The sequence below is a fragment of the Capnocytophaga sp. HP1101 genome, assembly GCF_054772415.1.
In genome coordinates, this window is the sequence record NZ_BPUU01000010.1 from 1 (window position 1) to 57,671 (window position 57,671).

The following is a 57,671-nucleotide window of genomic DNA, read 5'->3' on the forward strand; positions in this document are numbered from 1 at the left end:
CGAGTTGCTCTTTTTTTGTTTTTAATACTATTAGACTTTATGCATGTAGGGCTTTTGGGCTTTTAGGGTAGGGCATTTAGGGAGTTACTAGATTGCTAAAATAGTGGTAGAATAGGCAATTGAATGTTAAATTACGTTCAAACTTGTCAATTGATAATTATTTTGTATCTTTGCACCCAAATCAATTATGCGATAATGTTGAAGATTAAATTACTTATTATATACTTACTCTTAGTTATCTCCCAAGCAGTAGCACAGGTTACTTCTCCTAATGCTACCTATAACAATAACAATGTAGATATCACTACTGTGAATGTGGATAACTTGAGTGATGCACAAATTAAAAATTATTGGGATCGCGCTCAAGCACAAGGTTATTCATTAGACCAATTTATTGCTTTGGCTCGCAGTCGCGGTATGCAAGAAACGCAAGTAATGAAGCTTAGACAGCGCATCATGCAACTCAGGACTTCTTCTGACACTAAAAACAAATTTAAAGAGAACACAAAAACAGGTAGACGTCCAGCTGAAGGCGACGATATTTTTGGTTATACTGGCAGAGAAAACAAAGATTCTATCACTACTGAACAGAAAAAGGATTCTATCTTTGGGATGAGTTTTTTTAAGAATCCAAAGATATCTTTTACTCCTAACCTCAATATGGCAACTCCTGATAACTATCAAGTAGGTCCTGGAGATGAACTGCTTGTGGAAGTTTGGGGAGCAACAGAAGGTTCTTTTAAACAAAAAGTAGACGCTGAGGGTAATATATTTCTAAACGGTATTGGGCGTATTCACGTGGGTGGACTATCGTTCAGTGAGGTGAAAGCAAAGATTAATTCACAGCTCAAACGTATTTACTCTGGTATTTCGGCTCCTGAAGGTAGTTATGCAAAAATATATACAGGAGTAACCATCAGTCAGGTACGTACGGTAAAGGTAAATATTATAGGAGAGGTGGCAGTTCCTGGTACTTATTCACTCAGTTCGCTTTCAACAGTGCTCAACGCATTATATGCTTGTGGGGGACCTTCGGAAAGTGGTTCGTTCAGGGAAATAAACATCTTCCGTGGAGGTAAAAAAGTAGCTACTTTTGATGTGTACAATTTTCTAATAAATGGTTCAGAAAAAGGTAATATAGGGCTTAAAGACCAAGATGTGATTATTGTACCTCCATATAGAAACCGTGTATGGGTAGACGGGAAAGTAAAACGACGTGGTTTTTATGAGACTTTAGACAATGAGACGCTAGCCAACCTTATTACCTTCTTTGGAGGTTTTACATCTGATGCCTTTACCAATACTTTGGTATTGGAGCGCATTAAAGATGCTAAACGGGAAGTAAAAGAAATTTTTTTTGCTGATATTTCAAAAGTAAAAATGCAAAATGGTGACCGTCTAAATGTTCACGCTATTACTGATGAATATCATAATAGGCTTAGTATAGGCGGAGCGGTGTATCAACCTGGTGTATACGAATTTAAAGAGGGAATGACGGCTTACGATTTACTCAACAGAGCTAACGGTGTGAAAAAAGATGCGTCGCTAAATAGAGGTCTTATCTTCCGCACAGAAAACCGTGTAGATTATCAAACCCTTAGTTTTTCAGTAAAAGATCTTATAGAAAAGAAAAGTGATATTCCACTAAAAGATAATGATAGCATTCATATTTTTTATAGAGATTCTCTTCAATACAAACGTTTTGTAAAAGTAGAAGGAGCTGTAAATAAGCCTAAGGAATTACCTTTTATGGAGAATATGACAGTGGAAGATGTGATTTCGTTGGCAGGAGGGTTGGCTAATGGAGCCGATCCTTCGATGATTGAAGTATTTAGAGAAACCAACGACGGCAATTTTCAAAAACTAAGTCAAGCCTTTAAAGTATCGTCTAATCACCAATTAGAGCCTCAAGGAGACAGACTTACCTTGCAGCCTAACGATGTTATATCAGTACGCTATATAAAAGGTTTTACTCCTATGCAAACAGTAACAGTGATGGGAGAAGTCTTATATCCCGGTGTTTACAGTATTCAATCTAAGGACGAGCGTATTTCAGACCTATTGGAGCGTGTGGGTGGTTTTACTCCTTTTGCCTACAAAGAAGGTCTTACACTTGTGAGAAAAAAAACAGATGAGGGTGATATTCAACAAGAAGATTTCTTAAATGAACTTATTGAGATTGAGAACGACACAAGTAGTAGTACTTCTAATAAGACGCTGAGGAGAGTAGCAAAAAAGAGCAACGAATACCGTATAGGTCTTGATGTGAAAAAGATATTAAACCGAAAACACGGCAAATATGACCTTTTGCTTAATGAGGGAGATATGCTATTAGTCCCTTCTGAAAAGCAAACTGTGGAGATTAGAGGAGAAGTGTTAGCACCTTCTTTAGTGCGTTATGAAAAAGGAGCTTCTATACACCAATATGTTAATAGTGCGGGAGGTTTTGCCAGTAGGGCAAAGAGAAGTGCTATTTATGTGATGTATGCTAATGGGGATATAAAGGCAACGCGTACCTCGTTGTTCTTTAAAAATTACCCTAAAATAGAGCCAGGAGCTATTATCATAGTACCTTCAAAACCTGAAAAACAGCGTCTTACAACTGGTGAAACAGTGGGTATTATTTCGGCTATTACTACTATGGGGGTATTAATTTACAGTGCTTTTAAGAAATAAGTATGGAAAATAATCACAACAATACAATAAGAGAAGATGATGAAATTGATTTGCTACAGCTTATCAATAAGATTTGGAAAGCTAAAAAATCAATTGCTGTATTTACGTTGATATTTATGGTTATGGGGGTATTAGTAGCCTTATTTTCGGCTAGGGAATACACCGCTACTACTATTATGGTTCCACAAACTACTGACAGTAAATCTTCGGGAGGATTAGGAGGGCTTGCCGCTATGGCGGGGATTAATTTAGGAGGGAGTACAGCCGAAGCAATTCCGCTAACTACCTATTCCAAGATTATTGAAAGTGTTCCGTTTAAAAAGAAGTTAGCTCAAACGAAGCTTAGCTTTTCAGATATTTCTACGCCAATCACTTATGAACAGTATTGTAAGAACTACGCGAAGCCGAGTCTTTGGGGTAGTATGATGAGTGTGTTTCGTTCAAACTCTTCTGAACAGTCTATTAAGAAGCAAGACACTACTCATATTATGAGTATCAGTAGAGAAGAAAGACAAATACTTAATAGCATTAACCAAAGTATCAAACTGAATTTAAATGAAAAGGAAGGATATATTACTTTATCATATGCAATGCCTGAAGCACTTCCTGCGGCACAAATGTTACAAAGTGCACAGCAGCTATTGCAGGAAACGGTAACTGAGTTTAAATTACAAAAAGCAAAAGAAGAGTTTGATTTTGTACAACAGCGTTTTATAGAAGCTGAAAAAGATTTTAAGGCAAAGCAATACGCTGTAGCAGGGTTTCAAGACCGCAATCGAGACCTCTTTAGCAACTTACCTCAAACACGTTTGCAACAACTGCAGGCTGAGTATAATTTAGCTTTTAATGTGTATACTGAGTTAGCTAAACAGTTAGAGACAAAGCGTATCAAGATGAAAGAAGACCAGCCTATATTCACTATTGTTGAGCCTGTAAGCGTACCTAACGAACGTTCTAAACCTAAACGAATGATGATTGTTGCTATCTGGACATTTGTAGGACTCGTAATAGGAATAGGAAATGTTTTTTTTAAAGACTTCCGGAAACAGTTGAAAAATGAAGAAGCGGGTACAGGCAATTTTGCTAATGCCTAATTATAAGAACTAATGCCTAATTATATTATTTTTGATATGGACGGCGTGCTACTTGATAGTGAGCCTATGCACCAACAGATTATCTTAGAAACTTTTCAACTCAAAGGTATTCCGTTTGACCAAACCTATATTGAAACCCTCACAGGAATGTCGGCTTTCCCGATGTGGGAAAAGGTAAAGCACGACGCGCAACGCGCCGAAAGCGTAGAAGAGCTCATCCAGTTTCATCGCGATTATTTTTTCAAGCGATTGCCCGAAATACAGGTGCCTTTGGTACCTCACGTGAAAGAAGTGCTCGAAAAATTCAAAACCGAAGGCAAACACCTATCGCTCGCCTCCTCCTCAGGCCGCAAACTCATTGATATTTTTACCCAGCAAACGGGTATTGCCCCTTATTTTGAACTGATAATGAGTGGCGACGATGTGCAGTACAGCAAACCCAATCCCGAAATATTTCTAAAAGTAGCACAGTGGTATAACCTACCCCCAGCACAATTCACCGTGATAGAGGACAGCACCAACGGCGTAAAAGCCGCTAAAGTTGCTGGTATGCAGTGCATAGGTTTTCAAAATCCCCTTTCTGGCGGACAAGACCTCTCCCACGCCGACCACCTCATTCACTCAATGAAAGAACTGCTATAGCACCGCACACTTTGTCAAAGTCTTAGGACTTTGACAAAGTCTATTTTTGTTTAATTTTTTCAACCAATTTTCTTTCAATTTCTACACCTTTAGGTGTACTCCTTAAAAACTATAATTTCTATGCTTAACACCAGCAATCTCCAAATTATAGAATGCGTAATAACCGCCGATAAAGATTACTTGCAATCCTTATTAGCCATAGGTTATTACGCCCTTGCCCTCAAAACCGACCTCCTTCCTTTAACAACCGACTTAGATTTTACTGCCACTCAAACCCAAATCATCCCCTTAGAACCTGAACTTCCCTGCATCACCCAGCAAGGCAACACCATCGCCACCCTCAGCGAAGCCCATCGCGCAGGGGTACCCCGTTTCTACAGCGCCATCAAAGGTATAGGCAACTTCCTCCCCTCCGAAAAACTCCTCACCTACTTCCAAGCCCAACACATCCCCACAGGCATCAACCTTCTCGCCTTTGAAAGTGCTTATAATGAAGCTTTAGCTCTCAATTCTTAATACTTTCTCCCCAAAATAGCAATCCCTACGGCGCAATGCAGGCACTGCTTGTATTGGCAGTAGCGCTTGTATTGCTGGAGAAGGACTTGGGTGTCAAAAGCGGTGCTGGGGTTGGCTGATAGTCGCTGGAAGGCACTGATAATGTGGTTACTCTCGGCAGGGAGCGTTTGGAGGATTTCAATGAGGGACTCGCTCACGTCCTTGCCTAAACTTTGGTAATAGGCGTATTGCAACGGAATGAGCACATTGAGCCATATAAGGGTGAGAAGCGTTTGGCTAATAGGCTTTTTTACCTTTTTGGAGTCTTTGCCAAAAGTGTAATGGGTTTCCCAAAATTCAGATACGCCTACAGCAAATAGCTTTTGAACGCTCTTGAAATCGGGGGCATCAAGGAGTTGAGAGAAGAGTGCCTCGTGTGTTTCGTATAGCTGTGCGAGTTGCGAAAGTCGTATCGTGGGAAACCCCTGCGGACGCAAGCCTGTGAAGTTCAAGCGGACAGCAGGCGGGGTGAGATGGTATTTTTGCTGTAAGTAACGGTAATGTTGCAGAAGTGTTTGAGGGTAAGTGTGTTCGCTTTCAGTGAGTAGCAAGCCCGCTTGTCCTAAAAAGAGGGCTTCCAAATGCAGCGGGTGGGTGCGCTCTTTGCGGATGAGACCAAAATCTAAATCCTTGCCCAAGGTAGAAAAAGCCTCGGCGTTCGCAGTGCCTCCAAACGATTTGAGCAACATACAGAAAAGCACTTTTTCCCAATCAAAATTAGCCGCTTGCCACAGTGCATTCACTGCGGTGGCCTTTTCTTCCAATCGTTCTATGAGCAAGCGTTCATTCCACGCCAGCAGCGTGATCGCAGGCGCTTGGGCATATTGCTTTTCACACGGGATAAATTGATAATGAGAGTTTAAGGCTGTTTGGTATCGGTGTAATAATTCGGTAGGGATAAGATGCTGAAGTTCTAAAGTAGGAATAGGCTGAGAGTTCGCATCGAACACCTCTATATCGTGTTCCCACACCACGTGGAGAATTACATTGCGGTAAGCGGGGTCGTGTTCGTGACCGTGAGCATACCAAAAAGAAGATTTGAGGTGCATTTCCACATTTCCGCCCCATTGCTGTTCGCCTATTAGCAGTTTGGCACTTTGAAAGTCAGGGCCTGAGAGGGTGTTGTACTCGCCAAAGGAGAGAATTTGGAGGTTCTCTCCATTGGTAAGTGTGGTATTGAGGGGAATTTTCTTGTATTTCCAGAGGTAGTGTAAAAAATCTTCTTTCATTTAGTTTAGGTAAGAGTTAAGAGGTAAGAATTGTGTAGTAAACTTTGTCAAAGTCCTAAGACTTTGACAAAGTCTATTAGAGAGACCTTTTTCTTTTAATTTTCTTATAAATTTTGGTTTAATTTCTGCAGCTTGCTGCACTTCTATCTAAATCTTTAATTTCTTTTCGGCAAATAAAAGCAATCGGTAGTAGGCGATGGCTATGAGAATACCGAAGAACCACCCTACCAGCACATCACCTGGGAAGTGTACTCCTAAGTAAATCCTACTGTAACTCACTACCACCGACCACAATAGCAATACGGTTACAATGTAGCGAGCGTGTTTTTTGAGTAGCATACTGAAAAACACGGCAGTAGCCATCGTGCTGGCCGCGTGAGCTGAGAAAAATCCGTATTTACCACCACAAATCACCATCCGCATTTGCCCGATGAGCGTCTCGTCGTGGCAAGGACGCAAACGCTGGAATCCGTATTTGAACACATTCGCCAGCTGGTCGGTGGTGGTGATGATGAGCGCGATACACACTAATACCAGCAAAACGCGTTTCCAATGAAAGTACTTGAAACACAAATACAACAGAAAGGCATACAAGGGGATAGAGGTCAGTTTGTTAGTAATCACCAACCAATAACTATCCGCCTCGGGAGTGCCCCAAGCATTCAGATAGCACAACCATTGCTTGTCGGTTTCAATGAGGTATTCTAACATTATTTGCGTTTTTTCTTCTTAAAGGTCTGCTGAAAAGCCTCGGCAGTGCGTTGCTTTCTGCTTTCTTTTTGTCCTTTTTTGCGACTTCTACCTTCATCACCTCCGCGTTTTCTACCTTCGTCGCGCTTTCTATCCCCTTTGCGACCACCGCGATCTCTGCCTGCGCCTTTGCTGGAGAGTTCCACATTGATAAACCTACCGTCCAATTGAAAATCGTTGAAGGTGCTCATTACCAAATCGGTGAGGTCTGCCTCGGTATTGAAGAAAGAGAAGCTGTTTTTCACATCTACTTTGAAGACATCGTCGCGGCCTAAGTTGAGGGTCGCTTTGAGGAAGTCTTTTAGCGATTTCCAGTCGTAGCCATCGCGTTCGCCTATGTTGATGAAGTAGCGCACTTCGTCGCTGTTGCCACTGCTGCGACCACCTTTATCATCTTCCACCGAAAGGTTTTCGGCGTTTTTGTAATAGTTGAAGAAGCGCGTAAACTCTACCGAGAAGATTTTCTTGATGAGCTCATCGCGGTCTACGCCTTTCAATTCTTTATAGATAGCTGGTAAATAATCGTCGATAGCGGGGTTGACTTCTGTGTTTTTGAGGTTGTTAGCCAAGTGATAGAGCTGGATTTCACAGATTTCCATACCCGATGGCAAGTGTTTTTGCTCAAAAGGTTGGCCTATCATTTTTTCGATAGTTTTAATCTTTTTCACCTCGCTTTTTGGCAAAATCACCATTGAAATCCCCGATTTACCAGCACGCCCTGTACGACCACTGCGGTGGTTGTAAGTTTCAATTTCGTCGGGCAGTTGGTAGTGAATCACGTGGGTAATATCGTCTACATCAATACCGCGAGCGGCCACATCGGTAGCGACGAGCATTTGTATTTGGCGCGCGCGAAACGATTTCATCACCCAATCCCTTTGATTCTGACTCAAATCGCCGTGGAGAGCTGCGGCGTTGTAGCCGTCTTCAATGAGTTTTTCGGCCACTGCTTGGGTATCGCGCTTGGTGCGACAGAAAACGACAGAGAAAATATCGGGATTGGCATCGGCCAAACGTTTGAGAGCTTGGTATCTATGGCGACCGCTCACCACGTAGTACTCGTGTTGCACGGTGCTGGTAGCCTGGTTGCGGGTGCCCACTGTAATTTCGATAGGCTTACGCATAAACTTGCGTGCGATTTTTGCCACCTCGTTAGGCATCGTAGCCGAGAAAAGCCACGTACTCTTGTCCTGAGGCGTGTGTGAGAGGATAGCGGTAATATCCTCATAAAAGCCCATATTGAGCATCTCGTCGGCTTCGTCAAGCACGCAATAGTTGATGTGAGTAATATCCACGAACTCGCGGCGTATCATATCCTGCATACGGCCAGGGGTAGCCACGATGATTTGCGCACCTTTTTTGAGGCTACGCGCTTGTTCCTCAATGCTCGCGCCACCGTACACCGCCACCACGTTCACCTTAGGAAGGTATTTGGCGTAGTTGCGCAGTTCGGAAGCGATTTGCAAGCACAATTCGCGTGTAGGCGAAAGGATTAACCCTTGAGTCACACGGCTATCAGTATCAATAAGCTGAAGGAGAGGGAAGCCAAAAGCGGCGGTTTTACCAGTGCCCGTTTGGGCTAAAGCCACCATATCGGCGCCATTTTCTAAAAGAGTAGGAATGGCTTTTTGTTGGATTTCAGAAGGAGTTTCAAAGCCCATATCGCTGATGGCTTTGAGGATAGGTTCATCAAGACCTAATTGTTCAAATAAATTCATTAATGTAATTTGCTAATCAGCAAATTCACCGATTTGCCAATTGTTTCAGGGGACAAAGGTACAACAATATTTTCAATTGACAATAAACAATTGATAATTAACATAAGAAACTTTGCCAAAGGTCTTAGCAATAAACGCTAAGACCTTTGGCAAAGAATGATTAATATTTCTGTTTATCTTTTTACGAAAAAGGAAACAATCAATAAAATTATTGCAATGGACATTATTGCAAATCCTGCTATACGGAATCCCTTATAGAAAAACGTTTTATCTTTATCGTCTATATTTGATGTTTCGTAGGGTTTTCGGGCAAATAAGCTACTGTTATACGCTCACCTGCTTTATAATTGGTTTGCTTGCTACCACTATGGGGGCCGAAATAGGTTACACAAAAAGTATGGGCTGAATCAGTATATTTCAAGTTTATAGGAGCGTTTGAGTTAAGAACAAGAGGTTTTACGATATAAGTATCTTCTTCTACAGTATACTTATAGACTACATAAGTTCTATTATTAAAACCAACACCTCCTACACCTTGACTGCCCGATTTGATAATTTCTAATATTTCTCCTTCTGTTTTTCCTTGATATAGATTTTTGTTCTTTTCAGTAATTCTCTTGTTAATCTCAACAATAACTAAGAATACAAGAGCAAACAGGAAGAATATACCAGAGCTTAACAGCAATCCCATTTGGTTGCTCATCACTTGATTGTCGTCCATTTTTTTAATGCTTATTTATTGGGCACTAATATCCATTCGCCGGCGATGATGAGGGGTTGTGCTTGCTTGAACTTGAGTTCTTTGCGCTCGCCTGTTTGGATATTTTGAACGATTACCTTCTCGTTGCGGCCTATTTTAGGTTGCTCGCGTACAATGGTTTCGACTACCGAACGGCGCTGTGAGGCTTGTTGGCCTACTTCGCGGGCGCGTTGTGCCATCTCGTCGCTGTTGAGAGTCTCTTCCTTGTTGGTTTGATACTGCTCACGAACGCGTTGAGGCGCGTGGGCTTCCTGCACAGGAGCGTTTTGCGATGGCAATTCGGCTCTAAACAAGAAAGATACAATCTCTTTGTTCACCTTGTCGAGCATTGTTTTGAACAATTGGTAAGCCTCAAACTTGTAGATGAGCAACGGGTCTTTCTGTTCGTGTACCGCCAATTGTACTGATTGTTTGAGTTCATCCATTTGGCGGAGGTGAGTTTTCCACTCTTCATCGATGATGCCGAGGGTGATGTTCTTCTCAAAATCGCTGATGAGTTTTTTACCCTGACTTTCGTACGCCTCTTTCAGGTCGGTTACGATGTTGAGCATCTTCTCGCCGTCGGTGAAAGGCACTACGATGCGCTCGTACGTATTGTTAGGATTCTCGTACACCTCTTTAATCACAGGGAAAGCCTGAGCGGCACTGCGTTCCACTTTTTCTTGATAGTGTTTGAGTACTTCGTGATAAAGGGTGAAAGTAAGATCGTTTGCTGATTGTTTGGCAAATTCACTTTCAGAGATTTGAGTTTTGAGCGCAAAATATTTGATGAGCTCAAAAGTGAAATTCTTATAGTTGTTACCGCCTTTGTTGTTTTCAACGATGTTCTCACAAGTATCGAAAATGATGTTCGCCAAATCCACTTTGAGGCGTTGTCCTTCGAGGGCGTGGCGACGGCGGTTGTAAATTTGCTTGCGTTGCGCGTTCATCACGTCGTCGTACTCCAAGAGTCGTTTACGCATACCGAAGTTGTTTTCCTCTACTTTCTTTTGAGCGGCCTCGATGCGTTTGGTCATCATAGAGTGCTGGATTACGTCGCCTTCTTTGTGACCAAGGCTGTCCATTAGTCGGGCGATACGTTCAGAACCGAAGAGGCGCATTAGGTTATCTTCGAGCGATACGAAGAAGAGAGAGCTACCCGGGTCACCTTGACGACCAGAACGACCGCGCAACTGACGGTCGACACGGCGTGAATCGTGGCGTTCCGTACCGATGATAGCCAGACCTCCAGCGGCTTTTACTTCAGGGGTAAGCTTGATATCCGTACCACGTCCCGCCATATTGGTCGCGATAGTTACCACGCCTGCGTGTCCTGCTTCGGCTACGATTTCAGCTTCTTTTTTGTGCAACTTCGCGTTGAGGACATTGTGCTTGATCTTGCGCATTGTAAGCATACGGCTGAGGAGTTCGGACACTTCCACCGAAGTAGTACCAATGAGCACTGGGCGACCTGCCTCTGAGAGTTTTACCACCTCATCGATTACCGCGTTGTATTTCTCGCGTTTGGTTTTGTAGATGAGGTCATTTTGGTCTTTACGCGCAATAGGACGGTTGGTAGGGATTTCCATTACGTCGAGTTTGTAGATTTCCCAGAACTCACCCGCCTCGGTGATGGCCGTACCGGTCATACCCGATAACTTGCTGTACATACGGAAGTAGTTTTGCAAGGTAATGGTCGCGTACGTTTGGGTAGCAGCCTCAATTTTCACATTCTCTTTGGCTTCGATTGCTTGGTGCAAACCGTCGGAATAACGACGACCGTCCATTATACGACCTGTTTGCTCGTCGACGATGAGCACTTTGTTGTCAATTACTACGTACTCTACATCTTTTTCAAAGAGGGTATACGCTTTGAGCAATTGGTTGAGGGTGTGAATGCGTTCGCTTTTTACGCTAAAATCTTGGAAGAGTTTATCTTTTAGTTTAGCTTCTTCTTTAATAGGAAGACCTTGGTTCTCGATATTGGCGATTTCCACCCCAATATCAGGCAATACGAAGAAATCTTTATCACCATCGTAAGCAATATCGGCAAAACCTTTGTCGGTAAGCTCAATTTGATTATTTTTTTCATCAATCACGAAGTACAATTCGGCATCTACCTTAGGCATTTCGCGATTGTTGTCCTGCATATAGTAATTTTCGGTTTTTTGGAGGAGTTGTTTTACGCCTTCTTCGCTGAGGAATTTGATGAGGGCTTTGTTCTTAGGCAAGCCGCGATACACACGCAAGAGCTGGAATCCACCTTCTTTGGCATCTCCTTCGGCGATGAGTTTACGCGCATCGGCCAACACCTTAGTAAGATAAGCGCGTTGTTTGTTTACCAAATCTTCAACCAAAGGTTTGAGCTCGTTGAATTCGTGTAATTCCCCTTTAGGGGTAGGGCCAGAGATGATGAGCGGGGTACGAGCGTCGTCAATCAATACAGAGTCGACCTCATCGACAATAGCGTAGTTGTGAGCGCGTTGCACGAGGTCTTCGGGGGTGTGCGCCATATTGTCGCGCAGATAGTCGAAACCAAATTCGTTGTTAGTACCATACGTAATATCGGCGTTGTAGGCACGGCGACGCGCTTCGGAGTTCGGTTGGTGGTTGTCGATACAATCCACTCTAAGTCCGTGAAACTCGAATAAAGGTCCCATCCACGCGCTATCACGACGCGCGAGGTAGTCGTTCACAGTAACGAGGTGTACCCCATTACCTGTAAGGGCGTTGAGGTAAACTGGCAAGGTAGCCACGAGCGTTTTACCTTCCCCTGTTTGCATTTCGGCGATTTTACCTTGGTGGAGCGCAATCCCCCCGATGAGCTGTACATCGTAATGTACCATATCCCAAGTAACATCTTTACCGGCAGCGTCCCAGTGGTTTTTCCACACGGCGTTGTCCCCCTCGATAGTCACATAATCGTGAGTAGCCGAGAGTTCGCGGTCGTGCTCGGTAGCCGTAACGGTAATCGTTTCGTTATTAGCAAAACGACGAGTTGTTTCCTTCATAGTAGCGAAAGCTTCAGGCAGGATTTCGTTCAACACCTTTTCAGAAGCTTGATAAGCTTCGGCGTTGAGTTTATCTACTTCGGCGTAGAGGTCTTCTTTTGCGTCGATATCATCGGTAGCGCTGGCTTGAGTTTCGAGGTCGGCTATTTTAGCGTCGAATTCAGCGCGAGCGTCTTTAATTTTTTGTTTGAACTCAAGAGTTTTAGCACGGAGCTCATCGTTAGAGATATTTTCTAACTGAGCGCCATAAGATTTTATTTTTTCAACAATAGGTTGAATTGCTTTGAGGTCGTTTTTGGCTTTATCGCCAACGAAAATTTTAATAAGGGAATTGATAATACTCATTATAATGATTAATTATTAATGATTAATTATTAATGGTGCGAGCCGCACGGGTAATTATTTTTTTGTCAATAAATATACCAAAATAATAAACACTGTCATTTTGTCACTTTCTTTATTTGCTAATTTACTAATCTGGTAATTTTTTAATTAAAAAAAGTCTCCTCAAAGAGACTTTTTTATTTAGGTTTTTAATATTCATCTTCATTCCACAGGTAGTCTTCTTCTGACGGGTAATCAGGCCAGATTTCGTCGATAGATTCATACATATCACCTTCGTCTTCAATTTCCTGAAGGTTTTCAACCACTTCCATAGGGGCTCCTGTACGGATTGCATAATCGATAAGCTCGTCTTTGGTTGCAGGCCAAGGAGCATCACTTAAATAAGATGCGAGTTCTAACGTCCAATACATAAACTAATAGAATTTTATAAATTTCGCGCAAAAGTAATATATTTTATTGAATGTGCAAACAAAATGAGAAAAAAATGAGATTTATTTGTTAGTTGTTTGAACAATATCGCCATTTTTTAGGGTTTTGCTTACGGCACTGTAGGGTCCTGTGATAATGGTTTCGTCTTTGGATACTCCTGAGAGAATTTCGATATTTACATTGTCTTGAATGCCTGTAGTTACGGCGCGCAATTCGGCTTTGCCATCTTTGAGTACGAATATGGCTTCTTGCTTTTTGTCGGCTTCTTCCTTAGGTGTTTTGGGGTCAATTTCAGATTTCTTTTTTACAATAATGGCGCTGATAGGCACTGCTACGACGTCTTTTTTGGTTTGGGTGATAATATCGACGGTGGCTGTCATACCGGGGCGAAAAGGCGAATAACCGGCTGGCTTTCCTTCTAATAGGTCTTTGTAGGAAGATTCTTCGATGTGTATTTTTACCTTGAAGTTGGTTACTTGGTCTACACTGGTAGTGGTATTGGCGGTATTAGCGATATTGGTAACGGTGCCTTTGAACACGCGTTTGAGGTAAGCATCTACTTCTACATTCACTGAGTCGCCTACGATTATTTTTACTATATCGTTCTCATTTACATCTACTTCTACTTCCATATTATGTAGGTTCGCCACGCGCATAATCTCGGTACCGGACATTTGGATAGTACCTACTACGCGCTCGCCTAATTCTACGCTGAGCTTAGAAATGGTGCCATCGGTAGGGGAGTAGATGATGGTTTTTTTGAGGTTGTCTTGGGCTTCGGATACGCTTGCCATAGCGCTTTGCACATTAAAGCGTGCCGATTCGCGTGAGGCTTTGGCTACTTCGTAGGCTGAAACTGCTTTGTCCCAGTCGGATTTTGAGATTACGCCTTTTTCGAACAACACTTTGTTGCGTTTATAGCTTTCTTCGGCTTCTTTAAGGGTTGCGCTGGATTGTTGTAAGCTGGCGCGTACGGTTTCTAAACTGGCGGCGCTACGTTTTACTACCGATTGGTAAATATCGGGGTTGATGCGGACTAAAAGGTCGCCTTTTTTTACCATTTGTCCTTCTTTTACAGGGAGTTCTATAATTTCACCTGATACTTCAGACGACAGCTTGATTTCGAGCTCGGGCTGTATTTTTCCTGTAGCAGACACTTTTTGAGTGAGTGTTGTAGGGATTACCTTTTGAGTTTCGACATTTACGGCGTTGTTATTATCGCCAAACCAACCTGCTTTTTTGCCGATAATTAGTATAATCATCAGCAGTACAGCGGCTAAAATAATGAGAATAGTTTTTCTTTTCATAACGGTCAAGTTATTTTTCAGTTGCAAAGGTACAAACTAATTATCAAATTAGCAAATTTGGAAATTAGGTGCGAGCCGCACGGGCAAGTGCGAGGTCGTAGCACGACGGGCAGGTACGAGCCGCACAGGCAGTAAGGGGGAGATTGGTTGGAATTGTTAGGACGAGTCGGACGAGTCGGACATTTCAGACTTGTTGGAGGAACTTGGAAAACGCTGAGGGTCTTAGAAAAGCGAGCTTTTAGCTTGTGTTAGCGCAGGAAATAAAGCTAATCATCAACTTTGACAAAGGTCGTAGCACGACAGACGATTAAAAACTTTGTCAAAGTGTATACCGCTAAAAGTGACATATCAGTGGTTTCGGAAGGAAACGGAGAGGTTCGGAAGGGTGTTTTTAGGTAAGAGATGAAAGGTAAAAGGTAAAAAGGGTATGTGGAGCTTATACAAAGCTTATAGGATACTTATACGAATCTTGGACGATTGTTATACAAAGGGCGTATAAGTGATTGATTAATACCATAATGCAATAATGCTAATAATACTAAAAATAGGGTTTCGATACGAAAGAAAGAGGAATAGGTAATAGGCCTTAGTCCATAGGCACTAGGGGAAAGTGTGACAGAAAAGAGAATTGTTATATATCAAACAGACATCTATTTATCTATCACCTACAACAAAGTGTTCCCACACAATGGATTTCTTTTGGTAATAATTGCTGATAGGCAGAGAGGGACGTTTCTTTTTAAAGAAGGAAAACCTTTTGTAGAAATGCAAATGAGCCCTAATGATTTCGTATGTGAAGCGCGGTTTGCCTTGTAATAAGAAGCGGATACCTGCAATGCCATCGAGTACCATACGGATGAAAAGGGTAGGGTAGAGGCTCTTAGTGGGTAGGTTTTTGAGCAACATAAACAGGCTGTTGCGGAAGTTGAGGTAGGTTTTCTTAGGGTTAGTTGGTGTGAGCGTTGCTCCTCCTACGTGATAAACGGTGCTCTCGGCACAATAGACTACCTGCTTGCCGAGGTGATGCACCCGCCAGCACAAATCGATTTCCTCTTGATGGGCGAAGAAATCTTCGTCGAAACCACCTAATAGGTGAAATACTTCTGCGCGAATAAAAAAACACGCCCCCGATGCCCAAAAGATGGGGGAGGGTGAAGGGATGTTGTACTGACCTTTATCTTCTTCTACACGCTCAAATACTCTCCCTCTGCAATACGGGAAACCGTACTTATCGATAAAGCCTCCAGCTGCTCCTGCGTACTCAAAAAAGGAGGGACGTTTTTCATCTTTTATCTTGGGTTGTACCACAGCAATGCGCTCGTCTTCAAAAAGGTGTAGGATGGGAGTGAGCCAGTCTTCGGTTACTCGAACATCGGAGTTGAGCAGACAGTAGACATCAGCTTCAATTTGTTGCAAAGCGCGGTTGTAGCCTCCTGCATAACCGCTGTTAGTAGGGTTTTCTATGATTGTTACTTCGGGGAAGTGTGAGCGCAGGAAAGCGACGGAATCGTCGGTAGAAGCATTGTCTACCACATAGATTTGTGCTTCTGGAGAACAGTGCACTACCGAGGGGAGGAATTGTTGTAACAGCGTTTTGCCGTTCCAGTTGAGTATTACGATGGCGAGAGTCATAGAGTGAGGTTGTTATAATGAGGAAGGTCTGTTAAGAATATATATTTGTATTGGTTATAGTCCATTTGGCAATAATAATGATTTATACCGTTGGTAACCATTAGGTATTGAGCGTTAAGGCTGAGGTTATAGCGTGCAATCTGGTCGAATGTTTGTTGGGTGATGGTCACGTTGGGCGCTTTGCATTCCACTACCAAGAGCACTATTCCTTTTTTGGAATAGACTACCACATCGTAACGCTTAGTGAGTCCGTTTACAGAGAGCTTTTTCTCGACATTGATAAGCGATTTTGGATAACCTTTTTCTTCTATGAGGAAATGTACTACGTGCTGGCGCACCCATTCTTCGGGTTGTAGTACCACATACTTGCGACGAATGGGATCGAATATCCACAGCTTATCGTCAGCTTTTTTGAGGCGAAAAGGGTAGTTTTTAAAATTTAGAGCTTCCATACTGCAAAAGTACAATAATTTTTGTATTTTTGCATTATGAATGAAGTAAAAAGCATCGTAGCTAACATAAAAAAAGAAATTATAGTCCCTATTTACTTTTTGATGGGGGAAGAGCCTTATTTCATAGATGTGGTCTCTGATTACATTGAAGAGCACGTATTACAAGAAGACCAAAAGGGATTTGACCAGATAGTGCTCTATGGTCAAGATGTGAGTGTGCCCGCTATTATTGATTATGCACGCAGGTTCCCGATGATGAGCGATTACCAAGTGATTATCGTAAAAGAGGCGCAAAACCTCAAAAGCACTATCGACCAACTTGTGCCTTATGTTGAGAACCCTACGCCTACGACCGTACTGGTGTTTTGTTACAAATACGAAAAGTTAGACGCTCGCAAGAAATTGCTGAAAACCTTGCAGAAGAATAAGGATTGCGTGCTCTTAGATAGTAAAAAACTCTACGAGAATCAGATAGTTACGTGGTTACCCGATGTGTTGAAGAAGAAACATCTCAGTATTCAGCCTAAAGCGGTACAAATGTTAGTAGATTTCTTGGGTACCGACCTGAGTAGGATACAAAACGAGGTAAACAAATTGGCGCTCATCGTCCCCAAAAATACAGAAGTAACGCCTGATATTATAGAGAAGAACATAGGGATTAGCAAGGAGTTCAACAACTATGAGCTCAAGAGCGCCATAGCCACAAAAGATACTTATAAGGTAACGCGTATTCTCAAACACTTCGCCGATAATCCTAAAGATAACCCTTTAGTAGTTACCCTTTTTGTGCTCTACGGGTATTTTCAACAGCTCTTAGGCTACCACGGTCTCACTGATCAAAGTGATAAGAACGTAATGGCTACCTTGAAAGTGCCTATTTTTGGTATCAAAGACCTGCGTTCAGGAGCGCAACACTACCCGATGAAGCGTGTGAGTGCCATCATAGCTACCTTGCGCGAAATAGACTTAAAGAGCAAAGGCTTAGGAGCTACTAATAATCTCACAGAAGCTGATCTTCGCAAAGAACTTATCATAATGCTTAATGCTCAATGATAAATGATCACTACAAGCCACAAGGTAATTTAAAAGTGTAAGTTACATAATAAGAAAGGCTATTGAACAGATTAGAATGTTCAATAGCCTTTCTTAATAGCCTGCCACGCTGTGGCTACCAACGAATGATGGCACTTGCCCAAGTAAAGCCACTACCAAAGGCAGCGAGCACTACGATGTCGCCGTCCTTGATTTTGCCTTGTTGTACAGCTTCAGTAAGAGCGATAGGCACTGAAGCTGCGGTGGTATTACCGTACTTCATTATGTTGTTAAATACCTGGTCGTCGGTGAGTTTGAACTGGTGTTGTACGAATTGAGAGATGCGCAAGTTCGCTTGGTGAGGTACCAGCATATTGATATCCTCGCGTGAGAGTCCGTTAGTTTTGAGTCCTTCTTCTATCACTTCAGCAAAGCGCACTACGGCATTTTTGAATACAAACTGACCGTTCATATTGGGGTAATAGCTCACATCATCGGGGTCGTTTTCAGCTAAGATTTGAGGCACCCATTTGGTACCCACCCCAGGAGCGATCATCGCCAATTGTTCGGCGTGTTCCCCTTGACTGTGCAAATGCGTAGAGAGGATACCGCGCTCAGGGTCATCGGAGCGTGAAACTACCGCCGCTCCCGCCCCATCGCCGAAGAGCACCGCCATATTGCGACCGCGGGTGGTCATATCCAAGGCAGGTGATTGTGTTTCGGCACCTATCACGAGGATATTCTTGTACATACCCGTTTTGATGTACTGGTCGGCTACCGAGAGGGCATAGATAAACCCAGAGCATTGGTTGCGAATGTCGAGCGCCCCGATGTGAGGCAAGCCCAATTCCTTTTGCACTAGCACCCCACAGCCAGGAAAGTAAAAATCCGGACTTAGGGTAGCGAACACGATAAAATCGATGTCATTTTTATCAATTTGAGCCGCTTCAATGGCTTTGAGGCTCGCTTTCACCCCCATAGAGGTAGTGGTATCACCGCCTTTGAGAGCATGACGACGCTCTTTGATACCCGTGCGCTCTTGAATCCATTCGTCGCTGGTATCCATTAGTTTGGAGAGGTCGTCATTAGTAACTACATTATCAGGGACGTAAAAGCCTAATCCCTTAATTCTTGAACGATACATATTTTTAGTGTTTAGTTTTTTTTAGGCCTTAGGCAACAGGCCATAGGCCTTAGGTGTTATAACTATTCTGAGGCATAAGACCTATGCTATATATACACTTCCAACAAATCCATTCCTTTGGTTTTTACCTCTAATTTGTGGCAAGAGGCAGGGAACAAGATGGTTTCACCTTGCTTGATAGGCAATTCAGTCGTACCATCGCTGAGGGTACCTTCGCCTTTTACACACATATAGATATGGAACGAATCGTCTTGAGAGAGTTGTTTTTCATAACCTGCAGGAAGCGGCAACAAGTTGGTGATAAAGTAAGGGCAGTTCACCACTTTGTTCACAGTGTTCGTATCTTTGCTGTACGCCACTTTGAAGTCGTCTTTTTTCTCGTAATCAATAGCATCGAGAGCGAGTTCAGTGTGGAGTTCGCGCAAATTGCCATTTTTATCACGACGGTTGAAGTCGTACACGCGGTAGGTTATATTGCTGGTTTGCTGGATTTCGGCAATGATAATCCCCTTGCCGATGGCGTGTACCTTGCCCGTATTGATAAAGAACGTATCACCATCGTGCACTTGCTCATAGTTGAGAATTTCGGTGAGTGTTCCGTTGTTGAGGTGTTGCTGGTATTCTTCTTTGGTTACTGTTTTGTTAAAACCAACGATCAATTCAGCACCCTCATCGGCGTGGAGCACGTACCACATTTCGGTTTTGCCAAAAGAGTTGTGGCGTTCTTTTGCGAGTTTGTCGTTAGGGTGTACCTGGATGGATAGGTCTTCGCGCGCATCTATGAACTTGATGAGGATAGGGAAATCACGACCAAAGCGTTCGTGAACGTGTTTGCCTAACAACTCATTAGGGTACAAGTCAATAAGTTCTTGCAAACTCTTGCCTTCGAGAGCCCCATTTGCCACTACCGAGATGTCGCCAGGCACGCCCGATACTTCCCAGCTTTCGCCCGTAATATCGCTTTCGATAGGCTTGTTAAACAAAGTTTTCAATTTCGTACCTCCCCAGATACGTTCTTTTAAGATGGGTTTAAATTTAATTGGATACATTTTTCTTAAGTTTGTTTAGTTAAACACGGCAAAGGTACGGATAATTTGTCAATTAGCAAATTTGGTCAAACACACAAAATTTTATTTTTAATAAAGTGTGGCTCGCCACAGAAATTTGCAGAAAATTAGTTACAGAATTAAAAGAAAATTAGTAGCTTCGCTACTTCAAAAGGCGAAGCCTTTATTTTTGTTTAATTTTCTTATACATTTTTGTTTAATTTCTATAGCTTTAGCTATACTTCGTTGATCTTTTTAAATTTCTTACACTTGAGCTTTCTTATATTGTAGATTTCTAAAATATAGCATAAAAATATAAGCTGGAACAGCTATGACGGCTGAGATCCCTACAGCTAATGTAAATAACATCATCAATCCGTAAACGATAAACACGGCGACATCGGTGTTAAGAAAATAGTTTTTGCTTTTGATCTTGAATATTGAGGGAATAACAATATAGAGCAACAGAGGGCCAAAGACTACAATGGTACAAATGGCAAGAGGTATCACGTCGCCTTTGCGCAAGAAGTCAAAAAACAGTAGGAAAGGCACTGCAAAAGCAGCGACAAGGGCTTGCAATCCTTCTAATGAAAAAGAGGGTATTACCTCCATTCCAGGTTTGATAATCATATAGTTGAAGACATTCATAGAGCAAACCATTACTATATAGCATATTAGGACTATATAGACGTTATGTGATATATTTTTAATCATAGTTCATTTGCTAATTTGCTAATTTTTACATTTGCTAATTACACCACCTCTCCCATTTCCAAAAACACTACATTTCCATAGCCTTGTGTCTCACAAAAGGTTTTTACACGTTCAGTACAAAGCAACAGATTTGAGTTAGTTAGGGTAAAGAAATCATAGCTTTCTATAGCTTCAGCACTGAAAAAGAGACCTTTCCCTTCTTCACGAGGGGTGAGGATATCTCCTTTGAAATCGGCAACACCTATGAGCTCCTCAATACCTCTCTCACTCCTTACAATAGTACTCTCTGGCAAGCAGTCAAAGTAAACAGGCGAATAAAAGGCGGTTAGAGGTATTTCTTCTTGTGGTAGCCAGCGCAGGCGTTTAGGGTTCTTAGCTTTTAATTCTTGCTGTGTTTTATTAATGCGCAAAGGCACTCCTTCCAAGCTCTTAAAATGCTTTTGAAGTGTTTCAAAAACAGAAATTTTAGCTACTTTTATTCCAACACAACCTACGAAATCGCCTATCTTTTTACCTCCACTATAAAAACTATCCCACCACACATCAAGCTCCTTTACTTTTCTTACTGATTGTGTATTGCTGGGACGCAAACAAGCAAAACCTGAATTATAGGCTGTAATATCTGTAATTTTATAGAGTTTCATTGTTGCTAATTGTTAATTGTCAATTGTGTTTATACACTTCCTCAAACGGCAATCTAAACCGCTCTCCCCAGATACCGCGCTCTTCACGCAAGCCACAGGTGATGACCATATTCACCTCTGCTCTGCAAGGCAAGTGTAACAACTTCTTAATGCGGCGGCTGTCAAAGCCTTCTAACGGACAAGTATCGTAACCCTCCTCAGCCATTGCGAGCATAAAGGTTTGCGCCACGAGCGCACAGCTCTTGTGTACACTTACACGTATATCGCTTTCAGAAAGCTGTTGCATCATAGGACGAAACCAACTTACCACACTGCCAAACGCCTTGCGAAACAAGCCCAACAAACCAAAAAATCGGCTATACACAAAGGGCATTAGTTTGCCATAATAAGCCTCCTTGTCCTTAATGCGTTTAGCTTGTCGTTCAGGTGGACTATTGCGCTGCACATTCCCCCTTTCAAACTCCAAGATAGCACGAGCGTGAGCGCGGTGCTTGTCTTGGCGGGTTACGAACACTACCATTTGCTGAGCCGTTGTAGCTGTGCGCTGGTCGAGGCAAGCGTGAGCCAATTTTTCGAGTGTAGCCTTATCAGTGATATGGTACAACTCGTACAGTTGCATATTCGAACTCGTAGGAGCCAAGGTTGCGAGTTTGAGGCATTCGCGCACCTTTTCTTCACTAATGGGTGTAGGGGCGTAATAACGCACCGCCCTACGGAAATTTAAAATATCTTGTAACATTTAGTCGTTAGTTTTTTAGTCATTAGTCGCTAGAAAGGTACTGTAAAGCATATCGCTATTATAGCAGGCAGTGCTTGTGCAAAAAATATCTTCTTAGAAGCAGTCAAGGCGCCATAAATACCTGCTACGGCTACACACCCCAAGAAAAACAAACGCACGTAAACGCTCCACATAGGGTCGCTAATGCAGAAACTCCACACGAGTCCCGCTACCAAAAAACCATTGTACAACCCTTGATTAGCCGCCAAAGTCTTCGTCTCAGCAAATAAATGTTCAGGTAGCGACTTAAAAAATGCCTTACCACGTGTCTCCCAAGCAAACATCTCCATATACAAGATGTACAAATGCTCCACTGCTACTAAAATAGTAAAAATAATTCCTAACATATTTACTTACAAATTAATTAGTGTAATTATCTGTCGTATTACACGACTTTTGAAGTACAAAGGTACAACTTTTTCCTGATATAATAACAATATCTCTTTCATCTCATTTTTTACTCATATATCAGCTATCACTGTTTTTACCTTTTATCTCTTACCTTTTACCTAAAAAACAAAGAGAGACCACCTCCTTAGCAGTCTCTCTTTGAATTATTAAATAAAATAATAACCTATGAAAACATTTCTTTTACTTTCTCAAAAAACGATTTGTCATTCTTGTCCGGCTTAGGAGTAAAGTTCTCGTCGTCTTGCATTTCCTTAAAAAATGCTTTTTGCTTGTCTGTGAGTTTTTTAGGTGTCCATACATTCACGTGAATGATAAGGTCTCCCGTCGTTCTGCCTTGCAAATTCGGTACACCTTTGCCACGCAAGCGCAATATCTTGCCCGACTGTATTCCCTCTTCCAATTTAATACGCACTTTGCCTGTAACCGTCTCAATCTCCTTACTAACCCCCAAAACGGCTTCAGGGAAGCTGATATAAAGGTCATAGTGCAAATTGTCGCCTTCGCGTTTTAAAGTCTCGTGCTCTTGTTCTTCAATCAGCACAAGCAAATCTCCCGCTACACTATTCTTGGTCGGCGCCTCATTACCCTTGTTATTTATCTTTAACTGAATACCATCCATCACCCCTGCCGGAATTGTGATAGGTATAGTTTCCTCTACAGTCTTTAACCCTTGTGAATCGCTCTCTGCTCCACGTTTGTCAATCACTTCGCCCGAGCCTCCACAAGCAGTACAAGTAGTAGCCGTTTGCATTACACCCAGCATCGTATTCACTTGGCGCACTATTTGCCCACGCCCGTGACAAGTAGGACAAGTTTTATAGGTAGTATCTTCAGCTTTCACCTTTCGGCGTACTTTTACTTTCTTCTCAGTACCTTTTACAATATCCTCAAGCGTAACTTTCACCCGTATACGCAAGTTTTCTCCTTTTACGTACACTTGTTGCTGACTGCTTCCTTCAAAACCACTAAAACCACTGAACCCTGAGAAATGCCCACCAAAAATATCTCCAAACTGGCTGAATATATCATCCATCGAAAAGCCTCCGCCACCCATACCTCCTTCAAAGGCAGCGTGACCAAAGCGGTCATACTGGGCGCGTTTGTTCTCATCGCTTAGCACCTCATAGGCTTCAGCTGCCAATTTAAAGTTCTCTTCAGCCTCTTTATCCCCCGGGTTCTTGTCCGGGTGATATTTCAAAGCTTGTTTGCGGTAAGCTTTTTTTATTTCCGCAGTCGTCGCTGTCTTCTGTACTTCTAATATTTCGTAGTAATCTCTCTTCATCCTCTTCTCCTTATTGTGCCACTACTACTTTAGGGAAACGTATTATTTTATCACCCAACTTGTAGCCCGTTTGCACTACATCTACTATCTTACCCTTGTATTCAGGCGTAGCAGCAGGAATTTGAGTAATCGCATCGTGGATTTCACTGTCAAAAACATCGTTAGGAGCAACCTCCATTCTCTCTAATCCCTTTGATTTCAGTGTGTTTACTAACTTGTTATAGATGAGCTCTACCCCTTTAAGAGTCTTCTCATCACCCGATTTTGCCAATTCCACCAAAGCACGATCAAAATCATCTACAATAGGCAACATAGCTGACAAAATGTCTTGTCCAGCCGTTTTAAGAAGTTCCGCACGTTCTTTAGCAGTCCGTTTTCTATAGTTTTCAAACTCAGCAAACAAACGCAAATACCTATCTCTTTCTTTGGTAAAATATTCCTCTGGAACTTCACGTTTCCCAGTAGGGGCTTCCACATCCTCAGCTTCTCCATTATTAACTGAGTCCTCTTTTTCTATAGGAAGTTCCTCATCAGCAATATCTTCAAGCTCTTCAGGTATTTCTACCTCAGCATCAGTAGTTTCTCCTTCAGCTTCATTCTCAGGAAATTCATCCACTTGCTCTATATCTTCAGTAGGAGTCTCCTCCGCTATATCTCGTTCAAGTTCTAAGTCTTCTTTTTTAATATCTTTAGTAGCCATAATGATTCATTTTTAATTCTATTTCGTTAGTCGGTAGCAAATAATTTGCCAAAACCTAAAAAGGTGACAATTTGACAGAAAAGCCTAATTAACGTCGCTATAGCTCCCTCTTTTCCCGTCACTACACTCCCCCTTTAGAGGTTGTCCGCGAGAGCAGAGTATGTGAATAGGAGGATATTAATCTCACTTTTGCATCACATTTCCTCCCTTGAGGTGTATCACATTTCCCCCCTTGAGGGGGGCAGGGGGGATGTTTTTTCAGAGGATATATTTTTTTTCCGTCCCTACATTCCCCCTCGGAGAGGGGGTTAGGGGGAGGTTTCTGCATATTTTCTCACTTTCCAAATTTTCTAATTCTCTAATTTCTTCCCCGCCTGTACGACTCGCACTTCCCCCTTGAGGGAAGTCCGAGAGAGCGGAGTATGTGAATAGGAGGAGGTTTATACAATATTAAAAAGATGCTTATACAACAATAATGACCGTCACAACCCTATTGCCTCTAATTTTCCACCTGCCCGTGTGGCTCACACTGCCCGTCGTGCTACCACCTCTTTCTTTCGTCTCGAAACCCTATTATTGGCATTTTTAGTATTATCGTATTACAGTATTAATCAATCACTTATACACCCTTTGTATAACAATCGTCCAAGATTCGTATAAGTATCCTATAAGCTTTGTATAAGCTAAGCACACCCATTTTATAGCTCATCTTTCATCTTTTACCTAAATCACCTCTTCTGAACTCTTCCGATTTTCTTCGTTTTCACCTGCGAATCTTTTAATTTTCTGATTTCCTGATTTTCTCATTTCTTACCTCTTATCTCACCTAAGATCACCGCCCCTGCCATTGCTACATTCAAGCTTTCCGTCTGTTGCAGTTTCCCAAAACGCGGAATGGTAATTCTATGGTTAGCCAAAGCACCCACTTCTGTGCTAATACCATTGGCTTCATTCCCTAAAATCAGTACACAATCTTCGGGAAATACGGTAGTATAGAGGTTCTCACCTTCCAAATCCATTGCGTAAACAGGTAGCGCACAAGTTGCCAAAAAGCCCGCTAAATCCACATAATGTACCGCAACCCTCGTGAGCGACCCCATTGTGGCTTGTACTACCTTCGGGTTGTAGCAATCCACCGTTTGGCTGTTGCACAGCAATGTCTCAATGCCAAACCAATCGCACAAACGGATAATAGTACCCAGATTACCAGGGTCTTGCACATTGTCCAACGCCAAAATAACACCCTCCTGTAATATTCCCTTGTGCGAACGTTGGTGAAAAACCGCCAAACCCTCATCGGGGTTTTTCAGGTTGCTTACCTTCTTCAGCTCCTCCTTGCTCACAAGCGTAACAGGGTAACCAGCTAAGGCTTCAGCAAACACCTCAGTGGCGATAAGTAGCTCTAAACGATAACCCGCTTGCAGAAATTCTACAATGCTCTTTTTTCCTTCTACCGTAAAGAAATTCAGCTCGTTGCGGTATTTCTTCTGCTGTAATTTCTGAATTAATTTAAGTTGATTTTTGCTAACCATAAAATAATTGTGTACTTTTGAGCCCTAAAAACAAAAACTTGTGAGAAATACACATTCCCCACTAAGCCTCATCGGTTGGCTATTCCTCTTAGCCATTGCACTCACCTCGTGCGATGCTACCAAACGCGTGCCTAAAGACCGCCACTTGCTCCGTGAAAATACCGTATACGTGAATGGTGCCAAAACCGACGATGCAAAGATAAACAATTTTGTGTTACAAAAGCCTAATTCGTATATTTTAGGTATGCCCTTGAGCCTTTATATCTATAATTTAGGAAATCCTAATGCCGAAGCAGAATTTGTACAATGGCTCGATACCCACCCTCGTTGGCATAAGTTCCTCAACGGTTTCCTATCTAAAAAACAAGTAGGTCGCTTACAGAAATCGTTTTTGGTTTCGGGTATTGATCACCAATTGCAGAAGATAGGTGAAGCACCTGCAATCTTAGATACAGCACGTGTACACAAAACCGACAAGCAATTGGGGGCTTATTTCAAAAGTATAGGTTATTTCAATGCCAAAGTATCCGATAGTATTTTTATCCTTCCCAAAGAAGAAAAACAACAAGCCAAAGTGAGTTATTACATCACTACCGGTGAACGTTACTATTTAGATAGCCTCAAAACTCATATCACTTCTCCTGAAATAGATTCATTATACCAACAACACAAGTCAAAAACCTTCCTAAAATCAGGAGCCCCTTACCAGCTCACCGATTTTAGCAATGAGCGTTCACGCCTCTATGAGCTCTTTCGCAACAACGGTTTTTATACCTTCCAGCAGAACTCTATCAATTTCCAAATAGAGCGCGATACTGTCACAACTCAAAAAGACCAGAAACTGCAAGTAACTACTGATATAGGAGACCTTATAGAACGCGATGGCGATGTAATTACCACCAAAAAATACAAGGTGCATTACCTCAACAAAATCCGCCTTTATACCGATTACGATAATAAAGTAGACAAGACTACGTTAGACTCATTAGAGTACCGCAATATGATTATTTATTACAAAGACAAGTTGCGTTATCGCCCACGCGTGCTCTACCACGCTACAAGCCTCCGCAAAGGACAAATCTACTCCGATTTAGAGCGTGGCAATACCTACCGACAGTTCAACAACCTGTGCGTGTTCCGCTACCCCAATATGGAGTTTAAATACACTCCAAACGACACTTTGCAAAACAAACTCGATGCAAATATCTACCTATCCTCCTTAGATAAATTCTCTTTGCGACTCACCAATGAGGTAAAACGCTCCGAAATTGAAGCTATCGGTTTTGGAATAGGTACTTCCTTCGCAGCACGAAATGTCTTTCGAGGTGCTGAAACCTTAGAACTGAACTTGCAAGGTACTTTTGCATCACAACCAACCCTTAAAGATACACGCTTTTTCAATACCTCAGAAGTGAGTGGTGATATACGCCTCATTTTCCCTTCTATTGTCTTTCCGCTCAATACGCGTAAGATTATTCCCTACTATATGACTCCTCAAACTATATTACAAACCGGTATGAGTTACCAAACAAATATAGGACTCGATAAACGTACCACTTCGGGCTTATTGCGCTATGTGTGGAATCCCCGTAATCAAAAGAATAAAGTAATTTTAGATTTGATAAATGTGCAGTATGTGAACAACATCAACCCCGGAAACTTTTACAATATTTATCAAAGCACTTATGAAAGATTGAATGATATAGCTAAGAAGTATAGTTTAGGAAGCCGATATGTAGATAGTAGAGGAAATCTTACTCCTACTGAAGGAACTTTTAACTTTATAGAAGATGTACTTAATCAAACATTGAGTGTGCAAAATGAAGATATAATTCCTATTTATGCCACTTATGAACGCTATAGACGTATTACGAACAACGACTTTATTGTTTCTACCAGCTTTACTTACATCATCAATAGCAAATCGCAGTTTTTTGAACGTGACTTCTCTCAGCTTCGTTTTAAAATAGAAGGAGCAGGAAGTCTGCTCAACGCTATCACAGCTACCTATAAAGTAGTAAATACTGATGGTAGTACCAAGAATAAGCTTTTTGGGGTAGAATATGCTCAATATGCAAAAGCTGAAGTCGATTTTATCAAGCATTTTCCAATAGCCAAACAGAGTTCTTTGGCATTTCGTTCGTTCTTAGGAATAGCAATTCCCTATGGCAATTCCGATAATATTCCTTTCTCTCAAAGCTACTTTGCAGGTGGTACTACCGATAACCGTGGTTGGAAAGCCTATCGTTTAGGACCTGGTTCAAGTGGTTCCATTTTAGATTATAACGAAGCAAATATGAAGATTACACTCAATCTTGAGTACCGTTTTCCTATTTTAGGAGCTCTCAAAGGTGCACTCTTCACCGATGTAGGAAATATCTGGAACATAGCTGATGATACACGTTTTGACGACTATAAATTCAAAGACCTTTCCTCCCTAAAAGATGTCGGCTTGAGCACAGGCTTCGGCTTGCGCTACGACTTTAATTTCTTTGTCATTCGCCTCGATATGGGTGTGCCTACTTATGACCCCGCTGAACCTATAGGCAACCGATGGATCAAGAAATTCAAAATTAAAGATACAGTGTTTAACTTTGGTATCAATTATCCGTTCTAGTGCAGTATAGGTTACAAACGGAATAAAAAAAACAGCTATTTTAATAGCTGTTTTTTTTAACTCTATAACTACTTTATCTTTTTCATTTTACCTATCAAGAGAGTCCCGTGATCACGCCGTTGTCGTCAATATCCATACCTTCGGCGGCGGGAACGCTGGGGAGGCCAGGCATACGCATTGTATCGCCGAGCATTGGAATGACAAAACCTGCACCACTTGCAAATTCAAATTCGCGTACGGTTACCTCAAAATCAGTAGGGCGAGCGAGTTTTTTCTCGTCGTCGCTGAGAGATTTAGGGGTTTTCACCATACAAATAGGCATTTTGTCAAAGCCTAATTTGTTGATTTGTTTGAGCTGAGTGAGCGCTTTGCTACTGTAGTTCACCTTGCGAGCTCCGTAAATTTTGGTAGCTACCGTTGCAATTTTTTCTTCGATGCTCGCCTCATTGCTATAGAGCGGACTGAAATAACTTTCACCGCTTTCGGCTATAGCCACCACCGCGTGTGCCAATTCTTCAGTGCCTTTACCCCCTTCGCTAAAGCCTTTGCTCACAATTGCTTGTACGCCTTTTTGCGCACATACTTCTTTTACATAAGCAATTTCCTCCTCGCTATCGTTAGGGAAGAAGTTGATCGCCACTACAGGTTTGAGTCCGAAGAGTTGCACATTTTCAATATGTTTTTCCAAATTGGCAATACCGAGTTTCACTTTTTGCAAGTCGGGGGTATTGTATTCCTCTTTTTTAGCGCCCCCGTGGTGACGCAAGGCGCGAATAGTAGCCACCAGCACCACGGCATCAGGAGCCAAATCAGCAGAAGTACATTTGATATTGAGGAATTTTTCGGCGCCAAGGTCGGCACCAAAGCCTGCTTCAGTTACCACAAAGTTGCCGAGAGAGAGTCCCATTTTGGTCGCCAAGACGGTGTTTGTACCTTGAGCAATACTCGCAAAGGGGCCGCCGTGCAGGATCGCAGGGTTATTCTCCAAAGTCTGCACGAGGTTAGGTTTGATCGCTTCTTTGAGCAAGAGCGCCATCGCTCCTACCACGTTCAAATCGCGGGCAAATACGGGTGTACCGTCGATTTTTTTGCCTACATAGATGTTACCGATGCGCTTTTTCAAGTCCGAAAAACTTTCGGCTAAGCAGAGGATAGCCATAATCTCGGAAGCAGGAGTGATGTTAAAACCATCTTCACGAGGCACTCCGTGAGTGCTACCACCTAAGCCCACTACTATATGACGCAGGGCGCGGTCGTTCATATCCATCACGCGTTTCCACACCACGGTACGCGGGTCGATACCAATGGAGTGGGTTTTGCTTTGTATGTTGTTATCAATGACTGCCGCCAAGAGGTTATTTGCTTTTTCAACGGCAGAGAAGTCGCCTGTGAAGTGCAGGTTGATATCCTCCATAGGCACTACTTGCGAGTAGCCACCGCCTGCGGCACCCCCTTTGATGCCAAACACAGGGCCTAAGGACGGTTCGCGCAATACAGCAATAGCTTTTTTGCCTATACGATTAAGACCTTCGGTAAGGCCGATGCTCACGGTGGTTTTTCCTTCGCCAGCAGGCGTAGGGGTAATAGCGGTAACGAGCACTAACTTGCTCTTTTTCATCTTCTCAACGTTGATGAGGTGCAAGGGCAGTTTGGCCTTGTATTTCCCGTAAGGGTCGAGGTCGTCCTCGCTGATGTTTAGTTTTTTAGCGATCTCCTTGATAGGGAGCATTTGAGCCGTTTGGGCGATTTCAAGATCAGTCATAACAATTAATAATTGACAATTGACAATTTAATGCGACAAAGGTAGTGATTTTAGTTGGGATTCGCAAACAATATGCAAGTAGGTTTATGCAATTCGATGGTGCGGGAGGTATCGGTGAGGAGGCCTGTAGTTAGGTTGCGCTCAAAAATTTGTATCTGGTTGCTGTCGCGATTGGCTACCAATAGATATTTACCATTAGGGGTGAGCGCAAAATGACGCGGATGTACGCCTGTGTGTTGGTAGCCTACTTTGGCGATCGTACCTTTGTGAGGATCAACAGCAAAAATGGAAATCCCGTCGTTTTTCAAGCGGTGAGAGGTGTAGAGAAAACGACCATCGGGACTTAGTGCTATCTCGGCACTGCCGCCTCCATTCGCCTCATCGGCCATAAGGCGTTGTACTTCTTTGAGTTTGCCTTTGCGGTAGCTGAGCACAATACACTCGCCCCCCAACTCGTTGATGAGATAGACAAAACGACCATTTTTGCTGAAAGTGAGGTGTCGCGGGCCTTGCCCATCAGGAGCTTGATACACTACTTTTACATATCTCCTAAAGCCCCAACCCCAGTGCATCCCTATAGCTAATTTATTTTTTTCAATGCGATAGATACAATCATTTCCTAAATCAACTACTAACAAATACTGCCCATCGGGCGTAGGTACTATTTGGTGGATATGCGCTTTGCGGTCGCGACTTTTTTCAGGGAAAAAAATATTATCTTTTTTGGGTAGCAATCGGCTTTCAGTATCTAAGGGGAAAGTACTCACATCACCCCCTGTATAGTTAGCGGTAACTACCATTTTGCCATCCGTATAGATATGGCAAGGGTCGGCACCCTCTTTGCTCGTTTCAGTATATATATTTTTAATAGCAATCGTACGGAAAACAGGGTTACTCAGGTGCAGTCCATCGGCACTCACATCAAAGGAATAAGCACCCTGCCTGCCGTCATTGTACTCACTCACTGCATACAGCCGCTTCCCGTCAGCCGAAAGCGTCAGGAAAGAAGGGTTATTCGCTTCGGTACTGCTGATAGGCTCAAAGCTCCCGTTATCCTGATTGAAATAATAGGTATAAATACCTTTGGAGTTATCACCTTCGGTATAAGAACCTATGTACATTAGTAGTCGGTTGCTTTGTGCAAAGGAGAGGAATGCCAAAAGCGAAAAGGCTATAGATAAAAGTGTTTGGATTTTTTTCATAGTTTTAAACAATTGAGAATTGACAATTGAGAATTTAATGCGACAAAAGTAGTGATTTTAGTTGGAAGTTACAATTATTTTTGTCACCTGTTACCTGCTAAAAAATTGTATAGTTCTTTCTATTTGTTTTTTTAGTGTATGTACCTCTCCTTCTTCCATAAAGGTGAGATACTCTTTAAAGAGCTCGGAATGGAAGTCGAGGGGTTTCTTTTTCCACAGTGAAGTGGCTAAAATGAGTTCAATCGCTAATATTTCTTCAATATTCTTCACTACTTGCACGCATTTGATAGCCGAACTACCTCCCATTCCCTTAATATCTATCGTTTTTTCAAATAAAATTGGACTTTCAATACTCGCAGGAGTAGACAATCGGCGGTTTTCATTCAAAATTCCCTCAATAATACGCTGGAAGATAGGATAATCGATCTCGGTTTCTATCTCTTTTCCTATATTAGACAACAGATAAAACACACGTCGTTCGCTGATGTTGCCCAAGCTGGTGAGGGTAATCGCCAGAAAGTCCATTGCGAGTGACAAAGGCAGGGTGTGTGAGTTGCCCCCAAAGATAATTTCTTGGGTTTCGGGGAAGAGGATAGGATTATCGGTAACGGAATTCATTTCGGTTTTAATCACTTTGCGAATAGCGGCTATCGATTCGCGCACAGCTCCGTGAATTTGAGGAATAGAGCAAAAAGCTTCGGGCATTGAAGAAAAAGGCTGCGGACTCTCATTGAGGGTGCTATCCTTGAGGAGGTTACGCAGGTGTTCGGCGGTTTCAATGAGTCCTTTATGAGGTCGGACTACTTGCATCGCCTCGGAGAAAGCCGAGAGATTTCCTCCAAACACTTGGGTAGAGACTGAAGCCACAAAGTCAGCCCACTGGATAAGGCGGAGCGATTTGAGCAGGTTGTGAACTCCGTAGGCTGTGGTGAGTTGGGTGCCATTGAGCAGGGCATCAGCTTCACGCCCTTCTAACACAAGGGGTTGCCAACCGTATTTGGCTTCCAACTCTTGAGCCGAATAGATTTTGTGCTGTATACACACTTCGCCTTCGCCAAAAAGTGGCAAAGCTAAATGTGCCAAGGCGATGCGCTCATCGGGGATATCCTTAGAATAGACCACAGGGAAAACGCCGTGATTGTAGAAGTCGATAAGGCGTTGTACCAAAGCCAATCGCACTCCGCTATAACCGTAAGAGAAGGATTGTATTTTGAGGAAGAGCATCAGCTTGACAATCTCATTGGGGATGCGCTCGCCTATGCCACAAGCGTAGTGGCGCAAGAGAGGCATTGAGCCCACAAAGAGATGTTCCAGCTCTTCAGGGCGTGCTTGCAATTGTTGCTCGAGAAAGCGATAGCAAGATTCGATGTTGATCACCGCTTCTTCTGAGAGTTTCAGTTGGGTGTCGCTTTCGATAATAGCGTTGAGTTGTTCTAAAAGCAGGATTTCGTTAGAGATGTAGTGTTCCATTTTTAGGTGTTAGTTCGTTAGTCATTAGTCGTTAGAGAGTTTCTCGTTTTCTCAACACAGCGTACAAAAACACAAAAAACGCTAAAAAATACGCTATTCGTGCAATATAATCGCCCATTTGTACGTAAAAAGTAACTTCATCGTTTAGAGCAATCGTGCCTTTGAGGCTACCTTGGGTACCGTAAGGTAGGGTTTGCAACAGGTCGCCTCTGCCGTTGATAAAAGCCGAAATACCCGTATTGGCACTGCGGGCGACACTGCGACGGGTTTCGATAGCGCGCAAGCGGGTGTAGCTGAGCAACTGCTTGTAACCCTGAGTGTCACGCCACCACGCATCATTGGTGAGCACCGCCAAAAAGTTGGCTCCTTTCTTTACATAGCCCGTAACAAACTCGCCGTAAATACTTTCATAACAGATGATAGGTGCTGCTTTGCCCTCGGTGGCAATTCCTGCAAAAGCAGTGCGCTCGGGTTGGGTGGATTTCAGGGCAACAGTCCCTCCTAAATTGATAAGCGTTTCGCCCAAAATAGGTTTTAGCACTTGCTGATAAGGGAAATTCTCCACCGCCACCACCAACTTACTCTTGTGATAGAGAGGTAGTTCGGGGCGGATATTCAGCAAAAAAGCTGAGTTGTAATCGTTGTACCATATATCGTAAGAGGGCAGGTAGTTGCTTTGAGAAGTGATTTGGCTTTTGTCCCGTATAAAGTCGATCATCGCTGTTCCTGCAATCCAGTTGAGTTGCGGATAGCGTTTTACTGTAGCGCGCAAAGGCTCTAATTCAGGACGGTAGGGCAATTCGTGCAATCGGATATTATCGGCAAAGACCGTTTCGGGGGTAATCACGAAGTTTACTTTCTCGTTCAATTGAGGGGCAGCGAGGCGCAACAACAGTTCGCTTACTTCCTGATTAGAAAAGTTGTATTTCTCAGCATACGGGTCGATATTAGGTTGCAAAACCACAGCAGTAATCGTTTTTTTGCCCGTTTCGCTGTAATTGATGTATTGAAAATAGGAAATTGCCACTGGAATAGCAAAGAAGAGGGTCGCTATCCCCACTTTTTGGGAGAGAATCTTGCGGTTTTTGGTAGAAAGATAGTCGGTTAAACCTATAAAAAGCACAATATTTACGACCCACACCCATAATGAGCCGCCGAAAGTACCTGTATACTCGTACCACTGTACCCACGTGACTTTTTCAGAAAAGACATTGCCAAGGTTCAACCAAGGCCAAGACACCTCCCAGGTGAGGTGGAATTTCTCGAACGAAAGCCATATCGCTACTAAGAAGACGAGCGACACTTTGCGGTTCATACGTTTGGCTACAATATGATAGAGGAAGAAAGTGAGGGTCATCAAGAGGGTATTCGCCAAAATGGCAAACACAGCGCCTATTTGGGTGGAGTACCATATCCACCAAGTGGTGGGGATATTCCAAGTGAGGAAAGCCAAATACGAGAGGGCAAACACTTTGCGCTTAGTGTGCTGACAGTCGCGACGAATGCGCGCTTCCATCAGCAATAAGGGTACTAAAGCAATGAATATCAAAATCGTAATACCATAAGTTACCCACGCACTGGCGAGTAAAGCCCCTGAGAGTAGGGCGAGGAGTATGTTTTTTTTCATTATAGACACTTAATAATGTGGCAAAGATAAGAAACAATTGCGAATGACAAGTGATGAATGATGAAAAAATGTTGTATAAGACTTACAGCTTTTTTTAATGTATAAAAAACAAAGTTAAGAAGTAGCAATGATTATTCTCATCAATAGCAAAAAGACTGTCTAAATATAATTCTTTAGACAGTCTTTCTTACATAATCAATTTTTGTATATTATCCAAAAAGGTGTAAGGATTCAAAACTTACCAAAGTGAGATAGCCTAAAACAAAGCCTAATAGCGCTATCCACAAGATATTTTTCACATACCAAAAGAAGCTAATCTTCTCCATACCCATAGCTACTACACCTGCGGCTGAACCAATGATAAGCAAGCTACCTCCTGTACCAGCTGCATAGGCAATATAGTGCCAAATACCACTATCCAAAGGCTCTTGGAACATACCCATACTGGCAGCTACCAATGGCACATTGTCTATCACAGCAGAAGCAAAACCTAAGAGCAATATCACTACATTCTTGCTTGGGATAGTCTCGTTGAGTGATTGTGCAAAGTTAAAGAGTGTGCCAATTGTTTGCAATGAGGCTACCGCCAACAAGATTCCTAAGAAGAATAAAATGCTCGAAAACTCTATGCGTCCTAAAGCACGGTGAATACTAAATTTATCCTTATCAGTTGATGAAAGTTCTCTGATAGGTTTTAGTTTTTCAGAAATAAACCACATAGTAGCCAGTGCAAACAGCATTCCTATATAAGGAGGCAAGTGCGTAATCGATTTGAAAATAGGTACAAAGATAATAGCAGTAAAGCCAATAATTAGTACAGGCATACTGCTCTTGTAAGTAACGCCCTCTTCGCTGTTAGAAGTATCGATTTTACCTTTGAATACAGGTAAGAACGAAGCAATCAGCAAAGGTACAACTAAGCATACAATAGCAGGAATAAATACGTACTCCACTAATTTAGCTGCGCTCACTTTGTTTTTCACCCATAACATAGTAGTCGTTACGTCGCCTATAGGTGACCACGCTCCACCAGCATTGGCAGCAATTACAATCATTGAAGCATACCAAATGCGTTCTTTTTGGTCGGGTATGAGCTTGCGCACAATAGTAATAAGGATAATGGTAGTAGTGAGGTTGTCGATAATAGCAGAGAGGAAGAAAGCTATTACCCCTATAATCCAAAGCAGTTTTACTTTACTTCTGGTGTGAATCACTCGCTTGATGATTTCAAATCCTCGGTGCATATCAATGATTTCCACAATAGTCATCGCACCGATTAAGAAGAATAGAATTTCAGAGGTCTCCGCTAAGTGATGTCTTAAGGCTTCATCAATAGCGTTGCTGTTGTTCGCCGCATCTACGGGTACTAACACTCCGTTAAGCACCTCCACTACATCTAAATTAGATACTTTGAGTATCGTCCAGCATACCACAGCCATACCCAAAGCCGAAATAGTTTTATCTACCTTTATTTGGTGTTCGGTAGTGATACAAATATAGCCAATAAAGAAAATGGCAATAATCCACGCTTCCATAGAATATATATAATTTAAAAAATTAACGTGGCGCAAATGTACTAAAACTTTTCCTTATTCGCCAAATCTTTTTAAAAGTTTTTATTTGTAGAGAGAGCTTGGTACACTACTCCTTGTATCTTTTGGCGCACCAATCGGTTTACTAAAAGTTTATTGTCAGACGAGGGGTAAGTGCGGTTCGAGAGGATAACTACTACTATTTCATTAGTAGGGTCTGCCCACGCAAAAGTGCCCGTAAACCCCGTATGTCCAAAGCTGTCCATAGGCACACAACCGCAAGTGGGACCTGATCTCCCTAACTGTGGTTTATCGAATCCTAAGCCTCTGCGGTTACCTTCCGGACAGTAGTTACAAGTGTTGAAGATTTTTATAGCCTGTGGTTGTAAGAACCACGTACCGCCGTAATATCCTTGTTGAAGGTACATTTGCATTACTTTGGCTACATCGTTTGCTGTTCCAAAAAGTCCTGCGTGACCACCTACGCCTCCTAAAAGGGCTGCCCCTTGGTCGTGTACGTGCCCACGAAGCTCTTGAGAACGAAAGGTCTTTTCATCTTCGGCAGGCGCAATATTTACAGGAGAGAAACGCTGCAGAGGCAGAAAAGTGAGCTGATAGGCACCTAAACCTCTATAAAAGTGCTTTTGTACCACTTCTTGTAGAGGCTTCTTGTTTTTTTTTTCTATGTATTTTTTGAAATAATAGTAAGGGAGGTCGCTGTACAAGTATTTTTTATCTCTGATGAGCTCGCTATCGTCTATAGTTTTATAAATAGTGTCAGCATATCCTTCTCTAAGATAGAGGTCTTTAGCCACCTCAGTAGGGAAGGAGTCGCTTTTGGTAGTGCTGTAGTACTCTGGCGAGGGTTTCCTGTCAGGTCCTAAGGTTTTTCTATAAAAAGGAATCCACGACTGGAACTGGGCGTAGTGTGAGAGCACATCTTTCATTACCAGTTCTCCCTTGTTTGTATGTTTGAGCTTGGGTAGTAAATCTTCAAAAGTATCTACAGGTTTGAAATCTCCTCTCACATAAAGGCGCATCAGTTCGGGCAAGGTTGCCAATATCTTAGTAAGCGAAGCCAAATCGTAAATGGTATTGTCGGTCACTTTATTGGCTGGATTGTAATCCAAAGTACCAAAATTCTTGCGGTAAACTACTTTTCCTCTTTTGGCAACTAATACTTGCATTCCTGGGGTCATCTTCTGTGCTACCGCATCAAGAGCAATACTGTCAATTTCTCTCAGTGTAACCGAATTCAGTCCTACGCTTTCGGGTAAACCATAAGCCAAGCGTCCTATCTTTGGAGTAACAACAGAAGTGCCTACGGGTAGGTTAGGGTGTGCTGTTACAGGCAAAACACCTTTCCCCTCAATAGCACCAAAGATGAGCTGGGCGGTTTTCTCTTGTGCTACTTTGTGATTTTGGTAAGCGAATACAATAGCTTTAATAGGAGCTATACTTTTCACATCAAGCATCGCATAAGGGCGAGTAAACACGGCGAGTATTACCTTCTTTTTCTTGGCAATATGCTCCAGCCATTTGAGTTCGTTCTCTGTAAATTTGTACGCGTCCCAAGGGGTCTTATCTGGTTTGTGCAACCCAATGATAACAGTGTCAAAAGACTCTACGGCTTCATATAGCTGTGCCTCGTTTTTAGGCTCAATAAGCACAGTCTCTGCGTATTTGCGTAGGGTAGAGTAAAATGCCCAACCGCTGTCGTTGCCAAACTTCACATAGGCTATCTTGCGCTTGTCTAAGTCTTTTATAGGGAGTATATTCTCCTTGTTTTGCCCCACCGTAATCGCATTTTCAAACAATTCCTCAGTAAGCAAATCGTCTTCAACCGTGTGCAAGGTCGAGGTTACAGTGCTTTCGTCTAACCGATTGAAAGTGGTGAGCCCCACTTTGTATTTAGCCATTAGTATTTTCTTTACTGAGTGGGCTAAGCGTTCCTCGCTGATACGTTTGTTCTGGTAGGCTTTCTTCATTGCCTCAAAACCTTTAGCTACGTTTGAGGGCATTAGCAAAATATCGTTACCCGCCAAAAAGGCTTCCACTTCCACTTCGCCCACGGGCAAGTATTCCGATACCCCTTTCATACCAAGAGCATCGGTAAAAATAAGCCCTTCATAACCAAGTCTCTTTTTTAACAAGCCGGTGATAATAGCACTCGATAACGATGAGGGAAGTCCTGCTTTAGGTTCTAACGAAGGAATGTTGAGGTGTCCTACCATTACACTGGCTACGCCTTCCCTGATGAGCGCTTTAAATGGGTAAAGTTCTACCTCGTCAATACGGTTAGCGGAGAAAGTGATAAGCGGTAGGGTTTTATGTGAATCTTTTGAAGTATCGCCGTGACCAGGGAAGTGTTTAGCACTGCCCAATACCCCTACTGATTGCATTCCACGAGTGAAAGCCAGCCCTTTCTGGGTTACGTTCTCTTTGTCTTCGCCAAACGAACGATTTCCTATAATAGGGTTATTCGGGTTGGTGTTAATGTCAATATCAGGAGCAAAGTTAAATTGCATACCCAATTGTTTGCAGTGTAAGCCTATGCGTCTGCCAGTGCGTTCTATAAGATAGTTGTCTTTGATAGCTCCCAGCGTCATATTCCACGGGTAAGCATAAGTAGAGTCCAAGCGCATTGCCAATCCCCACTCGGCGTCCATCGCCATAAAAAGCGGAATTTTAGAAAGTGCTTGGTATTCATTGGTGAGCTTTGCCTGACGCTTCGGTCCTCCCTTAGAGAAGATAATCCCCCCAATGTAGTATTTCTTGATGAAGTCTTTTACCTCTTCGGCTTTTTTTGTGCCTATATGGCTCGAATATACCGATACCATAAACAGTTGCCCTATCTTTTCATCAAGGCTCATTTGGTTATAAGTGTCGTTCACCCACTGCTGTTGTGCTTGGGCATCGGTAGTTGTTAGCGGAGATTTATTTTGGGCAAATGTAGTAGATAGTGTTAAGTAAAAAAAAGTAATTAGTAAATAAGTCTTTCTCATTTTTTAAAATAAAAAGTAAAAGGTAAGAAATAACAGATAAGAGGCGTTTTACTTGCCTTTTACCTTTTTACTTCTTACCTTTTGCCTATTAAAATTCATCAATGTTGTAGGCTTTCAATTTGTTGTAAAGTGTTTTACGTGTAAAGCCTAACAATTTTGCTGCTTCTGTTTTATTATTATGGGTCTCGTGTAACGCACTGATAATAAGTTCACGCTCGTTTTCCTTGGTTGAGAACGAAAAACGCTCAGTAGGGAAGTGGCGTGTTTCAGTAATCACAGGCTCTGGCAATTCATTTTCAGTAATATAATCACCTTGAGTGAGTAGCGCAGCGCGTTTCACTGTGTTCGATAGTTCGCGTAAGTTACCACCCCAAGTGTATAAAAGCATCTTTTGTACTGCCTTTTCAGTAAACCCTTGTACGTTCTTATGGAGTTTTTCATTAGCTTTTTCCAAGAAATATGAAGCAAATATCATCAAGTCGTCCTTGCGTTCGCTTAGCGAAGGTACTTTTATCGAAAACTCGTTCAATCGGTGATAAAGGTCTTCGCGAAACTCTCCTTTTCCTACTGCTGCCAATAAATCTTCGTTGGTAGCTGCCAATACACGGATATCCACTTCTATTTCCTTAGAACTACCAATAGGTTTAATACGGCGCTCTTGTAAGGCACGTAGCAATTGTATTTGGTTGTCATAGCTGAGGTTCCCTACCTCATCAAGGAAAATAGTACCACCATTTGCCTCTTCAAAGTGCCCTTTTTTATCGGTAATAGCTCCCGTAAACGAACCCTTTACGTGACCAAAAAACTCACTCGACGCAATTTCTTTAGGTATCGCTCCACAGTCCACCGCAATAAACGGCTTGTTACGGCGTTCGCTTTTTAGGTGAATCGATTTAGCTACCACCTCTTTACCCGTACCGCTTTCACCAGTAATGAGTACCGACATATCGGTAGGAGCTACCAAACTGATGAATTTATTCAGCTTTTTAGACGCCGAACTTACCCCTTCAATATAAGAGTTCTCATTGGTAACAACCGGTTGAGCCGCTTTACCTGGGCTATCGTCTGCCTTAGCGTTTTCCCTCTTAGGTAACGAAGCCGTACGCGTACTGCTTTGTGCGTTTTTAATCACGTTTAGTACGTCCTCTTGCTGGAACGGTTTCGATATATAGTCAAAAGCCCCTAATTTCATTGCCTCTACCGCAGTCGATACTTCTGCATAGCTGGTCATTACCACAACAGGCAAATCAGGGTGCGCTTCTTTTACTTCTTTTAAAAAATTAATACCGTCACCATCCGGCAAACGTAAATCAGTGAATACTAAGCTCAGCGAAGCATTTAGGTTCTTCTCCGCTTCTTCTAAATTATAACACCTTACTACTTCATATCCATTGCGCTCCAAAAATTTACCTAACATTTTGGAGAAAACTACATCATCTTCTACTAAAAGAATTGGATTCTTCATACTTTATATGTGTCTTTTTAAATTAAAAAATGTACTGTTTATAGCCATTTGTGCACCTATCTATAAATAGTAAAAATTTGTGCACCAGACTACTACAATTAAAAACTGCCCCTCTAAACAGGACAAAAATCTTGCAAATATACAAAAAATTTCTAATAAACATACTATATCAATAAAAAAAGACTTTCTTTTTTCAAGAAAGTCTTTCTTCAATGCATATAATATAAATACTACTACTAACTCCCAATATTTGTTAGTACTTTAAGTTAGCTTAGCTAAACTTAAAGGAAATAATTTAAAATAGTTTAATAAATGATTGTGTTTAAACAATTAAAATTTTAGCAATGTTCTTAATATAAAAGTTGTTTCCCAACAACACAATGAAATGAAATTTAATTTTTAACAACAGTTTTGTTTAATGATTCTTATCTAACAATGTTTCTTTTAGCAATTTTTTCAGTAATTTAATTTTTAACCATTTTCTGTTTGTTACAAATCATTTATCTTATTACTATGCACAATAAGTTTTATCAACTTACGCTCACTATATAGAAAATTCCGTGCCAAAGTATTGTGAATTTGTTCATAACTGCATTAAAATACTTAATATCAACAAAATAAGTTATTAACAACTTGTTGATAACTTGTTAGCATCCCGTGTGTAACCTGTGTACAAACTGTGTAGTTATACACACAATGTGTAATAAAGTTACCATTTACACACTGCGTTTCTTCGTCTCAACTCCATTTATCCAATTCCTTTTTCCGTCACCAATTCCCCCTCCCCGAGGGGGTTAGGGGGAGGTTTTCGCATATTTTCCCGTTGCTTTTCTGTCATTAATTCCCCCTTTATAGGTAGTCTGTGAGAGCAGAGTATGTGGATAGGAGGAGGTATCCTTCACTTTTTCCGTCGCATCTCCCCCCTTGAGGGGGGCAGGGGGGATGTTTCTTTCACTTTTCCGTCACTAATTCCCCCTCCCCGAGGGGGTTAGGGGGAGGTTCCCGCATATTTTCCCGTCGCTTTTCAGTCACCAATTCCCCCTTTGGAGGTAGTCTGCGAGAGCAGAGTATGTGAATAGGGGGGGGATGTTTCTTTCACTTTTCCGTCCCTAATTCCCTCTCCCCGAGGGTTGTCGGCAATTGCCGAGTAAGTGAATTAGGAGGAGGTATCCTTCACTTTTTCGTCGCATCTCCCCCTTTGAAGGGGGGTAGGGGGGATGTTTCTTTCACTTTTTCCATCGCATCTCCCCCTTTGAAGGTAGTCTGCGATAGCAGAGTATGTGAATAGGGGGGGTGTTTCTTTCGCTTTTCCGTCCCTAATTCCTCCTCCCCGAGGGTTGTCGGCAATTGCCGAGTATGTGAATAGAGTCAGGTTTCCACTATTTTCCCCGTCGCTTTTCCGTCGCATCTCCCCCCTTGAGGGGGGGTAGGGGGGATGTTTATACAACAATAATGACCGTCACAACCCTATTGCCTAAGGCCTAATACCTCTTCCTCTTTCTTTCGCCTCGAAACCCTATTTTTGGCATTTTTAGTATTATTGTATTATGGTATGAATCAACTACTTATACGTCCTTTGTATAACAATCGTCCAAGATTCGTATAAGCTTCCTATAAGCTTTGTATAAGCTAAGCGTACCCTTCTCACAGCTCATCTTTTACCTTTCACCTAAAATTCCCCTTCTGATTTTTTTCGTTTCTTTTTGAATCTTCAACCTGTCCGAATAGTCTGACTCGTCTAATATCATAACTTTACCAAAGTTTTCAGCCGCTCGTGCGACTCGTACCTTATTTTCTCATTTCCTCATTTCCTTATTCTCCCATTTTCTCATTTGCTAATTTGCTCATTTCTCAATTTTCAACTATCTTTGCACTCTTTAAAGCCCGTCGTGCTACGACAAACACCGTCGTACCACAGCTTTACCCTTTACCTTTTACCTTTTACCTTTTATCTTTTACCTTTTACCTTTTATCTTTTACCTTTTATCTTTTACCTATGAATATACGCTTACCCCATTCCACATTACACTCAGGCAAGCATTTGTTGCTCTCAGGGTCCAAGTCTGAAAGCAACAGAGCCCTTATATTGCAAGCCCTCTTTCCCGATCTCACAGTGCATAACCTCTCCACTGCCGATGACACCGTCCTCTTACAGCAAGCACTTAACTCTCCCGCAGAAGTAGTTGATATTCATCACGCAGGCACCGCAATGCGCTTTCTCACCGCTTATTTTGCCATACAACAGGGCAGAGAAGTGCTCCTCACAGGTTCTCCCCGAATGAAAGAAAGACCCATACACCTATTAGTAAATGCATTGCAACAGTTAGGTGCCGATATCACATATACTGAAAAAGACGGATTTCCACCTATATATATAAAAGGTAAAAAACTTACCAATACCGAAGTACATATACAAGGCAACGTGAGCAGTCAGTACATATCAGCTCTATTGCTCATCGCTCCTGCTTTGCCAAACGGACTCACCCTGCACTTAGAAGGCGAACTTACCTCTTTGCCCTATTTAAAAATGACAACCCATTTTTTAGCACACTGCATAGGAGAAGAACACGTGTCGTTTGAAAGTAATACTATAAAGGTGAGTACAATGATTGGGAAAAACCTATCTCATAACAGTTGGCAGGTAGAATCCGATTGGTCATCAGCATCCTATTGGTACTCATTTGTTGCCTTGTCGCCCATAGGCACAACGCTTTCACTCTCCCATTTTAAAGCTCATAGCTTGCAGGGTGATAGCGCTCTGAAAACTATTTATGAGTTCTTTGGAGTGCATTCCTCATTCAAAGGAAATGAACTAACCATCACAAAAGTAGCTGAACCCCAGCAAAAGCGTTTCGAGTGTAACCTAAATGCCACCCCCGATATAGCTCAGACCATAGCAGTAACTTGCGTAGCGATGGGCTTAGAGTGCCATTTAACAGGCTTGCACACTCTCATAATCAAAGAAACCAACCGCCTTCAAGCACTACAAAACGAACTGAGAAAGTTAGGAGCAGAAGTCAGTATTACTGATGATAGCTTGTATTTAGCACCCTGCCCACACTTGCGCTCTGGCATTAGTATTGCTACCTATAACGACCATCGAATGGCAATGTCATTTGCACCTTTGATGCTAAAAACCACCCTCCAAATAGCCGATAAAGAAGTTGTTAGCAAGTCCTACCCCTCTTTTTGGCACGACGTAGCACAGCTTACAGTTAATAATGTAAATCAAAGTTTGAAAAATAATTATCTCTGATTTACAACTTCGTAGCCGTTTTTTTGTCACATCTCCCCCTTTGGAGGGGGCTGGGGGGAGGTTTATAATCAATATAACTTAATTCAACCTTTGATTGCCTTTAATAGCTTCTTATACTTATTTTCAATCAGTAAAGTAAAAATCTACAGCCGTATAACAAATGTATATTTAAAATATAAAGTATTGTAAAACAACACCTTAATTAACTAATTATCAAACACTAAAAAATAAAAACTAAAAAAAGTTGTTCTAACATAGTGTTTATTAAATAATTAATTTGTACCTTTGCACGCTGAAAGGATTTAGAGAATATCATTAATAAAAACAATATAAAGATGACAAAAGCAGAAATTGTATCAAAGATTTCCGATAAATTGGGTCTTGATAAAAACGACGTTCAACTAACGGTTGAAAACTTTATGAATGAAGTAATCAACACATTAGAAAGTGGCCAAAACGTATATCTTAGAGGCTTCGGTAGCTTTATTATCAAAACCAGAGCCGAAAAGACAGGACGTAACATCTCTAAAAATACCACTTTAAAAATCCCCGCCCATAACATTCCTGCCTTTAAACCTGCAAAAGTATTCGTTGAAGGAGTTAAAGCTAAGGTAAAAGTAGCTAAAACTGATAAAAAAGCGAAAAAATAACATTGTAATTAATAAATCACAATATATTAAATAATTAAGTTATGCCAAGCGGAAAAAAAAGAAAAAGACATAAAGTGGCTAACCACAAACGCAAAAAAAGAGCGAGAGCTAATCGCCACAAAAAGAAAAAGTAGTTTTTAACTACTTTTTCTCTTTAAAGTAGTATTGTTTAACTAAAATCCAACAAAGTGGACAAAGAATTAATCATTCGTTCTGGTTCCTCTTACGTAGATTTTGCTTTGCTCAGAGACGGTAGACTCATCGAACTTCACAAAGAAGAAGATACTAACGGCTTAGGAGTAGGTGATATAATGCTCGCTAAGGTACGCAAACCTATACAAGGGCTCAATGCAGCTTTTGTAAACGTAGGTCACGAAAAAGACGCCTTCTTGCATTATCACGACTTAGGCCCCCAATTAGCTTCTCTACTGAAGTTCCTTAAATGGGTAATCTCAGGAAAACTAAAAGACTTTTCTCTTAAAGATTTTCCCTTAGAACCCGATATCGATAAAAATGGTTCTGTAGCCGAAACACTTAAACCTAATCAACCTATACTGGTACAGATAGTAAAAGAACCTATCTCCACCAAAGGTCCTCGTATCAGCTCTGAACTCTCTATCGCAGGTCGTTACCTCGTGCTGGTTCCCTTTTCTGACCGCATTTCTATCTCTCAGAAAATAGAAGGTAAAGCCGAGAAAGAACGCTTGCGTAAACTCTTGCAAGGCATTAAACCCAAAGGTTTTGGTGTGATTGTACGCACCGTAGCCGAAGGTAAAAAAGTAGCGGAACTCGACAAGGATTTGCAAAGTCTCTTCAATCGTTGGGTTTTGATGTGCCGAAAAATTCAAAAAGCGGTTTTTCCCTCTAAGGTAATGAGTGAAGTGAACAAAACGGGGGCTATCCTCCGCGATATGTTCAACGATTCCTTTACAGGTATTCACGTAGATAATGAGCAACTCTATGAACAGATAAAAAAATACGTACAAGAAATTGCTCCCGAGAAAGAGAATATCGTAAAACTCTATCACTCATCAGTGCCTATATTCGAAAAGTTCCATATCGAACGACAAATCAAAACGGCTTTCGGTCGCACCGTATCGATGCCAAAAGGAGCTTATCTCGTAATAGAACACACCGAAGCCTTACACGTGATAGACGTAAACAGTGGCAACCATTCCAATAAAAATAACGACCAAGAAACCACCGCTCTATCCGTAAACCTCATCGCTGCTACCGAAATCGCACGACAACTCCGATTGCGCGATATGGGTGGTATTATCGTCGTCGATTTTATCGATATGGGCAATAGCGAAAACCGCCGTGTATTATTCGACCACTTGCGCAATGAAATGGCTGAAGACCGTGCTAAACACAAAATCTTGCCCCCGAGCAAATTCGGTCTGATACAAATCACACGCCAGCGAGTGCGCCAAGAACTAAACATCAAAACAAAAGAAGAGAATCCAAGCAAAGAAGGCGAAATCGAAGCGCCTATCGTTCTAATTGATAAAATCAATATAGAACTTGAAAGCATTATTAAGGAGGAAGCCTATAAAGGACGTATTGTGCTAAATGCACACCCTTTCATAGCTGCTTATTTAACCAAAGGGCTCTTTAGCTCTATCCGTTTCAAGTGGTTCTTGAAATACAAGCGATGGATAAAAATCTTACCGCGCGATGCCTATACTTATTTAGAGTATCGCTTCAAAACCAACGAAGGAACCCCTCTTTAACATTACCAAACTCGGTGCGTAGCAATACTCACCGAGTTTTTTTATTAAATAAACAAATATGAAAACCATCGTCTCTACAAAAGTCTTATCCCAAGAACAGAAAGCAATCCTTTCAGTTCTTCCTATACACCTCATCGAACACAACTTTATCACTGTAAGCCCTATAACAATGAGCCTCACACCACCCTACGACTTGCTTATTGTTACCAGTCAAAATGCAGTGAAGAGCCTATCACAACACCCTTTGGCAACTACCTTAAAAGAGACTCCTGTTCTTTGTGTAGGTGAGCAAACTCAACAACTACTCACTCAAAACGGTTTTAATGTATTGCATTTTGCCCACTATGCCTCTGATTTGGTTCAACATTTACAGCAAAACTTAACTTCCTTAAAAAAACTTAGCTCTATCGCATTCTTTGCAGGTACTCAACGCCTTAATACCCTCCCCAACTTCTTTTTTGAAAATAATTTAAAAGTAAAAGAAATCACCGCTTATAAAACTGAATATACTCCTATTGAGATAAAAGAAAACGCAAGTGCTATTCTCTTTTACAGTCCGTCGGGAGTAGAAAGCTACTGCTCGCGCAATACCCTCACAGCTGAACAACAGATATTTTGTATAGGTAAAACTACCGCTGAAGCCGTAAAAAACAGATTAAAAAACCAAACTGAAAATATAATCCTCCCTCCAATTCCTACTGTAAAATCTCTTTTAGAAATACTGTCTATAAACCTAAAATAACAGACTATATTAAGGTAATAATCCTAAAAATAAAGAAAATAATCACTAAACATTGTTGCTCTAATTATATTTTTTTGTATTTTTGCCGATTGAGGTAGTATGTTACCTAAACACTATTAACATAATAAACAGGAAAATGAGTTGCAATAGTTGCACAATCAATCATACAAAAAAAGGGTGTATATCCAACTGTCGAGCCAGTAGCTTTGGGAGTGTAAAACTCTCGGTGTTTGATTGGCTTGCTAATACTCAATTAGCTGGTGGACAAGAGTTTTTCGACTGCGTGGAAGTACGTTTTAAAAACAGTCGAAAGGAATACTTCCGCAATGTCGACAAGCTCCCTCTGCAAATGGGAGATGTCGTAGCTACCGAAGCTCCCTCAGGTCACGATGTGGGGGTAGTAACGCTCACAGGTGAGTTGGTGCGTTCACAAATGAAGAAGCGAAAAATAGATTGGGAAGGCGACTTGCCCCGCGTATACCGCAAAGCCAATCAGCACGATATAGATGTGTGGCAACAATCACGTGCCAAAGAGATTGAAGTACAAAAACAATCACGTGAGCTGGCTATTGCCTTAGGACTCGAAATGAAAATCTCAGATGTCGAATTTCAAGGTGATGGCTCTAAGGCTACTTTCTATTATACAGCTGAAGGACGCGTAGATTTCCGCCAACTTATTAAGGATATGGCAAAAGCCTTTTCAGTGCGTATAGAAATGCGCCAGATAGGTTTCCGTCAAGAGGCAGCTCGCTTGGGCGGTATAGGCTCTTGTGGACGCGAATTGTGTTGCTCTACTTGGCTTACCGATTTTAGAAGCGTTTCTACTTCGGCTGCCCGCTATCAGCAACTCTCTTTAAATCCACAGAAATTAGCAGGGCAATGTGGTAAGCTAAAATGTTGCTTGAACTTTGAGCTCGATACTTATTTAGATGCTCTGCAAGACTTCCCAAGAACCGATACAAAACTCCATACACAACGCGGTATGGCTACTTGTCAAAAGATAGACATCTTTAAGCGATTAATGTGGTTCACTTATGATGAAAACCCTATTACTTGGCACAGACTATCTGTAGACAGTGTAAAAGAAATCTTAGAAATCAATAAAAACGGAGACCCCATCGAAGAACTCGAAGAATACGCTATAGTAGACGACTTGTCCTCTCGTAAAAAGACTTCAATATATGAGGGTATCGAACTCGCTCCTGTTGAAGAAGATAGCATCACCCGTTTTGATACACCTAAGCGTAAAAAGAACAAGCGCAACAATAAAAAAGACAATAGGGGTGGACAAAAGAATACTAAACCTGCTCAAAATAACAATAATAACACCTCTAAACAAGTAAAATCTCAGCCTAATCAAGAAGCTAAGAAAAACAATAACAATACAGAGGTAACAAACGAAAAACAAGCTCAAAAGCAACAAACAAGACCTAAAAACGGTCAGAATTTTAATGCGAATAACAAAAAGAACCCTAACAATAGAAACAAACAAAAAGTTAATAATAACAACAATACACCCAAAGATGAGAATTCTTAGTCTGCTAATCTTCTTTACGTTGCTTATTTCTTGCCATAGTGGTGTGGAATACAGCCAATATGTGTCCTTACCCAATGGTTGGGAACAGCATAAACCTATGTTTTTTGAATTAGAAGAGAATGACACAGTAGCAAAGAAAAACCTATTTATAATGCTCCGTAATGACGAACATTATGAGTTTAGTAATCTCTTTCTCATTACCAAAATGGAATTGCCTAATAGCAATAAAGTCATTGTAGACACTTTGGAATACGAAATGGCTACCCCCGAAGGTAAATGGTTAGGCGATGGCTATTCAGCCGTTAAAGAAAGTAAATTGTGGTATAAAGAAAATTTCACATTCCCTACTAAAGGTAAATATCTCATTAAAATAGAACAGGCAATGCGGAAAATAGGCGATAACAACGGCGTGCCTGTCCTTAAAGGAATTACTGAAGTAGGATTAAGAGTTGAGGAAGTAAAAAACAAAAAATAACCTTTCATTGATAAACTAATAAATAAGATATGAAAAAAACAAACGATACAAACAATAGTAGTAAAACCAAGAAGGGGATAAGCCCCGTCGTAAAGTGGTTTTGGTACATCTTCGCTGGCGGAATTGTAGCCATTATGTTACTCTTCTTATCAGCTTCTTTAGGATTATTGGGCGAGATGCCCGACTTCAAACACTTAGAAAATCCCGAAACTAATTTAGCTACCGAAATAATCACCGCCGATGGTAAATCGTTAGGGAAATTCTATTTAGATGAGAATCGTACCCCAATCAAATTCAAAGACTTGCCTAAATCATTAGTCGATGCACTTATCGCTACCGAAGACGAACGCTTTTATGAGCATTCAGGTATTGATGTACGCGGTACTTTGCGCGCAATGTTCTTCTTCGGCAGTAGAGGTGGGGCTTCAACCATCACCCAACAGTTGGCTAAACAGCTCTTCCATAAAGAAAAGAAAAGAGGTTTTGGACGCTATACTCAAAAGATAAAAGAATGGGTCATTGCTACTCGTCTCGAGAAACAATATACCAAAGAGGAAATATTGGCAATGTATTTCAATATCTACGACTTTAATAACAATGCCGATGGTATACGCTCAGCCGCTAAAATTTACTTCGATAAAGAACCTAAAAACCTCAAAGTAGAAGAGGGGGCAATGTTAGTTGGTATGTTCAAAAACTCCGCTCTTTATAACCCTGTAAAAAATAAAGAGGGCGTCACAAATAGGCGCAATGTAGTGCTTGCTCAAATGGCAAAGAACAACTACATCACCCAAGAAGAAAAAGACTCTCTGCAAAAACTGCCTTTAAAAATTAAATTCACCCCTGAAAGCCATAACGACGGTCTGGCTACCTACTTCCGTGAATACTTGCGTACTTATATGAAAACTTGGATTGAAAATAATCCTAAACCAGATGGTACCAAGCACAACTTGTACCTCGATGGACTAAAAGTCTACACTACCATCGATTCTAAAATGCAAGCATACGCCGAAGCTGCCGTTAAAGCTCATATGCAACAACTGCAAAAGGCTTTCGATGCTGAAAATAATCCTAAGAAGAACCCTATGTTCCCCTTCGTGAAGGTCTCAAAAGATGAGTACACAGCTTTAATTGAAAAAGCAATGAAAAACTCTAATCGCTGGACTCACTTAAAGTATTTAGGCTATTCCGATAAGGAAATCCGCGAGTCTTTCTATAAAAAGACCGAAATGCGCGTCTTCAGTTGGAAAGGCGAGAAAGATACTATAATGACCCCTCGCGATTCTATACTCTACTACAAAGCCTATTTGCGTACAGGAATGATGTCTATGGAACCCCAAACAGGGCACATCAAAGCTTGGGTGGGAGGTATCAATTACAAACATTTCCAATACGACCAAGTTATACAAGGCGCTCGCCAAACCGGCTCCACCTTCAAACCTTTCGTATATGCTACAGCTATCGACCAGCTCCACTATTCACCTTGTTTAGAGCTACCCGATATACAAACTTGCGTCGAAGCCAATAAATACGGCAACCTCCAAGCGTGGTGTCCGCGTAACTCCACAGGTAACTTTACCGGTAAGATGATGACTCTCAAATATGCATTAGCAAACTCCGTGAACTCTATTACGGTGAATTTAATGGATAAAGTAGGACCTCTTCCTGTCATTAACTTAGTGAAAAAGTTAGGAATAACCTCTAATATGCCCCAAGCTCCTTCCATTGCCTTAGGTACTGCCGATGCCACTGTTTTCCAAATGGTAGGCGCTTACGGTACTTTTGCCAATGAAGGCGTATATGTGAAACCTGTGCTGATTACCCGTATCGAAGATAAAAACGGTACTGTACTCTTCGAAAATACCCCTGAAACTCACGATGTGGTAAATGCCGAAGTAGCTCGTGCCGTGGTAAATCTTTTAGAAGGTGTTACTCGTTACGGCTCAGGAGCGAGATTGCGTACCAAAGGAGCTGATAGCTATAACGCTATATATAAAAATGTGATGACTGGCTACCCTTACCAATTTACTAATCCCATAGCAGGTAAAACCGGTACCACACAAAACAACAGCGATGGTTGGTTTGTCGCAATGGTACCCAATCTGGTAACAGGCGTTTGGGTAGGGGGCGAAGACCGCGCAGTATACTTCCGCAGTATGGCTTATGGGCAAGGGGCAACAATGGCATTACCCATTTGGGGATACTATATGAAAAAGTGCTATGCCGATGCCGACTTAGCCGTTTCCAAAGCCGCATTCCCTGCTCCTCAGAACGTACAAATCCAAATAGATTGTAGTAAAGAAAAAGAAGAAGGCTCAGGAGAAGACGATACCACTATCGATTTTTAATCACTAAATATATTTAAAAAAAGGATACCTTTGCTTTTGCGTTGGTATCCCTTTTCTTTTGTATTAATAAATACAACCGAACTCTCTTCTTATTTCTATCTTAACTTTAACTTACCTCCACATTTTCTTCGTTCATCGTTCGTCTTTGCGTCGTTACAGTTCCCCCTTTGGAGGGGGCTAGGGGAAGGTTATTTTCGTCCTTTGTTCGTCTTTTGTTCGTTCATAGTTCGTTCATCATTCATCAGCCCGTGTGGCTCGCACCGTCTTTCCATCCCTACAGTTCCCCCTTTGGAGGAAGTCCGCGAGAGCGGAGTATGTGAAAAGGGGGAGGTTGTCTTCGTCTTTAGTTGGTCTTTGAGTCGCTACAGTTCCCCCTTTGGAGGGGGCTAGGGGGAGGTTGTCTTCGTCTTTAGTTCGTCTTTGCGTCGCTACAGTTCCCTCTTTGAAGGGGGGTAGGGAGGATGTTTGATTTCTTCATTGTTCGTCCATTCATTATTTCTCTTTTCATTATCTGCCTGTCGTGCTACGACTTCTTTCGTATCGAACCCCCTTTTTTAGTGTTTTTTCTTCACTCTTAACTACTAACTATCAACTCTTTATATAGTCGTTGTATAGCAATCGTCCAAGATTCGTTCAAGCTTCCTATAAGCTTCCTATAAGCTCCTCATAAGCTCTATTCAACCAAAAAGCACTTTTTCCAGTTGCTTATAATTCCTTTTTATTTCCTTTGTCAAAGTTCTTGTGACCTTTTTTTAGATGTTCTTCGTAACATAAATACCACGTTATTTCTACCCTTGAGCTCACGTTAACTTATTGATTACTTACGTTTTTAAAATAAAAATAACTTTTAGTAAAGAAAAACGTACAATAAGTAAAGCGCTTTTTGTTAAGTATTTCTTAATTTTGTCCCAAAGAAAAAACTTTAAATTTTATATAATGAAAAGCATCATTAGCATTTGTATTTTGCTGTTCAGCATTCCAATGTTGGCGCAAAAAGTAACTATTACGGGGGTAGTTACCGATGAAAACAAACAACCCCTTCCTGGTGCAAGCGTTGCCGTAGAGCACGCCCATTCAGGCACTGCTACTGATTTTGAAGGGCACTTCTCCCTAAGCGTAGCTCCTACCGATAAAATCGTAGTGAGCTTTATGGGATACCGCTCCAAAACTATAGCAGTAGGTAAAACACGTACCTTCAACGTATCTCTCGAACCTGAGGTTACTCAGATTGATGAAGTAGTGCTTGTAGGTTACGGTACGCAACGCAAAAGCGATATCTCTACAGCAGTAGCTTCGGTGAAAATGGCCGATATCGCTCAAAGTAATCCATCACAGGTATTGCAAGCGTTGCAAGGTAAAGTGAGCGGGGTGCAAATCATCTCTTCCGATGGTTCTGCTTCCAGCGGTCTCACTTTTAGAATTCGCGGGGTGAACTCCATTACTGGAGGTACCCAACCGCTCTTTGTCATCGATGGGGTGCCTATGCCTACTCAAAGGGTAACCAACACCAATGAAGATGTGGCTACCAATCCACTGCTCAGCTTGAACCCCAGCGATATTGAATCAATGGAAATCCTTAAAGATGCCGCAGCAGCAGCTATCTACGGGTCTAACGGATCGAATGGGGTAGTGCTCATCACCACCAAAAAAGGTAAAGAATTAGCAAAACCTAAGTTCAATTTTAGTTATGCAAGCTCTATTGATATGATGCCTAACATTCCTTTAAAGGTGCTCGGTGCTGAAGATTACGCCCATAAAATGCTCAACTATGCCACTTGGGATAATCCTCAAGTCATCGACTTCTGGCAACGAATGATTGCAGGACAACAGTGGAACAACCCTGACGTGAAAGATTGGCTCAATGAAGTTACCCAAACAGGTACTAAAAACGAAGCTAATGGTAGCATTACTGGTGGTACCGACCAAACCCGTTATATGCTTTCCGTAGGCTATCTCAACCAAGAAGGTTTGCTTAAACATTCAGCTTTCAATCGCTTTACTTCACGACTCAACCTCTCTCAAAAGATTAACGACAAACTCAATGCAGGGGTAAACCTTTCGTATGCGGTATCTAAAGATAAAAACCCCGTAAGCGATTGGTCACAAAATGGGGTAGTGCTCAAAGCTTTGCAAACTTCACCTTTCTTGCTCTATCCTGGTTTTGCTACCCTGATGAGCTATCCTAACATTCGCACAATGAGCCCTAAAGTAGCGGTAGACCAAGTAGATATCAATACCAAATACAACGAACTCAACGCCAATGTATACCTCAGCTACCAACTGCTCAAAGATTTGACCTTTAACACCAGTGCTTCTTACCGTTTGCACACCATTGGTCAAGACCGTTTCTATGGTACTGACACTTGGTTTGGTCAGTCCGAACGCGGTCGTATGGAGCTTTCTAATCGCAATGAGAACAGCTGGGTATACGAAGCTCGTTTGCAGTACTCTAAGAGCATCAACAAGCACTATTTCTCACTGATGGGTGCTTTTGAAGCCAATAAGTATTGGACAGACTATACTTACAACAAGTCTACCAACTTCGAGGATACCAAACAAGGCATTTGGGGTATCAATCAAGGGTTAGTAACCTACGCACCTCTGTACACTTATGATGGTAACCAATTGGTGTCCTACATCAGCAGGGCTACTTATAGTTATAACAACAAGTACGTGCTCAACGCTTCCCTCCGTGCCGATGGTTCTTCTAAATTTGGTAAGAACAACAAGTACGGTTACTTCCCTGCCGTTTCTTTAGCTTGGAACGCTCACGAAGAAGATTTTATCAAGAAAATTGAAGCAATTTCTAACTTGCGTTTGCGCGGTAGTTTTGGTATGACGGGTAACAACCAAATCCCATCTTACCAATCCTTAGCACAACTCGCGAAGAACAAAGTGGTATTAGATGGTAATAAAGTGGAAATCGGTCGCTATACCAGCAATATTGCCAACGATAACCTCAAATGGGAAAGCCAAAAGCAATACAACATCGGTTTAGATTTATCATTCCTCAAAAATCGTTACACTCTTTCTACCGAGTTGTACTATAAACGTATAGACGATATGCTTCTAGAAGTGAATATCCCTTCTACTTCAGGATTCCAAAAAGCTTGGAAGAATGCAGGTTCAATGGAAAACAAAGGTCTCGAAGTGAGCTTCAACGCACAATGGTTGCGTGAAGGTGACTTTAAATGGACAACCGATTTCAACATTTCTTTCTACCGAAATAAAATCCTTTCATTAGATGAAGGGCAATATCAACAATTCTATGACCGTGGTATCAACTCCAAAATCAAAAGCGATGTGCTCTTGCGCGTGGGTATGCCTGTAGGTATTTACTACGGTTATGTAGCCGATGGAGTTTTCCACAACCAAAACGAAGTGGACAATGCCGAACCAGGTCCTAACGTAGCCTTAGGCGGTTTGCGCGTGAAAGACATCAACCACGATGGGGTGATTGACACTAACGACCGTGTGCCCGTAGCCGATGTAAACCCCTTGCACACTGGCGGTATCGGCAATACTTTCTCTTATAAAGGTTGGGAATTGTACGCTTTCTTGCGCTGGTCGTATGGCAACGATGTAGTGAACGGTAATGCTTATTACCTCACAGGTACTAAGAACATTGACAACATCACTCAAAGCGTGTACAACAACGTGTGGTCACCTCAGCACCCCGATCGTAACTTCCCTCTCTTTGGAGGTGGTTTCTGGGCTGAGAACGCTTTCCGTAGTGATTTAGTGGAAGACGGTTCTTTCCTCCGTTTGCAAACGGTAAGCCTCAGCTACAACTTGCCTAAAGAAGTGTTGGAACCTTACAAGCTTAGCAAGTTGCGCGTAGGAGTTACCGGCACCAATCTCGCTCTCTGGACACGCTATTCAGGGTTTGACCCCGAAGCCAATACAGGTTATGGCACCATCGCCCGCTTAGCACCAGGGCTCGATATGAGTCCGTACCCACGACCTACCTCGGTTTTATTCTCAGTAGAAGTTGGTTTTTAAAAAATACAGATTATGAAATTACATATTACCACCATTATAGCGATAGGGGCAAGTGTTGCACTTAGTAGTTGTGGCAAGTTCTTAGAAGAAGACCCTAAGAGTACCCCTAATGCCCAGTTTTTCTATGAAAATGAACTAGATGCTCGCCAAGCGATGAACGGTACTTACCGTTATCTTACCGATGAGTACGTTACAGGTCACGGCACCAAACAAATCAGTACTGACCTTGCTAAACGCGCCGACTGGGACGAAGGGAGCGGGCTTCGCAACTACAAATTTGGCCCCGATAACGATTATATCACTCAAATGTGGCAACACCACTACGCTGCCATCAAGAACTGCAATTCGGTAATCGATAATGTAACCGAACACCAAGGACGCATTAATAACTGGGAACGCTATGTAGCCGAAGCTCGTGGCGTGCGTGCTTATTTGTACTTTGATTTGGTGCGCTGGTTTGGCGATGTGCCTTTGGTACTCAAAGAAACCAAATCACTCAACGACCTGAAAGTGCCTCGCACCCCTCAAAAACAAGTGTTCGAACAAATCATTGCCGACTTTACTTACGCAATGGCACACGTAGCCGAAAAAGGCGATACGGGCAATGGCTATCAGTATGGGCGCATTACTAAAGATGCTTGCCGTGGTTTCTTAGCCAAAGTACACTTGTGGCTCGCCTCAGTAGCCCAACGTGACGGTCGTGAAGTACTGGGTTCGGCTACTGATAATTACACTAAAGCGATGAACTACGCCAAAGAAGTAATACAAGGTGGTCGCTACCAATTGGTAGAGTACTATCCTGATGTGTTCAACGCTAAAACTAAAGTGAGCGAAGCTCCTAAAGAAGTGATTTGGTGCGTACAAGGACTCACTGGCGACGATACCGGTACCCTCGTAGGAATGCTCTACGGTATGAGAGGTAATGAAAACTTAGGAGGCTCTTGGGACAATATCTCTAGTTCCGATTACCACCGTATGATTTACGAACCTTCCGATTCTATCCGTCGCCTTTGGAACTGCCCTCGCGTGCAAGTGCTTGACAATGGTAAAATATGGGGCTGGGATTACGACATTTACAAAGATACACGTGTTGATCAACCGCTCAGCGGGGCTGATGAGAAGAACAACTGGGTGATGTGGAGTATCGGTAAATTCCGTCGTTTCCCCTTAGCTGATGCCTCTTCTTATAACTATAAGAACTTTGGTATGGACGAGCCTCTCCTTCGCTTTGCCGATGTGCTTCTCATTTATGCCGAAGCCTATAACGAAGTAAATCACTCACCTGGGGCTTATACCCCCTCATCTTCCTTGGCGATGAACGGCACCAATGTAAACAGTGCTTACGATGCGGTGAACTTAGTGCGCAAACGCGCTCGTATCTCTAACAAAGCTGGCGGACGTGTAGTACACCGCGATGCCTTACCTCGCGACTTGGACAAAACCCATATAGACGATGTAAACACCGTAGTAGCCGACTGGAAAACAGGTGTTTATGGTAATGATTACGCAGGTACTGCAATGTGGACAGCCAAACATTACAGCGATGATTACACCGCTTTCCGCACCGAAATTCTCAACGAACGCTCTCGTGAACTCGTAGGAGAAACTACCGACCGCTGGTGTGACCTTGTGCGCCGTGGCATCTTAGTGGAAGCTTTCCAAAATTGGCGTATCAACAATCCGTTTATCAGTGGAGAAGAACGCCGCATTCCAGCTCCTGCTGCCCCTGAGAACATTCGCCCTTACCACCAATTGTTGCCTATTCCGCTTAGCGAAATAGATGCTAATAAGAATCTCACTCAAAACCCTGGATACTAAAATGAAAACACATATATTACTCATTAGTGGGTTACTACTCACGGCTTTAGGCGCTTGCACTAAGGACAAAGCTGAGGACATTGACCTATCGGTAACTGCCGATAAAACCCAAGTAAAAGTAGGCGATCCTGTAACCTTTATCATCAACCACAATGTAAATGCCTTAGCGATTTACACGGGTGATGAAGGTCACGATTACCAAAAGAGTATTGACAATGTACTCAAAGGAAAAACTTCTCAAGAGTTACAAGCTCAAAACTATCGCCCTACCGACCCTGATGTGAAACCCTACAAAGTAGATTTTACGTCTACAGAAGTAGGAAGCACTACCTTAGCCGATGGTGCTTTTGAAGTGCGCAATGCCAATAGTGGTGATAACTTAGTAGGTAATCAAGCCGAGGTAGTTACTGATGCTACCATAGGTAAAAAGGTAGTGAAAGTAAACGCCCAACACCCTAACTGGTGGTATGAGGCTTTGCGATTAAATGTCAATACCAAAGTAGGTAGCAATAAGAAGATGACTTTAAGAATGAAATATGCTACTACTGTCTTGAAAAATAGTAACGAC

The 57,671-nt window shown here is 42.0% G+C and carries 41 protein-coding genes (1 of these 41 running past the window's edge); 16 read left to right on the forward strand and 25 right to left on the reverse strand.

Features of this window, described 5'->3' with window-relative positions; all coding sequences use genetic code 11:
- The first annotated feature begins 195 nt into the window (after window positions 1-195).
- The 4 genes from RCZ04_RS07825 (at window position 196) to RCZ04_RS07840 (ending at window position 4,928) form a co-directional block, all read left to right on the forward strand.
- Window positions 196-2,676 (forward strand): polysaccharide biosynthesis/export family protein, encoded by a 2,481-nt coding sequence (locus RCZ04_RS07825; RefSeq protein ID WP_460485488.1) that lies wholly within the window; start codon window positions 196-198, stop codon window positions 2,674-2,676.
- Between the two features lie 2 nt (window positions 2,677-2,678).
- Window positions 2,679-3,770 carry a GumC domain-containing protein gene (locus RCZ04_RS07830; RefSeq protein ID WP_460485489.1) on the forward strand — a complete coding sequence of 364 codons (1,092 nt, stop codon included), beginning with the start codon at window positions 2,679-2,681 and terminating at the stop codon, window positions 3,768-3,770.
- 12 nt (window positions 3,771-3,782) lie between these two features.
- The gene (locus RCZ04_RS07835) at window positions 3,783-4,412 is read left to right on the forward strand and encodes an HAD family hydrolase (RefSeq protein WP_460485490.1); all 630 of its coding nucleotides are present in this window, start codon (window positions 3,783-3,785) and stop codon (window positions 4,410-4,412) included.
- A gap of 120 nt (window positions 4,413-4,532) precedes the next feature.
- Window positions 4,533-4,928 carry a pyruvate carboxyltransferase gene (locus RCZ04_RS07840; protein ID WP_460485491.1) on the forward strand — a complete coding sequence of 132 codons (396 nt, stop codon included), beginning with the start codon at window positions 4,533-4,535 and terminating at the stop codon, window positions 4,926-4,928.
- Here the strand turns inward: RCZ04_RS07840 and RCZ04_RS07845 are convergent.
- The 9 genes from RCZ04_RS07845 to RCZ04_RS07885 form a co-directional block, all read right to left on the reverse strand.
- Entirely contained in the window at window positions 4,925-6,196 is a 1,272-nt protein-coding gene (locus RCZ04_RS07845; RefSeq protein ID WP_460485492.1) for a DUF2851 family protein, read from the reverse strand. The genes RCZ04_RS07840 and RCZ04_RS07845 overlap by 4 nt on opposite strands.
- A 147-nt stretch (window positions 6,197-6,343) precedes the next feature.
- Window positions 6,344-6,907 carry a phosphatase PAP2 family protein gene (locus RCZ04_RS07850; protein ID WP_460485493.1) on the reverse strand — a complete coding sequence of 188 codons (564 nt, stop codon included), beginning with the start codon at window positions 6,905-6,907 and terminating at the stop codon, window positions 6,344-6,346.
- On the reverse strand, window positions 6,907-8,664 hold the full coding sequence (locus RCZ04_RS07855) for a DEAD/DEAH box helicase (protein WP_460485494.1): 1,758 nt from the start codon (window positions 8,662-8,664) through the stop codon (window positions 6,907-6,909). Before RCZ04_RS07855 ends, RCZ04_RS07850 begins: the two co-directional genes overlap by 1 nt.
- A 280-nt stretch (window positions 8,665-8,944) precedes the next feature.
- Window positions 8,945-9,385 (reverse strand): DUF3592 domain-containing protein, encoded by a 441-nt coding sequence (locus tag RCZ04_RS07860; protein ID WP_460485495.1) that lies wholly within the window; start codon window positions 9,383-9,385, stop codon window positions 8,945-8,947.
- Between the two features lie 11 nt (window positions 9,386-9,396).
- Complete coding sequence (secA, locus tag RCZ04_RS07865) at window positions 9,397-12,759, reverse strand: preprotein translocase subunit SecA (protein WP_460485496.1); 3,363 nt, start codon at window positions 12,757-12,759, stop codon at window positions 9,397-9,399.
- A gap of 188 nt (window positions 12,760-12,947) precedes the next feature.
- Window positions 12,948-13,169 carry a DUF2795 domain-containing protein gene (locus RCZ04_RS07870; RefSeq protein ID WP_002673751.1) on the reverse strand — a complete coding sequence of 74 codons (222 nt, stop codon included), beginning with the start codon at window positions 13,167-13,169 and terminating at the stop codon, window positions 12,948-12,950.
- An 81-nt stretch (window positions 13,170-13,250) separates the two neighbouring features.
- On the reverse strand, window positions 13,251-14,495 hold the full coding sequence (locus tag RCZ04_RS07875) for an efflux RND transporter periplasmic adaptor subunit (RefSeq protein WP_460485497.1): 1,245 nt from the start codon (window positions 14,493-14,495) through the stop codon (window positions 13,251-13,253).
- A 654-nt stretch (window positions 14,496-15,149) separates the two neighbouring features.
- Window positions 15,150-16,127, reverse strand: coding sequence for a glycosyltransferase family 2 protein (locus RCZ04_RS07880; RefSeq protein WP_460485498.1), 978 nt, complete (start codon window positions 16,125-16,127; stop codon window positions 15,150-15,152).
- Entirely contained in the window at window positions 16,124-16,579 is a 456-nt protein-coding gene (locus RCZ04_RS07885) for a type I restriction enzyme HsdR N-terminal domain-containing protein (RefSeq protein WP_460485499.1), read from the reverse strand. The genes RCZ04_RS07880 and RCZ04_RS07885 overlap by 4 nt, the downstream gene beginning before the upstream one ends.
- Window positions 16,580-16,615: 36 nt before the next feature.
- Here RCZ04_RS07885 and holA point away from each other — a divergent pair, with 36 nt between their 5' ends.
- A complete protein-coding gene (gene holA, locus RCZ04_RS07890; protein WP_460485500.1) occupies window positions 16,616-17,632 on the forward strand; it encodes a DNA polymerase III subunit delta in 1,017 nt (338 codons plus the stop codon).
- Window positions 17,633-17,747: 115 nt separating this feature from the next.
- Here the strand turns inward: holA and RCZ04_RS07895 are convergent, their stop codons facing one another.
- From RCZ04_RS07895 to RCZ04_RS07935, 9 genes are all read right to left on the reverse strand, one after another.
- Window positions 17,748-18,755, reverse strand: a complete 1,008-nt coding sequence (locus RCZ04_RS07895) for a beta-ketoacyl-ACP synthase III (RefSeq protein ID WP_460485501.1) — start codon at window positions 18,753-18,755, stop codon at window positions 17,748-17,750.
- Between the two features lie 86 nt (window positions 18,756-18,841).
- Window positions 18,842-19,804: a class I mannose-6-phosphate isomerase gene (locus RCZ04_RS07900; RefSeq protein ID WP_460485502.1), complete on the reverse strand. Its 963-nt coding sequence runs from the start codon at window positions 19,802-19,804 to the stop codon at window positions 18,842-18,844.
- Window positions 19,805-20,065: 261 nt separating this feature from the next.
- Complete coding sequence (locus RCZ04_RS07905) at window positions 20,066-20,449, reverse strand: hypothetical protein (protein WP_460485503.1); 384 nt, start codon at window positions 20,447-20,449, stop codon at window positions 20,066-20,068.
- A gap of 104 nt (window positions 20,450-20,553) precedes the next feature.
- The gene (locus RCZ04_RS07910) at window positions 20,554-21,159 is read right to left on the reverse strand and encodes a hypothetical protein (protein WP_460485504.1); all 606 of its coding nucleotides are present in this window, start codon (window positions 21,157-21,159) and stop codon (window positions 20,554-20,556) included.
- A gap of 19 nt (window positions 21,160-21,178) precedes the next feature.
- On the reverse strand, window positions 21,179-21,898 hold the full coding sequence (locus RCZ04_RS07915) for a nitroreductase family protein (RefSeq protein ID WP_460485505.1): 720 nt from the start codon (window positions 21,896-21,898) through the stop codon (window positions 21,179-21,181).
- A gap of 29 nt (window positions 21,899-21,927) precedes the next feature.
- The gene (locus RCZ04_RS07920) at window positions 21,928-22,284 is read right to left on the reverse strand and encodes a DUF1304 domain-containing protein (RefSeq protein WP_460485506.1); all 357 of its coding nucleotides are present in this window, start codon (window positions 22,282-22,284) and stop codon (window positions 21,928-21,930) included.
- 227 nt (window positions 22,285-22,511) lie between these two features.
- The gene (gene dnaJ / locus RCZ04_RS07925; RefSeq protein WP_460485507.1) at window positions 22,512-23,630 is read right to left on the reverse strand and encodes a molecular chaperone DnaJ; all 1,119 of its coding nucleotides are present in this window, start codon (window positions 23,628-23,630) and stop codon (window positions 22,512-22,514) included.
- 10 nt (window positions 23,631-23,640) lie between these two features.
- The gene (locus RCZ04_RS07930; RefSeq protein ID WP_460485508.1) at window positions 23,641-24,330 is read right to left on the reverse strand and encodes a nucleotide exchange factor GrpE; all 690 of its coding nucleotides are present in this window, start codon (window positions 24,328-24,330) and stop codon (window positions 23,641-23,643) included.
- Window positions 24,331-25,133: 803 nt separating this feature from the next.
- Complete coding sequence (locus RCZ04_RS07935; protein ID WP_460485509.1) at window positions 25,134-25,862, reverse strand: TrmH family RNA methyltransferase; 729 nt, start codon at window positions 25,860-25,862, stop codon at window positions 25,134-25,136.
- A gap of 40 nt (window positions 25,863-25,902) precedes the next feature.
- Here RCZ04_RS07935 and tamL point away from each other — a divergent pair, with 40 nt between their 5' ends.
- Window positions 25,903-28,479, forward strand: a complete 2,577-nt coding sequence (gene tamL, locus RCZ04_RS07940; RefSeq protein ID WP_460485510.1) for a BamA/TamA family outer membrane protein — start codon at window positions 25,903-25,905, stop codon at window positions 28,477-28,479.
- A gap of 94 nt (window positions 28,480-28,573) precedes the next feature.
- Here tamL and RCZ04_RS07945 read toward each other — a convergent pair whose 3' ends face one another.
- The 7 genes from RCZ04_RS07945 to RCZ04_RS07975 form a co-directional block, all read right to left on the reverse strand.
- Window positions 28,574-30,241 (reverse strand): formate--tetrahydrofolate ligase, encoded by a 1,668-nt coding sequence (locus RCZ04_RS07945; RefSeq protein ID WP_460485511.1) that lies wholly within the window; start codon window positions 30,239-30,241, stop codon window positions 28,574-28,576.
- A gap of 50 nt (window positions 30,242-30,291) precedes the next feature.
- On the reverse strand, window positions 30,292-31,443 hold the full coding sequence (locus tag RCZ04_RS07950; protein ID WP_460485512.1) for a lactonase family protein: 1,152 nt from the start codon (window positions 31,441-31,443) through the stop codon (window positions 30,292-30,294).
- 90 nt (window positions 31,444-31,533) lie between these two features.
- Window positions 31,534-32,913: an aromatic amino acid lyase gene (locus tag RCZ04_RS07955; protein WP_460485513.1), complete on the reverse strand. Its 1,380-nt coding sequence runs from the start codon at window positions 32,911-32,913 to the stop codon at window positions 31,534-31,536.
- A gap of 31 nt (window positions 32,914-32,944) precedes the next feature.
- Window positions 32,945-34,540 (reverse strand): apolipoprotein N-acyltransferase, encoded by a 1,596-nt coding sequence (lnt, locus tag RCZ04_RS07960; RefSeq protein WP_460485514.1) that lies wholly within the window; start codon window positions 34,538-34,540, stop codon window positions 32,945-32,947.
- Window positions 34,541-34,749: 209 nt separating this feature from the next.
- Complete coding sequence (gene nhaD / locus RCZ04_RS07965) at window positions 34,750-36,075, reverse strand: sodium:proton antiporter NhaD (protein WP_460485515.1); 1,326 nt, start codon at window positions 36,073-36,075, stop codon at window positions 34,750-34,752.
- Between the two features lie 71 nt (window positions 36,076-36,146).
- Entirely contained in the window at window positions 36,147-39,077 is a 2,931-nt protein-coding gene (locus RCZ04_RS07970) for a glycoside hydrolase family 3 N-terminal domain-containing protein (protein WP_460485516.1), read from the reverse strand.
- Between the two features lie 88 nt (window positions 39,078-39,165).
- The gene (locus RCZ04_RS07975) at window positions 39,166-40,542 is read right to left on the reverse strand and encodes a sigma-54-dependent transcriptional regulator (RefSeq protein ID WP_460485517.1); all 1,377 of its coding nucleotides are present in this window, start codon (window positions 40,540-40,542) and stop codon (window positions 39,166-39,168) included.
- Window positions 40,543-42,538: 1,996 nt separating this feature from the next.
- Here RCZ04_RS07975 and RCZ04_RS07980 point away from each other — a divergent pair.
- The 10 genes from RCZ04_RS07980 to RCZ04_RS08025 form a co-directional block, all read left to right on the forward strand.
- Entirely contained in the window at window positions 42,539-43,798 is a 1,260-nt protein-coding gene (locus tag RCZ04_RS07980) for a 3-phosphoshikimate 1-carboxyvinyltransferase (protein ID WP_460485518.1), read from the forward strand.
- 335 nt (window positions 43,799-44,133) lie between these two features.
- Window positions 44,134-44,448: an HU family DNA-binding protein gene (locus RCZ04_RS07985; protein ID WP_002670816.1), complete on the forward strand. Its 315-nt coding sequence runs from the start codon at window positions 44,134-44,136 to the stop codon at window positions 44,446-44,448.
- A gap of 188 nt (window positions 44,449-44,636) precedes the next feature.
- On the forward strand, window positions 44,637-46,181 hold the full coding sequence (locus RCZ04_RS07990) for an Rne/Rng family ribonuclease (protein ID WP_002670818.1): 1,545 nt from the start codon (window positions 44,637-44,639) through the stop codon (window positions 46,179-46,181).
- Window positions 46,182-46,239: 58 nt separating this feature from the next.
- Window positions 46,240-46,923: a uroporphyrinogen-III synthase gene (locus RCZ04_RS07995; protein WP_460485519.1), complete on the forward strand. Its 684-nt coding sequence runs from the start codon at window positions 46,240-46,242 to the stop codon at window positions 46,921-46,923.
- Between the two features lie 226 nt (window positions 46,924-47,149).
- Entirely contained in the window at window positions 47,150-48,460 is a 1,311-nt protein-coding gene (locus RCZ04_RS08000) for a PSP1 domain-containing protein (protein WP_460485588.1), read from the forward strand.
- Window positions 48,447-48,935 carry a gliding motility lipoprotein GldH gene (locus RCZ04_RS08005; protein WP_460485520.1) on the forward strand — a complete coding sequence of 163 codons (489 nt, stop codon included), beginning with the start codon at window positions 48,447-48,449 and terminating at the stop codon, window positions 48,933-48,935. Before RCZ04_RS08000 ends, RCZ04_RS08005 begins: the two co-directional genes overlap by 14 nt.
- Window positions 48,936-48,964: 29 nt before the next feature.
- Entirely contained in the window at window positions 48,965-51,283 is a 2,319-nt protein-coding gene (locus RCZ04_RS08010; RefSeq protein ID WP_460485521.1) for a penicillin-binding protein 1A, read from the forward strand.
- 936 nt (window positions 51,284-52,219) lie between these two features.
- Complete coding sequence (locus RCZ04_RS08015; protein ID WP_460485522.1) at window positions 52,220-55,285, forward strand: SusC/RagA family TonB-linked outer membrane protein; 3,066 nt, start codon at window positions 52,220-52,222, stop codon at window positions 55,283-55,285.
- Between the two features lie 12 nt (window positions 55,286-55,297).
- On the forward strand, window positions 55,298-57,103 hold the full coding sequence (locus tag RCZ04_RS08020; protein ID WP_460485523.1) for a RagB/SusD family nutrient uptake outer membrane protein: 1,806 nt from the start codon (window positions 55,298-55,300) through the stop codon (window positions 57,101-57,103).
- A 1-nt stretch (window position 57,104) separates the two neighbouring features.
- Window positions 57,105-57,671, forward strand: the 5' portion of a protein-coding gene (locus RCZ04_RS08025) for a DUF5017 domain-containing protein (protein WP_460485524.1). It continues 534 nt past the right edge of the window; 567 of the gene's 1,101 nt are visible here — the first part of the coding sequence; the start codon lies at window positions 57,105-57,107; its stop codon lies beyond the right edge, outside the window.

Bases quoted from the DNA above. Each gene is read 5' to 3' on its own strand.
- RCZ04_RS07825 (WP_460485488.1), top strand. From the start codon at position 196: ATGTTGAAGATTAAATTACTTATTATATACTTACTCTTAGTTATCTCC.
- RCZ04_RS07830 (WP_460485489.1), top strand. From the start codon at position 2,679: ATGGAAAATAATCACAACAATACAATAAGAGAAGATGATGAAATTGAT.
- RCZ04_RS07835 (WP_460485490.1), top strand. From the start codon at position 3,783: ATGCCTAATTATATTATTTTTGATATGGACGGCGTGCTACTTGATAGT.
- RCZ04_RS07840 (WP_460485491.1), top strand. From the start codon at position 4,533: ATGCTTAACACCAGCAATCTCCAAATTATAGAATGCGTAATAACCGCC.
- RCZ04_RS07845 (WP_460485492.1), bottom strand. From the start codon at position 6,196: ATGAAAGAAGATTTTTTACACTACCTCTGGAAATACAAGAAAATTCCC.
- RCZ04_RS07850 (WP_460485493.1), bottom strand. From the start codon at position 6,907: ATGTTAGAATACCTCATTGAAACCGACAAGCAATGGTTGTGCTATCTG.
- RCZ04_RS07855 (WP_460485494.1), bottom strand. From the start codon at position 8,664: ATGAATTTATTTGAACAATTAGGTCTTGATGAACCTATCCTCAAAGCC.
- RCZ04_RS07860 (WP_460485495.1), bottom strand. From the start codon at position 9,385: ATGGACGACAATCAAGTGATGAGCAACCAAATGGGATTGCTGTTAAGC.
- secA (WP_460485496.1), bottom strand. From the start codon at position 12,759: ATGAGTATTATCAATTCCCTTATTAAAATTTTCGTTGGCGATAAAGCC.
- RCZ04_RS07870 (WP_002673751.1), bottom strand. From the start codon at position 13,169: ATGTATTGGACGTTAGAACTCGCATCTTATTTAAGTGATGCTCCTTGG.
- RCZ04_RS07875 (WP_460485497.1), bottom strand. From the start codon at position 14,495: ATGAAAAGAAAAACTATTCTCATTATTTTAGCCGCTGTACTGCTGATG.
- RCZ04_RS07880 (WP_460485498.1), bottom strand. From the start codon at position 16,127: ATGACTCTCGCCATCGTAATACTCAACTGGAACGGCAAAACGCTGTTA.
- RCZ04_RS07885 (WP_460485499.1), bottom strand. From the start codon at position 16,579: ATGGAAGCTCTAAATTTTAAAAACTACCCTTTTCGCCTCAAAAAAGCT.
- holA (WP_460485500.1), top strand. From the start codon at position 16,616: ATGAATGAAGTAAAAAGCATCGTAGCTAACATAAAAAAAGAAATTATA.
- RCZ04_RS07895 (WP_460485501.1), bottom strand. From the start codon at position 18,755: ATGTATCGTTCAAGAATTAAGGGATTAGGCTTTTACGTCCCTGATAAT.
- RCZ04_RS07900 (WP_460485502.1), bottom strand. From the start codon at position 19,804: ATGTATCCAATTAAATTTAAACCCATCTTAAAAGAACGTATCTGGGGA.
- RCZ04_RS07905 (WP_460485503.1), bottom strand. From the start codon at position 20,449: ATGAATGTCTTCAACTATATGATTATCAAACCTGGAATGGAGGTAATA.
- RCZ04_RS07910 (WP_460485504.1), bottom strand. From the start codon at position 21,159: ATGAAACTCTATAAAATTACAGATATTACAGCCTATAATTCAGGTTTT.
- RCZ04_RS07915 (WP_460485505.1), bottom strand. From the start codon at position 21,898: ATGTTACAAGATATTTTAAATTTCCGTAGGGCGGTGCGTTATTACGCC.
- RCZ04_RS07920 (WP_460485506.1), bottom strand. From the start codon at position 22,284: ATGTTAGGAATTATTTTTACTATTTTAGTAGCAGTGGAGCATTTGTAC.
- dnaJ (WP_460485507.1), bottom strand. From the start codon at position 23,630: ATGAAGAGAGATTACTACGAAATATTAGAAGTACAGAAGACAGCGACG.
- RCZ04_RS07930 (WP_460485508.1), bottom strand. From the start codon at position 24,330: ATGGCTACTAAAGATATTAAAAAAGAAGACTTAGAACTTGAACGAGAT.
- RCZ04_RS07935 (WP_460485509.1), bottom strand. From the start codon at position 25,862: ATGGTTAGCAAAAATCAACTTAAATTAATTCAGAAATTACAGCAGAAG.
- RCZ04_RS07945 (WP_460485511.1), bottom strand. From the start codon at position 30,241: ATGACTGATCTTGAAATCGCCCAAACGGCTCAAATGCTCCCTATCAAG.
- RCZ04_RS07950 (WP_460485512.1), bottom strand. From the start codon at position 31,443: ATGAAAAAAATCCAAACACTTTTATCTATAGCCTTTTCGCTTTTGGCA.
- RCZ04_RS07955 (WP_460485513.1), bottom strand. From the start codon at position 32,913: ATGGAACACTACATCTCTAACGAAATCCTGCTTTTAGAACAACTCAAC.
- lnt (WP_460485514.1), bottom strand. From the start codon at position 34,540: ATGAAAAAAAACATACTCCTCGCCCTACTCTCAGGGGCTTTACTCGCC.
- nhaD (WP_460485515.1), bottom strand. From the start codon at position 36,075: ATGGAAGCGTGGATTATTGCCATTTTCTTTATTGGCTATATTTGTATC.
- RCZ04_RS07970 (WP_460485516.1), bottom strand. From the start codon at position 39,077: ATGAGAAAGACTTATTTACTAATTACTTTTTTTTACTTAACACTATCT.
- RCZ04_RS07975 (WP_460485517.1), bottom strand. From the start codon at position 40,542: ATGAAGAATCCAATTCTTTTAGTAGAAGATGATGTAGTTTTCTCCAAA.
- RCZ04_RS07980 (WP_460485518.1), top strand. From the start codon at position 42,539: ATGAATATACGCTTACCCCATTCCACATTACACTCAGGCAAGCATTTG.
- RCZ04_RS07985 (WP_002670816.1), top strand. From the start codon at position 44,134: ATGACAAAAGCAGAAATTGTATCAAAGATTTCCGATAAATTGGGTCTT.
- RCZ04_RS07995 (WP_460485519.1), top strand. From the start codon at position 46,240: ATGAAAACCATCGTCTCTACAAAAGTCTTATCCCAAGAACAGAAAGCA.
- RCZ04_RS08005 (WP_460485520.1), top strand. From the start codon at position 48,447: ATGAGAATTCTTAGTCTGCTAATCTTCTTTACGTTGCTTATTTCTTGC.
- RCZ04_RS08010 (WP_460485521.1), top strand. From the start codon at position 48,965: ATGAAAAAAACAAACGATACAAACAATAGTAGTAAAACCAAGAAGGGG.
- RCZ04_RS08015 (WP_460485522.1), top strand. From the start codon at position 52,220: ATGAAAAGCATCATTAGCATTTGTATTTTGCTGTTCAGCATTCCAATG.
- RCZ04_RS08020 (WP_460485523.1), top strand. From the start codon at position 55,298: ATGAAATTACATATTACCACCATTATAGCGATAGGGGCAAGTGTTGCA.